The organism is Candidatus Electronema sp. PJ, from assembly GCF_048287395.1.
GTDB lineage: Bacteria > Desulfobacterota > Desulfobulbia > Desulfobulbales > Desulfobulbaceae > Electronema.
Map to the genome: position 1 here is coordinate 1 of NZ_JBLWEO010000089.1, position 47,033 is coordinate 47,033.

General features: G+C 52.9%; 46 protein-coding genes and 1 other RNA gene. 21 read left to right on the forward strand and 26 right to left on the reverse strand.

Going from position 1 to position 47,033, the window contains the following annotated elements; translation table 11 throughout:
• Positions 1-183: 183 nt before the first annotated feature.
• The 10 genes from ACNKIB_RS13885 to ACNKIB_RS13930 form a co-directional block, all read right to left on the reverse strand.
• Positions 184-798, reverse strand: a complete 615-nt coding sequence (locus tag ACNKIB_RS13885; protein WP_417911166.1) for a hypothetical protein — start codon at positions 796-798, stop codon at positions 184-186.
• Entirely contained in the window at positions 799-1,488 is a 690-nt protein-coding gene (locus ACNKIB_RS13890; protein ID WP_417911167.1) for a Fic family protein, read from the reverse strand.
• Positions 1,489-1,506: 18 nt separating this feature from the next.
• A complete protein-coding gene (locus ACNKIB_RS13895) occupies positions 1,507-1,794 on the reverse strand; it encodes a DUF2442 domain-containing protein (RefSeq protein WP_417911168.1) in 288 nt (95 codons plus the stop codon).
• A gap of 2 nt (positions 1,795-1,796) precedes the next feature.
• The gene (locus tag ACNKIB_RS13900; RefSeq protein WP_417911169.1) at positions 1,797-2,054 is read right to left on the reverse strand and encodes a DUF4160 domain-containing protein; all 258 of its coding nucleotides are present in this window, start codon (positions 2,052-2,054) and stop codon (positions 1,797-1,799) included.
• Between the two features lie 31 nt (positions 2,055-2,085).
• Complete coding sequence (locus ACNKIB_RS13905; RefSeq protein WP_417911170.1) at positions 2,086-2,718, reverse strand: hypothetical protein; 633 nt, start codon at positions 2,716-2,718, stop codon at positions 2,086-2,088.
• Positions 2,715-3,191 (reverse strand): Uma2 family endonuclease, encoded by a 477-nt coding sequence (locus ACNKIB_RS13910; protein ID WP_417911171.1) that lies wholly within the window; start codon positions 3,189-3,191, stop codon positions 2,715-2,717. Before ACNKIB_RS13910 ends, ACNKIB_RS13905 begins: the two co-directional genes overlap by 4 nt.
• A gap of 19 nt (positions 3,192-3,210) precedes the next feature.
• Positions 3,211-4,692, reverse strand: coding sequence for an ATP-binding protein (locus tag ACNKIB_RS13915; protein ID WP_417911172.1), 1,482 nt, complete (start codon positions 4,690-4,692; stop codon positions 3,211-3,213).
• A 79-nt stretch (positions 4,693-4,771) separates the two neighbouring features.
• Positions 4,772-6,412 (reverse strand): glutamate synthase-related protein, encoded by a 1,641-nt coding sequence (locus ACNKIB_RS13920; RefSeq protein WP_417911173.1) that lies wholly within the window; start codon positions 6,410-6,412, stop codon positions 4,772-4,774.
• Positions 6,370-7,506: a glutamate synthase gene (locus ACNKIB_RS13925; protein WP_417911174.1), complete on the reverse strand. Its 1,137-nt coding sequence runs from the start codon at positions 7,504-7,506 to the stop codon at positions 6,370-6,372. Before ACNKIB_RS13925 ends, ACNKIB_RS13920 begins: the two co-directional genes overlap by 43 nt.
• A gap of 396 nt (positions 7,507-7,902) precedes the next feature.
• A complete protein-coding gene (locus ACNKIB_RS13930) occupies positions 7,903-8,508 on the reverse strand; it encodes a porin family protein (RefSeq protein WP_417911175.1) in 606 nt (201 codons plus the stop codon).
• A 198-nt stretch (positions 8,509-8,706) separates the two neighbouring features.
• Here ACNKIB_RS13930 and ACNKIB_RS13935 point away from each other — a divergent pair, with 198 nt between their 5' ends.
• Positions 8,707-9,891 (forward strand): glycosyltransferase, encoded by a 1,185-nt coding sequence (locus tag ACNKIB_RS13935; protein ID WP_417911176.1) that lies wholly within the window; start codon positions 8,707-8,709, stop codon positions 9,889-9,891.
• Between the two features lie 414 nt (positions 9,892-10,305).
• On the opposite strand, the gene tatA (ACNKIB_RS13940) is transcribed toward ACNKIB_RS13935, so the two are convergent.
• The 10 genes from tatA (ACNKIB_RS13940) to ACNKIB_RS13985 form a co-directional block, all read right to left on the reverse strand.
• Entirely contained in the window at positions 10,306-10,563 is a 258-nt protein-coding gene (tatA, locus tag ACNKIB_RS13940) for a twin-arginine translocase TatA/TatE family subunit (RefSeq protein ID WP_417911177.1), read from the reverse strand.
• A 39-nt stretch (positions 10,564-10,602) separates the two neighbouring features.
• Positions 10,603-10,797 carry a twin-arginine translocase TatA/TatE family subunit gene (gene tatA / locus ACNKIB_RS13945; protein ID WP_417911211.1) on the reverse strand — a complete coding sequence of 65 codons (195 nt, stop codon included), beginning with the start codon at positions 10,795-10,797 and terminating at the stop codon, positions 10,603-10,605.
• Positions 10,798-10,903: 106 nt separating this feature from the next.
• Positions 10,904-11,878 (reverse strand): SPFH domain-containing protein, encoded by a 975-nt coding sequence (locus ACNKIB_RS13950; RefSeq protein WP_417911178.1) that lies wholly within the window; start codon positions 11,876-11,878, stop codon positions 10,904-10,906.
• Positions 11,875-12,336, reverse strand: coding sequence for an NfeD family protein (locus tag ACNKIB_RS13955; RefSeq protein WP_417911179.1), 462 nt, complete (start codon positions 12,334-12,336; stop codon positions 11,875-11,877). Before ACNKIB_RS13955 ends, ACNKIB_RS13950 begins: the two co-directional genes overlap by 4 nt.
• A gap of 88 nt (positions 12,337-12,424) precedes the next feature.
• A complete protein-coding gene (tyrS, locus tag ACNKIB_RS13960; RefSeq protein ID WP_417911180.1) occupies positions 12,425-13,645 on the reverse strand; it encodes a tyrosine--tRNA ligase in 1,221 nt (406 codons plus the stop codon).
• Positions 13,635-15,194, reverse strand: coding sequence for a ribonuclease Y (gene rny / locus ACNKIB_RS13965; RefSeq protein ID WP_417911181.1), 1,560 nt, complete (start codon positions 15,192-15,194; stop codon positions 13,635-13,637). The genes tyrS and rny overlap by 11 nt, the downstream gene beginning before the upstream one ends.
• Positions 15,195-15,406: 212 nt before the next feature.
• Positions 15,407-15,578, reverse strand: a non-coding RNA gene (gene ssrS, locus ACNKIB_RS13970) — 6S RNA.
• A 56-nt stretch (positions 15,579-15,634) separates the two neighbouring features.
• Positions 15,635-15,946: a hypothetical protein gene (locus ACNKIB_RS13975; RefSeq protein WP_417911182.1), complete on the reverse strand. Its 312-nt coding sequence runs from the start codon at positions 15,944-15,946 to the stop codon at positions 15,635-15,637.
• Positions 15,947-15,967: 21 nt separating this feature from the next.
• Complete coding sequence (locus ACNKIB_RS13980; RefSeq protein WP_417911183.1) at positions 15,968-16,231, reverse strand: hypothetical protein; 264 nt, start codon at positions 16,229-16,231, stop codon at positions 15,968-15,970.
• Positions 16,232-16,331: 100 nt separating this feature from the next.
• Positions 16,332-16,814, reverse strand: coding sequence for an NUDIX hydrolase (locus tag ACNKIB_RS13985; protein WP_417911184.1), 483 nt, complete (start codon positions 16,812-16,814; stop codon positions 16,332-16,334).
• A gap of 154 nt (positions 16,815-16,968) precedes the next feature.
• Here ACNKIB_RS13985 and ACNKIB_RS13990 point away from each other — a divergent pair, with 154 nt between their 5' ends.
• The 7 genes from ACNKIB_RS13990 (at position 16,969) to ACNKIB_RS14020 (ending at position 23,545) form a co-directional block, all read left to right on the forward strand.
• A complete protein-coding gene (locus ACNKIB_RS13990) occupies positions 16,969-18,354 on the forward strand; it encodes a lytic transglycosylase domain-containing protein (RefSeq protein WP_417911185.1) in 1,386 nt (461 codons plus the stop codon).
• Between the two features lie 13 nt (positions 18,355-18,367).
• Positions 18,368-19,756, forward strand: a complete 1,389-nt coding sequence (locus tag ACNKIB_RS13995; RefSeq protein WP_417911186.1) for a YihY/virulence factor BrkB family protein — start codon at positions 18,368-18,370, stop codon at positions 19,754-19,756.
• Positions 19,757-19,795: 39 nt separating this feature from the next.
• Positions 19,796-20,563 (forward strand): tetratricopeptide repeat protein, encoded by a 768-nt coding sequence (locus ACNKIB_RS14000; RefSeq protein WP_417911187.1) that lies wholly within the window; start codon positions 19,796-19,798, stop codon positions 20,561-20,563.
• Positions 20,564-20,710: 147 nt separating this feature from the next.
• Positions 20,711-21,106, forward strand: a complete 396-nt coding sequence (locus tag ACNKIB_RS14005; RefSeq protein WP_417911188.1) for a hypothetical protein — start codon at positions 20,711-20,713, stop codon at positions 21,104-21,106.
• 327 nt (positions 21,107-21,433) lie between these two features.
• On the forward strand, positions 21,434-22,048 hold the full coding sequence (locus tag ACNKIB_RS14010) for a D-glycero-alpha-D-manno-heptose-1,7-bisphosphate 7-phosphatase (protein WP_417911189.1): 615 nt from the start codon (positions 21,434-21,436) through the stop codon (positions 22,046-22,048).
• A 132-nt stretch (positions 22,049-22,180) separates the two neighbouring features.
• Positions 22,181-22,726, forward strand: coding sequence for a hypothetical protein (locus ACNKIB_RS14015; RefSeq protein ID WP_417911190.1), 546 nt, complete (start codon positions 22,181-22,183; stop codon positions 22,724-22,726).
• Between the two features lie 330 nt (positions 22,727-23,056).
• Positions 23,057-23,545: a hypothetical protein gene (locus ACNKIB_RS14020; RefSeq protein WP_417911191.1), complete on the forward strand. Its 489-nt coding sequence runs from the start codon at positions 23,057-23,059 to the stop codon at positions 23,543-23,545.
• Positions 23,546-23,619: 74 nt separating this feature from the next.
• Here the strand turns inward: ACNKIB_RS14020 and ACNKIB_RS14025 are convergent, their stop codons facing one another.
• Positions 23,620-25,254, reverse strand: coding sequence for an SUMF1/EgtB/PvdO family nonheme iron enzyme (locus ACNKIB_RS14025; protein WP_417911192.1), 1,635 nt, complete (start codon positions 25,252-25,254; stop codon positions 23,620-23,622).
• A gap of 254 nt (positions 25,255-25,508) precedes the next feature.
• Here ACNKIB_RS14025 and ACNKIB_RS14030 point away from each other — a divergent pair, with 254 nt between their 5' ends.
• Both ACNKIB_RS14030 and ACNKIB_RS14035 read left to right on the forward strand, forming a co-directional pair.
• Positions 25,509-26,528 (forward strand): hypothetical protein, encoded by a 1,020-nt coding sequence (locus tag ACNKIB_RS14030; protein WP_417911193.1) that lies wholly within the window; start codon positions 25,509-25,511, stop codon positions 26,526-26,528.
• Positions 26,525-26,905: a hypothetical protein gene (locus ACNKIB_RS14035; RefSeq protein WP_417911194.1), complete on the forward strand. Its 381-nt coding sequence runs from the start codon at positions 26,525-26,527 to the stop codon at positions 26,903-26,905. Before ACNKIB_RS14030 ends, ACNKIB_RS14035 begins: the two co-directional genes overlap by 4 nt.
• On the opposite strand, the gene ACNKIB_RS14040 is transcribed toward ACNKIB_RS14035, so the two are convergent.
• Positions 26,877-27,191: a hypothetical protein gene (locus ACNKIB_RS14040; protein ID WP_417911195.1), complete on the reverse strand. Its 315-nt coding sequence runs from the start codon at positions 27,189-27,191 to the stop codon at positions 26,877-26,879. The genes ACNKIB_RS14035 and ACNKIB_RS14040 overlap by 29 nt on opposite strands.
• A gap of 588 nt (positions 27,192-27,779) precedes the next feature.
• Here ACNKIB_RS14040 and ACNKIB_RS14045 point away from each other — a divergent pair.
• The 9 genes from ACNKIB_RS14045 (at position 27,780) to ACNKIB_RS14085 (ending at position 42,564) form a co-directional block, all read left to right on the forward strand.
• A complete protein-coding gene (locus ACNKIB_RS14045; protein WP_417911196.1) occupies positions 27,780-29,597 on the forward strand; it encodes a response regulator in 1,818 nt (605 codons plus the stop codon).
• Positions 29,598-29,650: 53 nt separating this feature from the next.
• Positions 29,651-30,016, forward strand: coding sequence for a response regulator (locus ACNKIB_RS14050; protein ID WP_417911197.1), 366 nt, complete (start codon positions 29,651-29,653; stop codon positions 30,014-30,016).
• 12 nt (positions 30,017-30,028) lie between these two features.
• A complete protein-coding gene (locus tag ACNKIB_RS14055) occupies positions 30,029-30,607 on the forward strand; it encodes a chemotaxis protein CheW (protein WP_417911198.1) in 579 nt (192 codons plus the stop codon).
• A 33-nt stretch (positions 30,608-30,640) separates the two neighbouring features.
• The gene (locus ACNKIB_RS14060; protein ID WP_417911199.1) at positions 30,641-35,071 is read left to right on the forward strand and encodes an Hpt domain-containing protein; all 4,431 of its coding nucleotides are present in this window, start codon (positions 30,641-30,643) and stop codon (positions 35,069-35,071) included.
• 22 nt (positions 35,072-35,093) lie between these two features.
• Complete coding sequence (locus ACNKIB_RS14065; RefSeq protein ID WP_417911200.1) at positions 35,094-36,890, forward strand: hypothetical protein; 1,797 nt, start codon at positions 35,094-35,096, stop codon at positions 36,888-36,890.
• Positions 36,880-37,401: a chemotaxis protein CheW gene (locus tag ACNKIB_RS14070; RefSeq protein WP_417911201.1), complete on the forward strand. Its 522-nt coding sequence runs from the start codon at positions 36,880-36,882 to the stop codon at positions 37,399-37,401. The genes ACNKIB_RS14065 and ACNKIB_RS14070 overlap by 11 nt, the downstream gene beginning before the upstream one ends.
• Before the next feature lie 51 nt (positions 37,402-37,452).
• Complete coding sequence (locus ACNKIB_RS14075) at positions 37,453-40,488, forward strand: methyl-accepting chemotaxis protein (protein ID WP_417911202.1); 3,036 nt, start codon at positions 37,453-37,455, stop codon at positions 40,486-40,488.
• Positions 40,489-40,509: 21 nt separating this feature from the next.
• Complete coding sequence (locus ACNKIB_RS14080) at positions 40,510-41,697, forward strand: ABC transporter substrate-binding protein (protein WP_417911203.1); 1,188 nt, start codon at positions 40,510-40,512, stop codon at positions 41,695-41,697.
• A gap of 552 nt (positions 41,698-42,249) precedes the next feature.
• Positions 42,250-42,564, forward strand: coding sequence for a two-CW domain-containing protein (locus ACNKIB_RS14085; protein ID WP_417911204.1), 315 nt, complete (start codon positions 42,250-42,252; stop codon positions 42,562-42,564).
• 78 nt (positions 42,565-42,642) lie between these two features.
• On the opposite strand, the gene ACNKIB_RS14090 is transcribed toward ACNKIB_RS14085, so the two are convergent.
• Both ACNKIB_RS14090 and ACNKIB_RS14095 read right to left on the reverse strand, forming a co-directional pair.
• Positions 42,643-43,425, reverse strand: coding sequence for a hypothetical protein (locus tag ACNKIB_RS14090; RefSeq protein WP_417911205.1), 783 nt, complete (start codon positions 43,423-43,425; stop codon positions 42,643-42,645).
• 2 nt (positions 43,426-43,427) lie between these two features.
• Complete coding sequence (locus ACNKIB_RS14095; RefSeq protein ID WP_417911206.1) at positions 43,428-44,318, reverse strand: hypothetical protein; 891 nt, start codon at positions 44,316-44,318, stop codon at positions 43,428-43,430.
• Between the two features lie 356 nt (positions 44,319-44,674).
• On the opposite strand from ACNKIB_RS14095, the gene ACNKIB_RS14100 reads away from it, so the two are divergent.
• Together ACNKIB_RS14100 and ACNKIB_RS14105 are read left to right on the forward strand one after the other, a co-directional pair.
• Positions 44,675-45,712: a glycoside hydrolase family 3 protein gene (locus ACNKIB_RS14100; RefSeq protein WP_417911207.1), complete on the forward strand. Its 1,038-nt coding sequence runs from the start codon at positions 44,675-44,677 to the stop codon at positions 45,710-45,712.
• Positions 45,706-46,098, forward strand: coding sequence for an NINE protein (locus tag ACNKIB_RS14105; RefSeq protein WP_417911208.1), 393 nt, complete (start codon positions 45,706-45,708; stop codon positions 46,096-46,098). Before ACNKIB_RS14100 ends, ACNKIB_RS14105 begins: the two co-directional genes overlap by 7 nt.
• Positions 46,099-46,257: 159 nt before the next feature.
• On the opposite strand, the gene ACNKIB_RS14110 is transcribed toward ACNKIB_RS14105, so the two are convergent.
• Both ACNKIB_RS14110 and ACNKIB_RS14115 read right to left on the reverse strand, forming a co-directional pair.
• A complete protein-coding gene (locus ACNKIB_RS14110) occupies positions 46,258-46,527 on the reverse strand; it encodes a hypothetical protein (RefSeq protein WP_417911209.1) in 270 nt (89 codons plus the stop codon).
• A gap of 66 nt (positions 46,528-46,593) precedes the next feature.
• The coding region (locus tag ACNKIB_RS14115) for a hypothetical protein (RefSeq protein WP_417911210.1) at positions 46,594-47,033 on the reverse strand (440 nt) is incomplete at its 5' end.

The following is a 47,033-nucleotide window of genomic DNA, read 5'->3' on the forward strand; positions in this document are numbered from 1 at the left end:
CAGCAGCAGCTCGTCCGCGTCAGCCGCCGCGCCGCGCACTTCTTCTTCAAAAACTTTGGATGTCAGCCGCAGGCCGTTGGCATCCTTGCCGCGTATGATTGCAGTCTTTTTTGCTTGTTCAGTCATAATATAAAATCCGTGATGATGGACAGAAAATGCCCGGATGTCTCTTGCCGCAGGCGGTCAGGCCGCGTGGCTGCTTTCGTCAATGATGGTCATAAAGATGCTGAGTATGATGCCAATATTGGAGATATGATATTCATCCCGGTCAATATGCACCGTCTGCTCATGCAGTTTAAGGAAATTCCACAAGCTCCCAGTTGTCACCACACCATAAATATTCCGCAGCGGCTTCTGCTTGGCGGCATTGTAGAGCGAGGCAGCATACATCTCAGCAATGCACTGAGCATAGCCAATTTTGATGTTGTCATTCTTCGCTTCAACAATGGTGATGGCCGGAGCATCCAGTTCAAGCTGCTCCGACGACAAGCTGATGATGTAATCGCAGATGCCGTTCAGCCCTTGGCTCTTGTCAATATTGAATTCAATCCCAGAGAAGAAGCTGATCTGCTGCGGCAGCATCTTCAGAATCTCTACCAGCACCGGCGTGACGATCAGCTCTGAGCGGGCCTTTTCGGTACTCATGGCAAGAGCCAACGGCACATTGTATTTCAGGGTTTCAGCAAGATGCGGACTGTATTGAACTGAGGAAAGATCAACAAACAGCGGCTCCCGTTCTTGCAGCGTGAGGCCAAGTTTTTCCTTGATGTCGCGGAGAGTAAAATCGCTGTATGCCATTTATTCCTTCATGATCTGAATCATCCGTTCATCCAAACAGGAACGAAGAAAAGCGTTCATCTGTAGCTGATCGCCGTTGTCATAAAAAGCCAGCATGAGCTGATTGAATTCCAACTGCCGTTTTGCCGGAAGATTGATCGCCGGAAAGCCGTTGTGCAAGAGCAGCCCGTTCATCATGAAACGGCCCATGCGCTTGTTGACATCGTAGAAAAATTGGTGCCGCGCCATTGTCAGAAAAAGAGAAATTGCCTGATCGTAAATGTCAGGCAGCTGCTCCGCATCCTTCGCCATCTGCGCAAACAGCTCCGGCAGCTTGTCTGCTGAAGGCGGCATGTGCGCTGTTCCCGCAATAGTGACCCCGCCGGAGCGAAACTTTCCCCATTCCAAGGCATCTTCCTTAGCAGCCATCGCATGAAGGGCGCAGGCGGTTTCCGCAGAAACGGAAAATTTATCTTCTTCGATCAACTGAAACAGCAGCCGCCATGCCTGATGCTGATTCAGAGCAACCTGTTGATCACTGACTTTATGCCCGCCAACCGTGATGCCGTCCAGCAGGGTTTGTATCTCCGGCAGCGTGTAATTGATGCCTTCCAGATTAACCGCATCGCAGATGAACTCCGGCAGCATCCGTTTGGCCAGCATGAGAGCCTTGGCTTTGTTGGGCTGCATGTGCCAGCTGGAATCAATCATCTTAACTTTTTGCCATTGTCAAATGATATAACCCCATTTCCTGAACTGTTCTTGCAACGAAGAATCGTTCTTGAATGCTTGAAAAAATATATATTCAGGGGCTAAATCTGCACCATTGGGCCAAGCAATCGTTTCCAGCTCGTTATCAACAATAAAGGAAGAAAACATCACCTGATTCTTGAGTGGCTCGAAAGCTGGGCCGCTCAATGCCTCTGATAAATCAGCAATGCCTTTTTTGCCATTGTTAAATACAACTTCCACCTTATATTCTTCAATATGTTTGGCATCTGTAATATGAAGAAACATGCTCACTCCAACGGTTCGACAGCATTGGGAGCCGTCTTGTTTCGGCAAAGCTCCCAGTTTTCAATCAACTCATTTTGATGCAGTTCGTGCCATTCAAGCACATGCCGCAAAGCTCTCTTTGGAAACCGCCCTTCGACCACGCCGGTATGAATATCTACCGTAATTTCATATCCATCGTATTTTGCATGAAAATGCGGAGGGCTATGATCATCCCAGTACATGGCGATGATGATTCCAAGGAATCTGCTTATTATCGGCATATCTTTTTTTCAAAAAAAATAATCGTCGAACTTACTGCTGCAAAATGCAGTCAATTAAAAGCTGCGTATGTCGCAATATGCCGACTATCTGGAAAATATCTTCCTTGGTCGCATCGTAGGCAAGGCTTTCCGTATAAACTTGCCCTTCAAGCACGGCAAAATACCAATGCCTTCCGATCACGTAAGCACCATAAATGGGATGCGGGCGGCTGTTCAGTGTCTGCGCCGCGACCATTTCCGCCAGAAGCTGGCCAAGCGGATCGTTTGAAGTGTCGAGCTGCTTTTTATATTCGTGAAGAAAGAATACCGGCTCTTTGGGAAATTGTGTCCCGGAAGCAACGAAAAAATCTACAACACCCCAGATTTTCTTTCCTTCAGCATAGCTTGCTGACAGCTCGCGTTCAAGAAATGGGCGGTACGACGGTTGATAAAAATTAACAAAATCTAAAATGAAAGCTATGAAATACACCTTTAACTCTTCTTCGTTCCAATCATGGACATGAAGCCGGAGCTTTTCGGAAAGCTGCCGCAGGCGAGCGGCTTCATCCTGAGAAACTTCCTGAATACCAGTTAGCCATACCTGAAGCGTTGCGCTTTCTCTGGTAGATGTCAGATGAAATTCTTCTTCAACATCTTGCTTTGTCCATTGAGAAAATGGCTTCATTTGTATTTCAAACTGACAGTTTCTTTTGTGAAATTAGACCTGTTTTTCTGTCCTTCCTTGGCAAAATGCGTCACATTTCCGTCAGCGGCACAGAGCCAAACTTCAACTGCTCCTTTCGCCAAATACAATTGGATTTTCTCATTCATCTCCTCCCTGCTATTGGATGGGCTGACGATTTCAAGGCATATTTCCGGTGCTTCTTCGTAAGGAGTAGACTCGCTATTTCTCCGTATAAACTCATCTGATGCCCAAGCAACATCAGCAACCTTCACGCCGTCGTCTGTTTTTATCGAGCATTCCACAATCACACGCCCGCCGGGCAGTTTTCTGCGGAGATAATAAACAGCTTCAGACTGAAGAATGCCATGATGATTGCTGGCCGGACTCATCAGTATCTTTCCCCATTTATTCAGCTCGATTTTAAAGGGAAGATTCTGAAGATACGGATTCGCTATGACGCTTGCCCAGTCCATTACAATTTTTCAGTATAAATTACAACCCTTTGTCTTTCAGCCGTTCAATCCTGAAATTATATGGCTTTGTATTTTTCGGAGGAGTTAACTCGTTCATCTTGTTAGCCATTTCTTCTAATTGTGTATTGAAATTCTCTACTAACAATACAGCTTCTTTGGGCTGCTCACCTGAAATGACTAATCCATCCCAATACATCTTCAGTTGATATAAATGAAGAGGCTGGCCATTTCCAACTTTCAGTTCATAACTTATTACTTTTCCTTCAGATGTCTTTCTGTAGACATCAATTTTCGTAGCTGTTGGCCATACAGATTTCTCCTCAGTCACTGTGTCTTCAGGGTTTGTAGCTTTCAGCATTTTTACCCAATTTTTTCTGAGTGTAGTCTCGCTTTTTTCTCGAATATCTTGAACGGGACGTATCTCAGCTAACCTATCGAACATCTTCTTCCAGTCGGGATCATTCAGATTGAAATCTGTTTTATTATTTACAGTTGTCAGTAATCCTCTCGGCAATTCAGGAATTAGAAGTTCTCCAAGGAAATCGTTGTATTTGGGATGTCTTGATAGTTGTTCCTGGCCATCTTCCGTCTTCCATATTGTCTCAAACTGACGAGTCGCTATAACCCGTTTTCCAAGTCTTATGTCAACGCCTTGGCTCGGCATGTTTTTTTGATAGTAATACTTCGCTTTTTTCCCTTTTACCAAAGTGTCTCGCTTAACCTCATCCAGCGTCCCGTAATGATATTTGATATCATAAACCATTCCGCCAAGTTCTACTTTTACGTATTTTGTTTGCATGTTTCCAATTGGAATTTTAACAGGAGAGACACGTACATTGTTGGTTCCAATGGCAACGCTAATAATGCCACTGTTTTCGTTTGTCTCATCATCTTGCTCAAGGTAACCTCTATAGAGAACACCTAAGTGCTCTATCAACCAAGTTCTTAGTGTATCTAAATCTTTTGAAGGCGCACCTCTACCTTGAACGCTTTGAACAAATGAAAGTTTAGTCGTAACCTTTATGAGGGTGCTGATATCTGTAGGCAAAAAATTTTCTTCTGGAAGTATCTCATCATCGCGGATAACCATTTCTTGCTTGAATGGGCCTTCAACAGTATATGTGACATTATGCTCTTGAATTGGCTTGCTCCATAATTTCCAATAACCATTTCCGCCAGAAAGAGTGGCCAATGAATTTTTTAATCCGAAACCATGCTCGTTCAATCTGCTTTCTGTAGTTGGAGGATGGCCTAACTGTAAAGCTTCTTTGAGATTTTTCAAATTCATCCCTTGGCAGTTATCGGCAATATAAATATCAATAGCATCTGATGTTTTATCGCTGATAAATATAATATCTACTCGAAATTTTTTATCCTTTGCAGTCGCTGCAATTGCGTTGTCTATTAATTCACATATACATTGATAAAATAACAAATTTTGTTTTGCCAAGCCTTTGAATACTCCTTCATCTGCAACAAGTGTTACCTGATGATTAGCCATATTATCCCCCTAAGATTTAGATTGCTGAAAGTATCGCACACGACCTGCAAATGAGGTCAATGTGCGATGTTTTGAGTTGCTAACAAATATACTTAATCCCCAGCCGCTGCGCTGCGTCCGCATCGTCAATGCCGAGGGCATCGGACATGCCGATGGGTAGACTCTGCGAACGGCCCAGCGGGGCCATGATCTTCTTCATCTCCGTCCTGATTGAGGAGAAGACATCGGCCACGCGCTGGGCAACGTCATCCGGGTCAAGCCTGCGGTAGAGCTTGGGATTTTGGCTGGTGATGCCCTTGGGACAAATGCCGGTGTTGCAGACGTTGCAGCGTCCCATCTCGTTGCCGAGACAGCCCGCGCAGGCCTGCATGATGTACTTGCCCATATGCACGCCCGACGCGCCGAGCATGATCAGGGCCATGCCGTTCTGGGTGACGTTGCCGTTTTTGCCAATGCCGCCTGCGGCAAAAAGTGGAATCTCGTTCTGGCGGCCTTGAGCGACCAATTCGAGATAGCACTCGCGCAGGTTGGAGGCAATCGGATGGCCAGTGGCATCCATGCTGATGTTGTAGGCCGCGCCAGTGCCGCCATCTATGCCGTCAATCAGCAGGCCGCCTGCGTAGGGATTGCGGACAAGGTTGTTCAGCACCGACTTGGCCGAGGTGGAGCCGGAAATCTTCGGATAGACCGGCACCCGGAAGCCAAAGGCCATGGACATGGTCTGAATCATCTTCATGACGCTTTCTTCAATCGAATAAAGCGTCTGATGCACGGGCGGCGACGGCAGGTCAACGCCTTCCGGCACGCCGCGCAGACGGGCGATCAGCTTGCTGACCTTGAACCACATCAGCAGGCCGCCGTCGCCGGGCTTGGCACCTTGGCCGTATTTGATCTCGATGGCTGCCGGGTCGCACTGCATCTCCGGGATGGCGCGGATGATCTCATCCCAACCGAAGTAACCGGAGGCGATTTGCAAGATGATGTACTTCAAGAACGGACTGCGCAGCACCCACGGCGGGCAGCCGCCCTCACCAGTGGCCATGACCACCGGAATGCCCAGCACCTCGTTGCAATAAGCCACACCTTGGAGTAGGCCCAGCCACATGTTGGGCGAAAGCGCACCAAAGGACATCGAGCCGATCACAAAGGGGAATATCTCCCTCGTCGGCGGAATCCACTCGCCTGCGAGCTGGCGGCGAAGAAACTCCTCCGGCGGCAGCACCCGGCCCAAGATGGTGTTCAGGCTGAACTCGTGCCGTCCCGCGTCCAAAGCCGGGTCGGTGAGCATCGAGATGCGGTCGAAAGCGATGCGGTCAAGAATGGTTTTACCCGGCACATTACGACGACCACCGCGCTTCCATGCGTCACCCTTCTCGTCCATGTGAAAGCGCGAGCGGTGCTCGTTGGTGTTTGGCACCGGGCCAATAGCCTCGTTCGGGCAGACTGAGGAGCACATGCCGCAGCCAATGCACATCTTGTCGATTGCCGTGTGCTGGCGGATGCCAACAAAATGGCGGTACTCGTTGCCGCGCTTCTTCTGGAGGATGTCCAGCTTCGGCATCCGCTGGCGGCGGTAGGTCAGGTAGATGGCCTGCTTAGGGCAGACTGCCGTGCATTGCCCGCAAAGGGTGCAGCGGTCTTCACGATGCTGGATAATCCACGGCAGGTCGCTGAAGGTCAGGCTGCTTGGCTGAGTGTAAACGGATCGAACTGAGACCATATCAGGAGTTCCTTTCTATCAGGGGGGATGATAACTGTGTGTTCGCGCATGGGCTGGAAATCAAGGCTGGGATCGCGGTCAGGAATGAGTGCTTCCACGCCGCACATCTCCGAGGCGATGGCCCACGCGCCAGGCCGTCCGCCTACTGTGGCAGGCCGCATCTTCTTCTGATCCATGACCAAAAGGCAGCTTTCGTCCGGCAAAGTGCCGATGACCGCATTCGGGCCGTCTATAATCAAACGGCGGCAGGCAGTGCGTAGGCCCTTGAGGAATTCGCCCTGCGGATGCTTGTTCAGCTCCTCGGTCTTCAGCGGGGTGATGACGTGCTTGTAGCAGGCCAGCGGCAGATTGAGCTTCTTGGTCACGTAATGAAGAATATGGGCAAACACTTCGGAGTCGGACTGATAGCCCATATAGCCGGGTATCCGCTTGCCTTCCAGCCACTCCTTGATTGGCACAAAGGCAGTGTTCTCGCCATTGGTCATCGTGGCGATGCCCTGAATAAAGAAGGGGTGGCAGGCGTAGAGGTTGATGCCGTAGTTGGTGTTCTGCCGCCCTTGCGCCATGACCACGCGGGCCTTGATGCGGTCGTCATTCAGACTGAGCGCGTCGCCGATGTCTAACGGCCAGCCCACTTCCTTGATCATGATCACGTCCGGCCAGAAGGAGAACACGGTCAGGTCGCCGCCGTGCGCCTCGCCGTCCTTGCGCAGAAAGAGCCGCGTCTGCATCAGCTTGTCTTCCAGCTCTGCCTCGCTCAATCCTTGCGGCTTCTTATAGACCCGAACGATGTACTGCCAGCGGTCTTTGGCCTCGATCAGGGCAGCGTTGACCTTAAACTGATGGTCGTACTCCTGCTCAAAGCCGCGCTCGGCCATATACTGATTCAACCGCTGAAAGGCCGCCTCGGTATGGGCGATGCCGGATAAAATCAGATGCTCTTCTTTTTTGTACTTGAAATCCGCAAAGCTGACCCCGCGCAGCAGCAGGCCAAGGCCGCTGCCGTCGTATCCCTCCTGCATGGCCTCCATGCCGGTCAGAACCTCATAGGGGGAAAAGGGTATGTCTGCGGTTTTCAGGGCTAATCGACACATAAATGACTCCCGGAAATTCGATGCTAGTTGGGCATAAGGCCGGAGGGTTCGTTTTCCGGCGCAAAAAAGACTTGACAGTACAAAAAAAACAGCGTGCTGTCAAACAGAAAGAACTTGCTATAGGAAGGCGATTGAGGTTCCTAGCACGTCAGGCTGGGTAAATTGGCTTTTTGGGTTCAGCTCAACCTGCGGCACAAAGGATAGGACGATTTCGTGAATGATGCGTGGAAAAGATTGCCGCAAAGGAAAGAGGATGGAGCAGATGCAAACGAGATGGCAGAGTTATAAAACGATTTTTCCTGCCCGCAGCAGGAAATAATGCTCTCAGTTCTTCTTTGCGCAGCAACCGTGAGGCATGAGAAGTTCAAGCAATATCCCATGCCTCACGACAATCCCTTAGAAGCGGTAATTAGCCCCGACTTTTAGCAAGCCGAAATCGTAATCACCCTTGATGGGTTCCCTGTATGCGCTCTGCATGGAAGTAACAGAAACATCTCCTTCCAATTCGAGGAAGGTGTATCTGTATTCGGTAAACAGTTCCCAGTTGTTTTGCAGGGCAAAGTTCAGACCAGCACCCAGGTGCATCCCGATATCGTTGTCCACATCAATACCAACGTTGAAGCCAGAGCCATAAACTGCTGAATTGAGGCTGGCATCCATATCAACGACATTGTAGCTCAGACCGCCAAGCAGATAGCCGCACAGTTGCTCGGCCAAAGGTGCCCGATAGACCCCGGAAAGGCCGAAGGTGGTCAAGTCTTGCTCGATAGAGACGGCCCTATCATCGTATTCATCGCTGAAGCGGGACACGGCAAGTTCGAGCGAGAACATGCGATTGATCGCGAGTTCTGCCTGTACGCCGAAGCCTGGACTGGAATCCTCAACGTCCCCGTTCATGGAGTAGGCTCCGTGCGCGCCAACCCGGGAAATCTTCACGTCTTCCGCGTGGCTTGTCACAGCGAGGAGCAGTACACATCCGGTTATTGAGAGCAGTCGTTTCATAATGTACTCCTTTTTTCTGTTGATAATTGAACAGCATTGCCAGATAAGAGGATACTAGCACGCCTTGCAGAAAAAGCAAATCAAAAAACCGTTAACCCCCTGACTCTTCTTTCTCTTCTGTGTTTTGCAGAAAAAGGGTACAGTGGCTTGCAGAATACTTGCAGCTGCTTCAATCGCCTCTCAAACCGACCTGCCGCTATGAACCTGCTCCTCTTGCCTGCCCTGCTTGTCTTTGCTCTGGCCCTGTTTATCCTGTTTGAGAACCTCTTAGCAGTCCAGCGGATTGGCCTGTTAGACCTAGTTGCGCCACTGCCAAACCAAGAGCTGCCCTGGGTTTCGGTCATTATCCCGGCTTTAAACGAGGAAAAGCATATTGAGACCGCCTTGGCCTCAGTGTTAGCCGTCAACTATCCCCGGCTGGAGGTAATAGTCCTAGATGACCGCTCCACAGACGCGACTCCAGGCATTCTTGACCGGATGGCAGCGCAGTATCCCCAACTGCGGGTCATTCATATCTCCGAACTGCCGCCTGGTTGGCTGGGTAAAAATCATGCCCTTCATCTTGGTGCCGAGCAAGCGCGCGGCGAATTCCTCCTCTTCACCGATGCGGACGTGCAAATGGCCCCAGACACCCTGCGCCGGGCCGTAACTCGGATGCAAACGCGGCAACTTGACCATCTCTGCCTAATTTTTCAGGTAAGACTGCCCAATTTACTGCTGGCCATGCTGGTGGTAGATAGCTTGTCCGGCCTGCTGACGGTCTTCAAGCCCTGGCGCACGCTTGAACCCAATCCCCGCTATTTCTTTGGCGCAGGCGGCTTCAATCTCGTGCGCCATTCCACCTATTCAGGCTTTGGCGGACATCGTCCTATCCGGCTTTGCCCGGTTGATGACATCCTTTTAGGCCGTTTGATCAAAGAAAGCGGCGGTCGGCAGGAATGTCTGAACGGGCGCCATTTCGTGAGCGTGCCGTGGTACGGCTCAATAGCGGAGATGATGCGCGGCTTGCGCAAGAATGTTTTCGCCGTGCTGGATTACCGCCTCAGCGGGCTGGTTGCCGCTACGCTGCTGATCCTCTGCGGTCAGATTTTGCCCTTCTGGGGCCTGCTGCTCGCCAATGGCTGGGTACGCTTACTTTGTGGCTTGACGGTAGCGGCAATGGCCAGCTCGCTCCTCGTTGTTACCCGCTCACTTGGCATCAAACCAACCTGCCTGCGCTGGTTTCTGCTCACACCCTATCTCAAATTGTACATCATTTGGCAGGGTGTGCTGGCGGTACTGATCAAAGGCGGGATTGATTGGCGGGGAACGTTTTACCCCTTAGACGAGTTGAAGCAGAATATGGTGCCTGTGACACCGTGGCGAAAGATGCGGAAGGAGTGAAGCAGCAAGCTGATCCTCCTTGCCTTGATTTTGCCAGAAATTGCCAAGGAATACCAGCTGGTCGGCAAGCAGTGCAAGCTGATTCCAAAGGAGTTCTGCTCGGCCAAACTTCTTTTCTGCCGACTAAAACTCCTTTGCAACTGAGCCGAACTCCTTTTCTGCCGAGTAAGAAAGGAGTTTTGCTCGGCAGAACTCCTCTGCAAGTCAGCAAGACTCCTTTGTGGCTTGGCCAAACTCCTGTGCAAGTGAGCCGGACTCCTTTCTTGCCGACTAAAACTCCTCTCCAAGTCGGCAGAACTCCTTTGTGGCCAAGCCGAACTTCTTTCCTAGCGAGTATAACTCGTGGCAATGTTAACCGGAAACGAGTTATTCCTTGGTGCACTGCAATTGGATGTCGGCGCAAAGAAGTATGGCTCACTCCTTTGTCAGCAGTTTGCCGATATCCTTCACTTGATCGATCTTTTCTTGCACGGCAACTGCCTCGCGTACTCCAGGCAGCTTTTTCGCAAGGCCTTCCATGCCCGTTGCATTCTCTACTTCGTCCAGCCCATTTTTAAATGAGCGGATGGCCTTGCCTAAACCTGCGCCGATCTCCGGCAGTTTTTTGCCGCCAAAAAGCAGAAAGGCGATGGCAAGAATCACGACTACCTCAGGGGTTCCAAGTCCAAACATGCCAGCTTTACTCCGGTGAAAAGTTTCCTGAGCCGCGCTTCAGCTCTCCTTGCTGCTGCCCTTGCCGTCGCCCTCAAGCACCTTCGGCTCATCATCCGCCTTTTTGACGCTGTCTTTGAAGTTTCTGATTCCCTTGCCAATGCCGGAACCAATCTCTGGCAGCTTGCCAGCTCCAAAAATGATCACGATGATGACCAGAATGATAATCAACTCAGGCATTCCGAGTCCGAACATATATTCTACCTCGTTGGTATTTTTTTTCAGATGCAAGAAGTACAACGACTGCTGCTCAACGTCCTTCAGTGTAGCAGCAGCCCTATGCGCTGTCAACAAGCCAGAATCATGCTGCCGATGTTTTCATTTCAGGGCGGCTGCTTGGCCCTGTTGCTGCCACTGTTTTGCTGGTTTGCCGCAGAGTGGTCATAGCTGTGGCAACCATCCCCGCTACATCAGTAAGGTTGCCGGGCACGATCATGGTGTTGTTTGCCTTGGCCAGTTTGCCGAACTCATCCAGATATTTCTTGGCTACTTCGAGATTAGCTGCCTCGCGACCGCCTGGGGAAGCCAGGGCCTCGCCCACTTTGCGGATGCCCTCGGCAGTAGCCTCGGCCACTTTGAGAATTTCCTGCGCCCGGCCTTCTGCCTCGTTGATCCGCTTCATTTTCTCGCCTTCGGAACGAGCAATAGCCTCCTGGCGCTCGCCCTCAGCCCGGTTGATCATCGATTGCCGATCTCCTTCAGAGCGGGCAATCTCGGCTCGCTTCTCCCGCTCGGCCTGCATCTGCTTTTCCATCGCCTCCAGCACTGAGCGCGGCGGCTGAATATCTTTGATCTCGTAGCGCAGCACCTTGATACCCCAATTCTGAGCGGCATCATCAATGGCCTCAACCACCTGTTTGTTGAGGCTCTCCCTGGCTTCAAAGGTGCTGTCCAAGGTGATCTTGCCAATGGCAGAACGAAGCGAGGTCTGCGCGAGTTGGGAGGCGGCAAAATGGTAGTCGGCAATGCCGTAGGCTGACTGGCGGGAATTAATCACCTGGAGATACATAATGCCATCGACTTCTAAGGTCACGTTATCGGCGGTAATGCAGGTTTGACTGCCGATATCAATCGGCTCTTCCTTCAAATTCCGCTTGTAGGCAATTTTATCGAGAAAAGGAATCAGGATATGAAAGCCAGCTTCGAGGGTGTCTCGATATTTACCCAGTCGTTCAATCACGTACTCATTGCGCTGAGGGACAATAACCGCTGTTTTCCAAACCAGAATGACAACAAAGATAACTAGGACAATGACACCAAACAGTAAACCGCTCATTTTGCCTCCTCCATTCCCGCACTCAAGGCGCGGACTTTAATAATAAGGTCTTTCTTTTCTACAATCAGCACCACAGTACCTTCGGCAATGGGTTCATCAGCAGCAGCCCGCCAGAACGAACCGCCGTATTTAACCCTGCCGTCAGCAGGTGGGATGATGGCATCGGTGACAACTCCGGTAGTTGGAGCGGAATCGACATTCACGGATTCCGCCTCTTCGCTGGATTTGCCCATGAAGACTGATTTAAGCCGCGCTCTGAGTAGGATTAGGCTGAGGAGGGAACAGGCAAGGAAGATAAGGAGCTGGGCAGTCAGTGGCACGTTGATCACGGCCAAGACAGCCGCTGAACACCAAGCCCCAATGCCGAGGAAGAAGAGGACAAAGCCAGGCAGGGCCAGCTCAATGACGAAGAAGGCTATGCCCAGCAGGAACCAGATCAACACGGGTGAAACGTGCATAGTTTCCGCTCCTTGAAAATAGCAGGAACAGCAGCGACAAATCAACTCGCGTCATTATACCGCGTTCCCGCCTGAAGAAGAAGCCGGATTAGACGAAAAGCACCTTGCAGAAACGTCGCTTGCCTACCTTGAGCAGTAACTCGCCGCTGGCGGGAAGCTGGGCGTTAACATCTACGATCTTCTCGCTGTTCACTGTCACCGCTTTCTGCTGGATCATCCGGCGACCATCGGAGGTGGAATCCACCAGCCCGGCCTCCTTCAGCAACCAAAACAGCGCGACAGTCTCCTCCTGGGCAGGCAGCGTTTTTTCCGGGATGTCATCCGGCAGCTCGTGCTGCTTGAAAATCTGCTCGAAGTTTTTCTCTGCCGCGTCTGCCGCTGCCTGATCGTAGAAGCGAGCGACCAACTCTTTTGCCAGCCGCACTTTGACTGCCTTGGGATGCAGCCAGCCCTCAGCCATGCCCTTTTTCAGGGTAGCAATTTCGTCCAGCGAGAGATCACTGAGTAGCTCATACCAGCGGAACATGAGTTGATCGCTGATCGACAGGGTTTTGCCGAAAATCTGATCAGGCGGCTCAGTGATGCCGATATAGTTGCCCAGCGACTTGCTCATCTTGTTCACGCCGTCCAGCCCCTCAAGCAGGGGCATGGTCATGACAACCTGCACCTCCTGGCCTCTGGAGCGTTGCAGTTCCCGGCCCATGAGCAAATTGAAAAGCTGATCTGTACCCCCTATTTCCACATCCGCTTCCATCGCCACTGAATCGTAGCCTTGCAGCAGGGGATAGAAGAATTCGTGAATGGAGATCGGCTTGTTGCCGTGAAAACGCTTTTTGAAGTCATCCCGCTCTAACATCCGGGCTACCGTCAGCTCGGAGGCGAGGCGGATCATGTCATAGGAGGAAAGCTGGCCCAGCCAGGCCGAATTGAAGACCACTTTGGTCTTGGCTGGGTCGAGCATCTTGAAGACCTGGGCCTTATAGGTCTCGGCGTTACGGGCTACATCTTCTAGGCTCAAGGGAGGACGTGTTTCTGATTTGCCGGTGGGGTCGCCGATCATGGCGGTGAAATCGCCGATCAGGAAATGCACCTCATGACCGAGCTGTTGGAACTGGCGTAGCTTCTGGAGCAGCACCGTGTGGCCGAGATGCAGGTCAGGCGCGGTGGGGTCAAATCCTACCTTGACCTTAAGCGGTTTACCGCTCTCCAATGAAGTTTTGAGCTTTTTCTCCAGTTCCTCTTTGGAGACAATGCCCTCGCAGCCCCGCTCGAGCAGGGCCATCTGTTCTGCAATGGATTTATTTCGCATATTCCACCGCCCTGGTTTCTCGGATCACTGTAACCCGAATCTGGCCGGGATAGGTTAACTGTTCCTCAATCGCCTTGGCAATGTCCCGGCTCATGAGTGTAGCTGCGTCGTCGCCCACCTGCTGGCTATTGACGACAATTCGCAGGTCACGTCCAGCCTGGACAGCGTAGGATTTTTCCACCCCGGGAAAGGTATTGGCGATGTTCTCCAAATCCTCTAGCCGCTTGACGTAGCTTTGCAGCATTTCTTTGCGTGCGCCAGGCCGAGCACCGGATAAGGCATCTGCTGCCTGTACCAGGATGTCCAACACGCCCTGCGGCGGCAAGTCTTCATGATGGGCGGCAATGGCATAGACAATCTCGTCTCTCTCGCCATATTTCTTTGCTAGATCCCGGCCAATGATGGCATGAGAGCCTTCCATTTCGTGATCCACTGCTTTGCCGATGTCATGCAGTAAGCCTGCCCGCTTGGCCTTCTTCACATCTAAGCCCAACTCTGCTGCCATGATGCCGCAGAGGAAGGCTACCTCCAGCGAGTGCTGCAAAATATTCTGGCCATAGCTAGAGCGATATTTCAGGCGACCGATCAGGTTGACCAAATCGACATGGATGCCGTGCACACCCACGTCAAAGGCCGCCTTTTCGCCGGCTTCTTTGATCTCAACGTCCAGATCGTGGGTCACTTTGGCCACCACTTCCTCAATCCGGGCCGGATGGATTCTGCCGTCAGAGATGAGCTGTAGGAGCGATTGCCGGGCTATCTCGCGCCGAATGGGATTGAACCCAGAAAGAATGACCGCCTCTGGCGTGTCATCGATGATGATGTCAATGCCGGTGGCCGCTTCGATGGCCCGGATGTTGCGGCCTTCTCTGCCGATAATCCGGCCCTTCATCTCGTCGTTGGGCAGCGGCACCATCGAGACAGTCTTGTCGGCCACGTAATCCCCGGCATAACGGGCGATAGCCAGAGCGAGAATGTTTTTCCCCTTGCGATCAGCCTCCAGCTTCATTTCATTCTCGATCTTGGTCAGTCGCTTGGCCGCGTCCATCCGGGCCTCGCTCTCCATCGAGTCCAGCAGCAGCTTTTTGGCCTCCTCGCACGTGATCCCAGCGATCTTCTCTAATCGCTGTCGCTGCTCAATGATCAGAACCTCGACCTCTTCCTCGCGCTTAGTAACCTTGCGCTCTCGTTCAACGAGCTTCTTCTCTTGATCGGAAAGAGCGTCTTCTTTGGCCTTAAGGTCATTCAGATCCTCATGTACCTTATCGAGTTTCCGCTCTAGCCGTCGCTGCTCGTTTTCAATATTTTTGCGGGAATTCTTGATCTCCTGCTCGGCCTCTTTCTTGGCCTGATAAATCTCTTCCTTAACCTGAAGGAGATTTTCCTTTTTGAACTGCTCCGCCTCATGAATGGCGTTTTCTATAATCAACAGCCGCTGCTTCTCAAGATCGGCCTGATTACCTTCAATGAACTTCTTGCGCAGAAAAAAACCGATCCCGCCGCCTGTGATCAGAGCCAAGATCAGCAGAAACGCTGTGCTTATTGACATAATTGCATATCCTATATGGTTGCCAGCAGGGTTCCCTGCGGAAATAATGATAAAACGGCAGAAGCTAGCGTTTGGCGGAGCGGTACTGAAGGCTGGAGAAAAGAGACTGTGCTTCGGAGCGGGGCAGGAGCGGCCTGCGGGGTGGATGATCTGCTGTGCAGGCATCGAACCAGCTCGTCCGCCTATCTGCTCAGTGCTCTTCCGGCTGCAAAAAAATCCCCGCGCTGCCGTGTCAACAGAATGATTAAACCTATCGAAATAGGTGGGCGCGCCATGCTGTCGTCTGGAAATCAGTGAAGTTTTCCATAGTCCAGCAGAAGAGGAGCTGCCCTATCAAAGAGAGTTGGCTCAATACTCCGTTGATCACAAACAGCGCAGGGAAACCTTTACCCTGCTCTATAAAATAAAAACGCGGAAAAAGCAAAAACTATTTTTTCCACTCACCCCTTCAGTGCCGCGGCAATCTTCTCGATCATACTTAAAATCAAGAGGTTGCGCTCCGCAGCTAAATTCCGCTCCACCTGAAACGCGCCTAGCTCTTTTTCCAAACTCACGCAGCGAGCCGCCAGACGCAGTCCTCCCAGCACCAGCATGGTGCTAGACGGCACTGCTACCCCATTGAGCGATAGCCCGGTCTGTTCCAGCTCCGTGCGCAGCAGGGCCATGGTCTGCTCCACCTCTTCGTCTGGTGCGTCGCTGTAGAGCGAAAATTCTTGCCCGAACAGGGCGAAGCTGATCTGACGTTCGTTCATGGCTCCTTCAGTTCAGGAGACTCACGCCGCCTTTTCCCCTTTCTTAGGCAACTCGGCCTCCCATTCCTCAATTCGACCGAGCAGACCAGCCACTCGGCTGGCAACCTCGCCCCGCTGCTTTTGCAGTTCGGCATTCTCCAGCTTGAGCAGTGCGCACTCTTCCTCGCGATCACGAAATTTTTTCTCCAGGGCCTGCAATTTTTCTTTCTGCTCCTTATACCGACTGATCAGGGACTCGACAAGCTGTTCCAGTCGGATGATTTCCTCGTTGTTCTTTGCAATCATGATATGCTCCTCCTTTAGGACAATTCTCTACGAAAAATTGAGAGCAAAACAGGCAGTAATACCAGTTTTGCCGCGTTGGGGCAATTGAAAAATTCCGTCCCTACCGAAAATACCGCCAGCTCAACGGTCGGCCTTGACTGTAAGGCATGACCCCGTGAAAAGGCCGCTGATCGTCATCAAAGACCAAAGGCAGAAAAAAGCGGTCGCCTTCCCACATGGGCAAGCGGCTGATGTCTGCCAGTTGGTGCCAGCCCAGCTCACCTTCTGGGCAGCATTTTTTGGGTGTCCCGTCAAAGAAAGTGATCAGAAAGATGAAACCGAGCCAGCTTTCCCCGCTTGGACCAAAACCAGGCCAGTTGATGGTGCCGCGCAGGGTCATTTCTTGGCAGAGGATGCCTGCTTCCTCCTCAATCTCCCGGATCATGCAGGTATGCACATCCTCATCGGGCTGCATCTTGCCGCCCAAGCCGTTGTATTTGCCAAAATGCTGGTCAGTCGAGCAGGCGTTGCGGTGGAGGAGCAACACCTGCTGGCTATCTGGCGAGAGAACATAGCCGAGGGTACCAATAATGGGTGTGTGCATGGTAGCGCAATGATTCTGTGATTTTTTTCTTAAAACTGGTGTAGGGTATCCGCTTTTTGCCGCTTTTCGCTAAAAGTGTGCTACAATCAGACACTATTCAGGTCTGCGGCAGACTGCTCTGCCGCCACAGTTCCTTCAGATTCTCAAGGGTGCCATGCTGTTAGCTGTCAGAAAACTCATCTTCGCCCTCTTTGTTCTCGTCGCTGCGCCCGCCTTTGCCCAAGTTGAAACCCAGGGCTATTTCAATAACAACCTGCCAATTCAGCAAGCCATCCCGCAGAACCCCTCACCAAGCTTTGAGTTTCCGGTCTATCCGGTCATGTTCCCTAATGTTCGCTTCTGGGAAAAGGTTTATGGCACCTATACTGAAAACCAAGGCGTGCTGCATGATAAAAACGATCTCGACCGCATTTACCGGGTAATCAATCTGCTGCCCAAGGATACTCTGGGTGCAGGCAAAATCAATGAGAAACTGGTCGAGATGGCCCAGTTCCGCTGCCAGGCCATTCTGAAAAAGTTCGCTGCGGGCGGGATTCCGCAGACAAGCGATGAGATTCAGATTTACGCCCTATTCAAGCAGAAGAATCCCGCAGTTTTTCTCGCAGCTGTCGATAACATGCGGGTGCAGACAGGCCTCAAGAGTCGCTTTCGCGACGGAGTGATCCGCTCCGGCGCATACCTGCCTGCTATTCGCCGGATTCTGCGGATGAACAATCTGCCTCTGGAACTGGCCTATCTGCCCCATGTAGAATCCTCCTTCAACCCTGTGGCCCGCTCTAAAGCTGGAGCAGTTGGGCTGTGGCAGTTCACCTCCTACACAGGCAAGGAGTTCATGAAGATCAACGAGCTGGTTGATGAGCGCTATGACCTCTACGCGGCCAGCAATGCGGCTGCTCTTTTCCTCAAGGAGAACTACCGCCAGCTCGGCTCCTGGCCGCTGGCACTCACCGCTTATAATCACGGGCGGGGAGGAATGATGCGGGCCAAGCGAGAATGGGGAGGAAGTTATTCGCTCATCTTTGCCAACCATACCGGCAAGAACTTTGGCTTTGCCTCCAGAAATTTTTATTCAGAATTTGTTGCGGCCTTTCGAGTAGCCCAGCGAATCGAGAACGACCCGACCGTGATCAGAGAGCGACCGCTGATCAGTGCTTCGGTCCAGCTGAAAGACTATGCTTCAGCCCCGGAACTGTGCCAGTACTTCGGAGTCTCGGAAGAGGAGTTCCGCCGCCTCAATCCGGCCCTGCTCAAACCGGTGCTGGAGGGCAAAAAATACATTCCTAGAGACGTGGTCATCCATTTGCCAGCTACGCACTTTATCCGTGAGCGCATCCGCGCCATGCCAGCAAGCCTGCTTTACAATAACCAGCTGCCAGATATTCTGCCGCCCAAACCGCAGCTGCGGCGAATCGCTGCCCGCACCCGCAGCGTCCACACTTTGCGACAGAAATTCAAGGCAGATAGGCATCTCAGCAAAAAAAAACCTGTCCGTTCGAGGAAAGCGAAACCGGTTCGGAAGACAACCAAGCGCAGAAGATAAGCACGCAGCTCCCATGCCTCTTCCCGCACCACAAACAGCCAGGCCAGATCGCTTGACGCGCTGGGCTTTCGCCTGCAAACACGGCGAAGGGTGGCCTATTGCTCTTCTGCGCACGCTACTCCGCATCCTGCTGATCATGTGGCAGGAGTTCAACGACAGCAACATCTCTCTCCGCGCTTCGGCCCTGACCTTTTCCGTGGCGTTGGCTATGGTGCCGCTGCTGGCGATGAGCACGGCCATTCTGAAAGGCTTAGGCAATGGCAATCAGATGCGGATTGCTGCTTATCACCTAATTGATCAGTTAGACCCAGATGCACGGGCCAAAAAAGAGGCAGCTGCCGATCCTGGGCAGACCAGCATCATCACAGAACCAGAAGTACCGTCCCTGAACCGACATCTGCACAACGCAGTGGACACTATCTTTGACTATGTGGAGAACACCAACTTTGCTGCGCTGGGTGCCTTTGGTATTGCGGGCTTGCTGATCGTTGTGATTACCGTGCTCAACGCGGTAGAGGATGCGATGAATGCCATTTGGCATACCCGACGCGGCAGACCGCTGTTCCGCAAGATCATGGACTATCTCGCCCTGCTGGTGCTGCTGCCCATTTCCGTCAATATTGCCCTGGCAGCTGAGGCCGTGCTGAAGTCGCAGAAGATCATGGAGCACATTGCTGCTGCTATTCCCTCAGCATGGACGGTCGGCCTGCTGTTGAAACTGTTGCCCTTTCTGTTTATCACTCTGTCGCTGATGATGATGTATCTGTTCTTCCCCAGCGTCAAAGTGAAGACCGGTGCAGCCCTGTGCGGCGCGGTGTTTGGCGCGGTGTTCTGGTTTATTGTCCAGCGGCTCTATGTGATGCTGCAAATGGGGGTGGCGAACTACAATGCCATCTATGGTTCCTTTGCCACGGTGCCGCTCTTCTTGGTCTGGATGCAGCTGGGCTGGATGTTCATCCTGCTGGGCGCAGTGCTCGCCTATGCAGTCCAAAATCGCAACCATTATCGCCTGCCCGGCGCAGAGAGCACAGCCCGGCAACGGCTGCAACAGGCCTTTGATGTCTTACTGACAGTCTATGGGAACTTTGCTCGCGCTGAAGCAACCGAGGAAGAACGGCTATCCGATGTCTGCGCAGTCAGGAACGAGGCGGATTTGGGGCAAACCGTAGATTTGCTGATCAGTAGGGGCCTGCTGCACGAGGTGGAGCAGAACGGCGCAACTGCTTACATTCCGGCCCGGCCTGTAGAGCACCTCACGGCAGCTGAGGTGGTGCGACTGGTCTTTGGTAATGGCTCGGAAAAGACCTCGACCGGCGGCAGGCTGGCCGGGCAAATCGTCCAAGCCGCAGAACAAGCCGTGCTGCCCGCAGATTTTCCACTAGCCTGCCTGAATAACTCTTAGAAAATCTTCCTTTCTTGCTCGCAGGCAAAGGAGTTTGGCTTGGCAACAGAGGAGTTCTGCCGACTTGGAAAGGAGTTGTACTCGGCAGAAAAGGAGTTTGGCCGATTCGCCAAGGAGTTCTGGTTAGCCACAAAGGAGTCTTGCCGACTAAGAAAGGAGTTGAAGTCGGCCAAACTCCTTTATGGCCGACTAGGTTGCTGCAACCTACTTGCTATGTACTGTAAATACTTTTTGTTGGCTTATGCGAGAGATCTCATGAAGACGGTATTCCTCGTCCTGCTGTTTCTGGGTGCGCCGTCGTTGCTGTGGGCAGATGACGAGCTGACTGCCCGCATCCGCAAGTTTGCCGAGCAAGGCGATCCCAAGGCGGAATTCAGCATGGGGCTGCGTTACGACCTGGGCGATGGGCTAGAGCGCAATCCTGAATTGGCCGCGCAGTGGTTCCGTAAAGCGGCAGAGCACGGCATAGTTGGAGCGTGCTTGTATCTTGGCCTGAAGCACGAGTTTGGCAACGGGGTGAAACTGGATCAAGCAATGGCCAGCAGCTGGTACGAGCGGGCGGCACTGCTTGGCTCGGCGCAAGCGGCTTTTCTGCTCGGCAATCTTTACCGGATCCTTGAAGATCCCGACACGATACGCGGCTGCGTTTGGCTGGAAATCGCTGCCAAGCAAGGGTATCCAGGTGCGGAAAAGGCAAAGCAGGAAAGTTGCTTTGGTCTGAGAGCGCAGGATTTCCAGGAAATAGTCGCCTTGATCAAAAAAAATGAGGACCAAATCAAACAGCAACGCGGAAAGCCGGTTAAATGAGCGGTATCTGCAAAACACTTGGCAAACGAGGAGATTTTTTTGTTTGCGTTATCTGCACAACATGGTAGGGTCAGAGGCGAAAGAAAAATAGGGCGAGAAGTTCAGCGCACGCTTTTAACAAATAGACACGCAGAAAAAATGACGGTCATGAAAACAATCTCCTATTGGACAATCATCTGCTGCTGTCTCGCATTCGCTGCCAGCCAGCCAGCCCTTGCTGACAGCCCATTGCCTGAAGGCACCATCGTCAACACACCGTTTCCATCTCCCCAGTTTGAGGATAAGCGGTTGGATTGGTGTCTAAGCTGGGCTAAGGACTGCGGCAAAGCAGCGGCTGATGCGTGGTGCAAGGCGCAAGGGTTTGAATTAGCCTCGAAGTTTGAGATTGACGAAAATATTGGCAAAGTTTCGCCAACCAAGATATTCAGTACCGGGCAGAGCTGTGATCAAGACTTCTGTGACGGATTTAAAATGATCGAGTGCCGCAAGTTTGATTGTCCGGCTGGTGCTAAAGAAAAATGTTGCTATGGCAAAGAATGCTGAACTGAGCAGAAGGGGCTGAGACGGCTGTTCCTCTCGCTCTGGAACAGGGAAAATATACGTTGCAGGGTAGCAAAACCTTCCTGAACCAGGGAAAAACGGCTGTGTAGCGGAGAAAAATCGTTCTACAGCGGGTAAAAATGGTCGTGCAGCACGGAAAAATGACTGTGCGGCGGAGAAAAATCATTCTGCAACGGGTAAAATAGGCGTGCAGCGAGGAGAAATGACTGTGCAGCAGGGAAAAATCATGTTGCAGCACTACCGGGCCGTTTCCACTCCCTACATCCTTTGCTGACGCACCCTTTTTCCCAACCCGCTGAAGAGCCTGTCATGCCTGACCTGTCCCCCTATCTGTCTGCCAACGACCGTTTGCGGCCTGCTGTCTTTCTTGACCGTGACGGCACCCTCAATGAGCAGATGGGCTACATTAACCATCTCAGCCGCTTTGTCCTCCTGCCCGGCGTAGCCCAAGCGATCCGCAAGCTCAATGAGCACCGCATTCCGGCAGTGGTGGTGACAAATCAATCTGGCCTGGCGCGAGGGTATTTCCCCCTTGCCCTTCTGGATGCCGTTCATGCCGAAATGGAGCGACAGCTGGCTGCTGAAGGCGCACACCTGGACGGCATTTACGTCTGCCCCCATCACCCAGAGGCCAAGGTCGTGCAGTATCGCCAAGCCTGCCGCTGCCGCAAGCCCCGGCCTGGGCTGTTGGAGCAGGCCGCCGCAGAGCTGCGCCTTGACCTCTCGCGCTCGTTCATGGTCGGCGACCGGTGGTCAGATGTAGAATGCGGAGTCCGCGCGGGTGTCGCGCCTATTTTGGTACTGACTGGCTATGGTCGGGGCGAGCTGGCCTATCTCGAACCAGAGAAAGAGATTCAGCCAGCCGTGATTGCCCAGGATGTACTGGAAGCGGTCGAGCGAATCATCCTTCTCATGGCCCGCTAAACGCACCGGAGAGACGCAGACAAATCTTTTTCCGGTAAAAAATATTTGACAGGGCGAATATCTCGAAGATATCATATACTAACTTTACAGCGGTACATTCACTTTTATCCTTTCAAAGGGGGCGAACACCAAATGAACATCAGAAAATCAGCTCTTTATCTCATCGGCGGCCTGTACTTTCTTTTCTTCTCCGCAGCTTGCGTTTGCAATCCTCCGGCACCAGGCCCTGGCAAGCCTACTGAAGGTCCTGGACAGCAGGAGCAGCAGACAACAACTGTTCCTACCACCGATCAGGGTCAGGAAGAAGTGATCGTTGAGGAATCAAGCAGCACTGAGGCGGTTACCAGCGACGAAGGCATGGTTGTTGAGGAGGCAAGCACCGAGGTGGTTTCCAGCGAGGAAGGTACTGTTGTTGAGGACGCTGGTACAGTCGTTGAGGAATCAAGCACTGAGGTAGTTACCAGCGACGAAGGCACTGTTGTTGAGGACGCTGGTACAGTCGTTGAGGAATCAAGCACTGAGGTAGTTACCAGCGACGAAGGCACTGTTGTTGAGGAAGGTTCCGCTGTTGTAGAAGGTTCTGGTGAGGTAGTTTCCGAAGAGGGTACTGCTGTTGAGTCAACAGGCGAGACAGTCATTGAAGAAGGTCCGGCTGACGGCACACCAGTCAGCGAATAACCTAGGCTGCAACGCAGTTGCTCGCACTATACCGAGGGCGGTTTGCGCCGCCCTCGGTAGGTTTTTCAGTGTCCACACTCTGTATCCTCTCAGCAAATTCCTGCCAGCTTCATCCGGCAGTTGTTTTTTTTATAAGTAGCTTCGACTTCCTTTTTTCTTCAATTGGTTTTCTTCCTGCCAGCGTGACAACACAGCCTGATCAGGTGGTTCCTTTTGCTCCCTGCCTACGGCTCTGACTGACTTTTTGCGGAAAAAAATTGACAGAGCAAATCTGCTCTGTATCATAGGGCAATATCTATTCACTTTTTCACTCCGAAGGGGGATGATTCAATGACTGTAAAAACAACAGCCGTTCTGGTTAGCAGCTTGCTGCTGCTCTTTTTCGTAGCTGCCTGCGAGAAACCTGCTTCAGAAGAGAAGAAACCTGCTGCCACCGCAACTGTAACAGCACCAGCCAAGCCGGTTGAGGCCAACAAGCAGCAGGATACTGCCGCACCTGTTAGTGGAGAAACAAAGCAAGTTGAACCCGATGCCAAGCAAGCAGAGGCTGCGGCTCAGGAGCAGCAGGCAGCTGAAGCAGCTCCTCCTGAAGAACCGGGCGCGGATGAGGCCGTAATTGAAGAACCGCTTGATGAGGCTGGTGCGGCTCAGGAGCAACAGGCTGCCGAACAAGGCGGAGCAGAACAGGCACCTACTGGCCAGCAGCAGGATCAGCAAGCTGAAGCACCAGCTGCCGATGGAAAAGCACCAGAGCAGGTTCAGCCGCCTGCCGAACAGCAGCCTGCGCAACAGGTTCCTGTACCTGCCGAGAAGAAGTAACGAACATCCTCTGTCCAGTTTTGCGTAGGACGAAAATGGCTTCCTCAACTGGCTGAGGAAGCCATTTTTTATGCTCACTCCTGCATCAGGATGCGGAAGCCGAGCATATCTTCGTGATAATCAGGCCGGTTTCTGAACCGGAAAGCTGCCCGGCAGTTATGTACCCTGCTCGCTGCTGATCCACCCCGCTCGACTCGCTCCCCTCCGCCTGACGGCCCCTGCGGATTGTTGCGCACCCCGCCAGCAGCGTAGTAGTCCTTGTCAAACTTGTCGTTGCACCATTCCCAGACATTGCCGCTCATATCATAAAGACCAAAGCCGTTAGCCTGCTTGCCGCCCACAGGGTGCGTCTTTTTGCCGCTGTTTTCCTCATGCCAGGCCAGCACATCCGGGTTGTCACCGCCGCAGTATTTGCCAGAACCATTGGCCCGGCAGGCATATTCCCACTCCGCCTCAGTGGGCAGCCTATACATCTTGCCGGAGCGTTTGTTCAGCCGAGTAATGAATTCTTTGATATCCTCCCAAGACACATTCTCAACCGGATATTGGCCGCCCTTGTTAAAGCCAGCAGGGTTATCACCCATGATCTTTTGCCACTGTTCCTGCGTGACCTCATATTTACCCATCCAAAAGCCGTTCACGCAGACCTCATGCACTGGCCCCTCCCAGGCAAACCGGCTTTTCTCGCCAATCTCTGACCCCATTTTAAAGCAGCCACCTGGCACATAGACAAACTCCATGCCAGAAGCTGCGTTAATCAGCACATCTCCTTTATTCGCTTGTCTTGGTTCTGGCGCAGGAGTGGCTGCCACCATTGGCGGCGGTTCAGGTGTAGGCATTATTACCCTGGGTGCAGGCTGTGTCATCTCTCTCTGGCGGAGTGCTTCCTGAAGCTGCTTGGGCACCAGGAAGAAATCCCCCTGCTCCTGATGGTTCCTGCTGGCATAACCATATCGCGGCATCTCGCCAGTGCTGCGGTAAACCGGCTTGAGCATTCGCCCAAACAGACTGCGGCCTGATAATATTTCCCGGTTGTCACGCAGGGTAATCAAGAAGCTCCGGGCAAAGAGGGAATACTTGGCCTCAGCCTCATGCACTGGTTTATCGCTACCGGAAGTCAGAACCGTGATGGATGGTGTTTCTAATAGCCGTCGGAGGCGTGCCTCCTTGCTCTCTCTGAGCCGGGCATCATCAGGCAGCTGGAAAGCATCGGAATAGGCAGAGTCTGTTACGACCAAAACGTGCCGTACCCGCACAGTGCTGAGGATATTGGTGATCAGCTTTGTGGGAATCCAGCCAGCCTCGCTGTCCTGGGTCGCATCGATAGGCTTCCAGTACCCAGAGCCGCCTCTGCCAAGTTGGCCATGTCCGGCATAGTAGATCAGCAGGCTGTCTCGCTCGCGGCCTGCCATTCTTTTTGGCAGCTGAGAGAGTGTCCACAGCGTTCGATCCCGATCAGCATCTAGGAGCAGTTCGACTTTAAAGCCATACTGCTCCTCCAGCATCCGGGCCACTTCCTGGGCATCAGCCCGCGCTGTCCACAGCTCCTCAAGATTTTTGTAACTCTGATTGCCAATCACCAGGGCGTAATATCTGCCGAAATCCAGCGGAGCAAGCTGTTCTGATGCAGCCGCGCTTACCGCCAGCACAAGGAAGAGAAGCAGCAGGCCGATAATTCCTAGCTGCTTCCTTTTCTGCTGCCAAGCCATAATGTGTCTCCTTTGAGTTCTGAGAGTGCTGAAGCTGTCGCGCCTTGGTTGCAGCAAGAGAGGTACGACAGTGTGCAATAAATTAGGAAGATTGTACAGAAACAGACTGGGATCTGCAACCGCAGAATGTTGCCCGCAGCGCAGGTGCAGCAGTGAAAAAGCGGTTGACAGGCAGTAGCTCAGGGCTGTTTAATAGATTTATGATAATCGTTATCATTGCATGATCTTCATTTAGCCTAGCAAGGAGAAAGCTTATGAATGTAAACTGTGTAAAAAGAAATAAAACATGGAGGTTGCTCCATGTTTTAGTCAGCGTCCTGATTGCCGCTGTTTTTCTTACTGGCTGTTCAACTCTGCGGGTTGATTCAGCACGAAATCTTGGAGATGCCGGTCAACAAACAGCAGATACGATTGCTGAGAATGTTTTTATTTCCGATGCAACCTGCCAGCAAGCGATTGATGTCCAGACATTAATTTTTTATCACGATGTAGGTGAAGAGCCGCCTGGAGATTTGGAGAAGAAATTTGAGGAACTCAACAGTAGATACAAGGCAATTCATGAAGAGCTGAAAGCACGCCGCTTGGTCTTCACCCAACTTAGCGAGACCTACAGGGCCTTTTCCGAGCTGACGGACAATGAATCCGCTGCTGAGACAGAAGCGGCCATCAGAAAGCTGGGGGAAGCGGTCAACAAATATGCCGAAGCCGCAGGCAAGGAGGCTGTTCTTTCCGGTTCTGCGCAGAGAAGTCTTGGTACCCTGGGCAAACTGGCGGTTGTGGAGTTGAAAAAGAAGAAGATCAAGCAGGCCAGTGCCCTGATTCGCGAACGAATCTCTGCGTTTGCCAAGCTGCTCAAAGATCCGCTGGTAAAAGAGCAGCTCCTGGGCTTTCAAGCAGATTTAGCGGCCATCAAAAAGGATGGCGTGTTGACCTTGTGGGAGACTGGCATTCTTGATCCTAGTCCGATGCTTGATCAGATCGGCGCGGACATCGGTTTGCGGGCTGCGCCAGATGCCGCTCTTGTTGCCCGGCAGAACAAAAACCTCAGCTATGGGTTAACCAAGATCATTGCTTCCCGTTTTGAGAACAAAATGGCATTGATCAAAGAGAGCTATGAGACCAGCATCAGCGCGATGGAGGAGCTGATTCATGAGCATGAAGCCTTGGAAAAAGACGGGCCGCTGAACTTGACCCGACTGATCAATATCGCCGCTCGGCAGCAGCATGTCACCAAATCCTTGGCCCCTGACACCAATAAAGAGGCAGCAAAATGATTTCGCCCAAGAGTATTCAGGATGTAAAGATTGATGGCAATGGCACACTCACGGCAGCTGAAGCCCTTGCTGCGTTGCGGTTGGCAGATGAAGCTGCTAAAGCTGCCAAACGAGATGCGTTGCGCTTATGCGAGACTCAGGAGGAACGCTGCAAAGTCCTGTCTGATTGTATTGATTGCAGTCTGGCTTATACCAGTGCCCTGCAAAAAAGTCTGAAGCTGACTGGTCCGCTTTTTGAACAAACTGCCAAGGAACTGCGAGAGGCGGCGAACGAAGTCACCAAAAAGTCCAAGCAACTGACCAGAGCTGCCGATGCAGTTAAGCTGCTGACCCAGGCAGTCAAGCTCGCTAAATCTCTAAGCGGGGCCTTTGCCTAACTATTCCTGCTCGTTGGGCAAGGAGTTTGGCTCGGCAAGAAAAGAGTTGTAGTCGGCAGAAAAGGAGTCTTGCCGACTTGGCAAGAAGTTTGAGTCGGCCAAACTCCTTTTTGGCTGAACAGGAAAGGAGTTCTGCCAAGCCGAACTCCTTTCCTGCCGAGTAGAACTCCTCTGCAAGTCGGCAGCACTCCTCTGCGGCTTGGCCAAATTCCTTTACTGCTCGGCCAGATTCCTTTCCTACTGAGTAGAACTCCTTTCTGACCGAGCCAAACTCCTTTATCAGCAAGCCTCAAAGGAATATTTTCTCGGTGTTACGCAAAAAATCCTGCCACAAAAGGAAATGTTTCCCTCGCCGCTGCCACCTGATTGAGACAATATAAAGTTCAATTTTTTGTCTTTGCTTATTGACGTAGGCCAGAGGATAAGCCATGCGGATATGGAAATTATCTTGGGTGATGGCAGCGAGCAACAAAAGTGCTGCTGGTTGTATTTCCGTGCAAGATCGTTGTTTGGTTGGTTGAACTAGGTTGTTTTCTTAGTTCGCCTCATGAATTGTTTTGACAAAACTGCCAAGTTCTATTTAATATATCAGAATTTCCTAACCGGAATCTCCCTGCGGGGAGAGCGGAGCGGTCTCCCGCAGACTGCTGTCGTTTCTGTTTTCCGGTTCCGCTTTCACGCAGCAGAAGGAAACGATGCGCGCCTATCCTGTAACCTCTTGTAAGCAGACAGGCTTCCCTTTGCAAAAGATGCACCTGTCTTTGGGCCTTCATGTATCATGCACAGCATCTGCGGCGCGGATTTTTCTGTTTTCTTTAAACTGACTTGAAGAGCAGCATTTGCGGATTGATGCAGCAACGCGCAAGGAATGCACATGAAAAAAGTATTGCTGGTTGATGACGACGAAGTCGTTCACGAGCTAATCAACACCACGTTAAGCAAATACAGCAGCGTCTTTGAACTTGTCCATGCCTTTGACATTAAAAGTGCCGCAGCGGTACTGGAGAAAGAAGAGATATCGCTGATAGTCACCGATTTGGTCATGCCAGGCGGTGACGGTTTCCAGCTCCTCTCCCAGTTGCACGAAAAACACGCTGACTTGCCCTGTATCGTCATGACTTCCTACGAGCTGCCAGAGTTAGAGGAGCGATTGGCAGGCAAGGTCTTTCAAATTTTCAAAAAGCCGGTCATGTCGCAGGAGCTGGCCGAGGCTATCATCCGTGGCCTCAAGACGCAGCAGAAGAAAAGTGATCTGGGTGAGTTTTCCGTGGTGGGTATCGTTCAACTCATGGAGACTGAAGGCACCACCTGCCGCTTGGATGTCCACAAATCCAGTGATCACCGCGACATTAACCAGTGTATTGAGCAGAACTGCAAGGAATACCGGGGCAGTTTGTATCTGGTGCAGGGCACGATTCACGACGCGGCCTGCGGTAAGCTCGTTGGTGAGGAAGCAGCCCTTAAGCTCCTGAGTATGGAGGGCGTGCAGGTGAGTAGCTGCCTGTTGGACAGCAAGAACCTCACCCGACGAGTGCATAAGAGCAACCAGAATCTGCTCATCAATGCCATGATTCAGAAAGATCACCAGTGCGGCGAGGAAGAGGATGTAGAACAGCCGCAGCAACAGAAGCTGCTCGACGAGGGGATTCGCCTCTGCGAACGTCTGGAATTCAGCCAGGCCCAGAAGCCGCTGATGGCCTTTGTGAAGGATAACCGCCAGAACGCCGAGGGCTGGCTCTGGCTGTCGCGGGCAGTGACTGAGCCGAAAAAGATCAAGGCAGCTTTGGCCGAAGCCTACCGGCTGGAGCCAGAGGATGCAGATATCCTCGAAGACGTGGAAAAGGCCCGGCTCCTGAGTAGCACAGCTGGGGAAGTCAAAGTCAGCCGCTGCCCTTTCTGCTACGCCCCTTTGGAGCTACAGGCTGCGGTGTGCATCTTCTGCAAGTCCAGCCTGCTGACTGAGTCTAAAGCTTTGGCCAAGCTCGACACGGGTGCAGTTGATCAGCGGCTGATGCGGCAGGCAGCCACCCGTTTTGAGAAAGTGCTGGCAGCTGAGGTCAATCCGAAGATTCTTTTTTATGCTGGGGCCGCCTATCTCAACCTGAACGACTTTGATAAGGCTCTGACTTATTTCGACCTTCTGATGCCGATCATCCAGGTGGATAGCCGTCATCAGAAGGTGGCCGAGCAAGTGACCCAGATTGTCGAATATATTGCGGCAAACCAGAAGCTGGAGGAACGCACTCCGAAACCAGATCAAGCCCGCAAAGAGAAGCAGATCATCGACAATCAGGCCAATAAGCGGACAGTGCTGGTGGTTGAGGATAGCCCCACCACCCGCAAGGTGATCAAGATGACCCTGCAAAGCGGCGGCTTTCGGGTTATTGAAGCGGTGGATGGGGTGGAAGCACTCAGCAAGCTCAACGATGACCGGCCAGACATGGTGCTGCTTGATATCATGCTGCCCAAGATCGACGGCTACAAGCTCCTCTCTATAATTAAAAAGAACGGCGAGACCAAAGATATTCCGGTAGTTATGCTGACCAGCAAGAACCGGATCATCGACAAGGTCAAAGGTCATCTCTCTGCCGCCAGTGCTTATCTGACCAAGCCCTTTAAGCCTGCGGAATTGATCGGGGTGGTCAGTTCTATCCTTGACAAGACCGCTCCAGAAGAAGCGCAGGCAAGCTGAAGGATAGCTCATCATTGAACCAGTAACATTAAACATCAAAAAAGGGAAAGGACATGGCAAAAAAACTGCTGATCGTTGATGACAGCCCCACAGAACTGAAGCTGATCACCGATGTGTTCAGCGGCCCAGAGTATGCGATCGTCACGGCAGTTGACGGCGAGGAAGGGGTAGAAAAGGCGAAGTCGGAGAAGCCGAACCTGATTATCTTGGATGTGGTCATGCCGAAAATGAACGGCTTTCAGGCCTGCCGGACAATCAAATCCGAGCCAGAGACCCAGAATATCCCGATCATCCTGCTGACCAGCAAGAACCAGAAGTCGGACGAGTTCTGGGGCAAGAAGCAGGGCGCGGATGTGTATTTGACCAAGCCCTTTGACTCGGCGGAACTGCTCAAGGCGGTTACCGGCTTGCTTGCCTGAGATTGCTGCCGGATGACCGCCCAGCACGACATAGCCAGCTCGGATTCCGGCCTGGCAGAGTTGCTTGCCGCCATTGACGGCGAAATTGCCGAAGAACTGCGCCGGGAGCAGCAGCAGGCAGGCGATTCCGGCTCGGCCAAAGCTCTGGAGGAGATTGGTCGGTATCTCTGCTTCACGTTGGCCGGGCAGCATCTGGCGGTGCCGCTCTCCTCAGTGATCGAGGTTGGCGAGCTGGAAACCGTGCGACCTCTGCCCTTTCTCCCGGATTGGGCCGAGGGGGTGACCAATATCCGGGGTGAAATTGTCTCTGTCACCAATCTTGCCGTGTTTTTTCAGATTGCCGGAAGATTTACCAGAAAAAATCGGCTTGCTGTTATCCTCCATGAAGGTGGAATGAAGACAGCAGTGATTATAGACAAGATCACTGGTACCCACCTGTTGTACAAAAAGGAGGGACTGACCGGCAACGGCGTGGCAGCTATTCCGGTTGATTTTCTCTCTGGCCCGGCCCTGTTTATGGCGGAAAACGGCGAGAATCGGCTGGAGCTGTTCAACAGCGGCAAGCTGCTCGCCGCCCTTAGGCTGCAATGAACTTCCTAACCCTCAACCGATAAAAACAGGCAGATGGACGGCACGGCCAACGGCATTGCGGCTGAATTCCTGAATGAGGTGGAAGGGTATATGCCGGAGCTGCGCGGCTGTCTCCAGGCTCTGAAAAAGAACCGGAGCAACCAGGAGGCTGCCGAGGAGCTGCATCGCATTGTCCACACCATCAAGGGCGCAGCAGCGATGGTTGGCTTTGATGATCTGAGCAAGACCGGCGCATTGCTGGAGCAGGTCATGGATCAAGTGCTCGACTCTGGGCTAGTGATGGATGATGAGCTGATCACCCTGTTCGGCGAAACTGCCCAGCGCATCGACACCTTCTGTACCCTACGCAGCGTTGGCGAGCAGGGAAGCGGCAACCTGTATGAGGAGACCTTGGCTGCTTTCGAGAAAAAGCACCGTCGGCCCGCGCCAGAAGAGGACGAGGTCCCGGTAGAAAAGGCAGAGCCGCCGCAGGCCGTCGTCGATGATGATTCCATCGCCGGGATTCTTGATCAGCTTCTATCCGTGGTGGACGGCGAGGAGGCGGAACCGGAAGAGGAATTCCTCCTCAACGAGACCTGGGAAGATCACGAGGAAAAGGCTGCTCCCAAGGAAGAGGCCATTGATCCTGAGCTGCTGGAGTGCTTTACCGAAGAGACAGCAGAGCATATGGAGAACATTACCCTCCAGCTCAAGCGGCTGGCTGCTGAAGTGGAGAGCGAAACAGCTCTCTCGGACGGGCTGCGAGAGAGCCTGCATTCGTTACGTCGCTCAGTGCATACATTGAAAGGTGCGGCAGCAGTGATCGGCATTGAGCCGGTTGCTGCTTGGGGCCGCGAGTTTGAGGATTTTTTAGACTGGCTGCATGACGAGGTCCAAGCTTTAAATCCCCAGGCAGTGGCGGCCATTCAGGACGGGAGTGACCTCCTGGCGGTGTTAGCCGAAGACCCAGCTTGTTCCGTAACCGAGGAACAACAGGCAGCAACGGAACAGTTTAAGAAAATCAAGGCCGCAGGTATCGCCAAGCAAAAAGCCGAACCTGAATCTGTCCCACCTGCCGAGGCTGCGCCGCTGGAAGAGGTGGATCAGGCGTTTGCTTCCGAAGTTGATGACTTTTTTACAGAGAAAACAAGCGGCACTTCGACGGCATCCCTCTTTGACGAGCTGTTTGCGGATGATACGGAAGAGGTTGAGGCGGCCAGCGATGCTCTGTTTCAACCTGAGGTGGCAGAACTTGCCAAAGCCTTCCCGGTGGAGGAAGAGGTTGTCCTACCTGAGCCTACGGCAGAGGACATTTTTACCGTAGAGCAAGCACAGGAACAGCCAGCTGATCCATTGTTTGAGGACCTTTTTGCCTCTACTGCCCCCCCTGAAGACAACGACGAGAGCCTGTTTCAGGCGGCTGATGCAGATAGCCTTTTTGTCGCCCCACTACCAGTGCCGGAAGCCGCTCCACCTGAGGAAGAAGTGGCTGAGGAGTCAGAGGCCATTGATCCTGAGTTGCTGGAGTGTTTCGCTGAAGAGACCACAGAACATCTCGAAAATATCGACCTTCAGCTCAAGCAACTCGCTGCTGCTGCAAGCGAAGAAATTTCACTTTCCCAGTCGCTGCGGGAGAATCTGCATTCGCTGCGCCGCTCGGTACATACACTGAAGGGGGCGGCGGCGGTGATTGGCATCAAGCCAGTGGCGGCTTGGGGCCATGAGTTTGAAGACTTCCTTGACTGGCTGCACGATGAGTCGCCGAGCTTGGGGCCGCAGGCCGTGGCTGCCATGCAGGAAGGGGCTGATATCCTCGCCCGGCTGGCTGACAATCCCGTCTATTCGGCAGCAGCGGAGCAGCAGGCCGCTGCTGCCCGCTTCCAGGCCATCATGACAGCCCCTCCTCGGCCTGTCGTCGAGATTTCCCTCGCGTCCACATCTGACCTGCCTTCCGAATCAGACGTATTTTTTGCCGAAGAACGGGTGGACGAGCCGCCTGCACCCCTTTTCGATGAACTGTTTCCCTCTGCTGTCGCCGAGCCTGCGGAGGATATCTTCGCTGCCACTCCAGTAGAATCTGCGGACAGCGGAACTGAGGCTATTGATCCCGAGCTGATGCAATGCTTCACCGAAGAGGCAGCAGAGCATCTGGAGAACATCGACCAGCAGCTACGGCTCTTGGCAGCGCAGACAGCCAACGAAACCCCGCTTTCCGATACCCTGCGCGAGGAGTTGCATTCATTACGCCGCTCGGTGCATACGCTGAAGGGTGCGGCAGCGGTGATCGGCATTGAGCCGGTAGCGGCTTGGGGCCATGAGTTTGAAGACTTCCTTGACTGGCTGCACGATGAGTCACCGGTTTTGCACCCGGAAGATGTGGCTGCCATGCAGGAAGGCGCAGATCTGCTGGTGCGCATCACCGAACATCCAGCAGTTCCTTTTGCGGAGAAAAAGGCGGCCATTACCGCCCGTTTCCGCAGCATTATGGCTGGAGAAAAAACAGCCCAGCCTGAACCCGTGGCGGCAATTGAAATTGAGCCTGTCTGCGCACCGGAGCATAAGGCGGCATCTATTCAGGAAAAGCCCGCTGAACCTCTTCCGACAGTTCCTGCTCAGGCAGCACAAGCTGTTCAGCCTCCAGAACAGCCGAGCGGTGGAGTACGGAAGATCAACACCCTGCGCGTGGAGATCAACAAGATTGACCAGGTGGTCGGCCTGAGCGGCGATATGGTCATCAACTTGAGTAGTTTTGAATCTTCTATGTCAGCCATGTCCGGCACGCTCAACGAGCTGGGCATGATCCTTCAGCGGCTGAAAAGCATCAATCACAGCTTAGAAGCAGGCTACGAGCTGGCAACTATCCCCTATCTGCGCGGCATGGGCGATACTGGTAGCGGTGGTGTCACCGAGGACTTTGATCCGCTGGAGATGGACCGGTATTCCGAGTTGAACATTCTGATTCGTTCTCTCAGCGAGGCGGTCAGCGACCTCGATTCCATCATGGCTCAGAGCGCACTGGAGAACATCGCCTGGGAGAAGACAGTTGAGCGGCAGGCGCGGGTTCTGAAGGACATTCAGAATAAAATGATCGGCCTGCGCATGACCCCATTTTCCGTGCTTTCCGCCCGAATGCACCGCACTGTGCGCGAGGCCGAGCGCAGCACTGGCCATCCAGCCCAGCTGATCTTAGAAGGCGAGTCCATTATGATGGACACCCGAGTCTGGGATACGATGGCAGACGCACTCATGCATATCCTCCGCAACTCGGTGGCCCACGGCGGCAGCCCAGAACGGCAGCTCACCGTGCGGATCAAGGCCGAACGCCGGGGTGGTCAGTTCTCCCTGCGGATCAGTGACGACGGCAAAGGGCTTAATTACGATGCAATTCGCAGCAAAGGCATGAAACTCTACCCAGACGAGCGCATCGGCAGCCTCAGTGACGAAAAGATAGCGGGTCTGATTTTCCGGCACGGCTTTTCGAGCGCAGGTTCGATCAGCACCATTGCCGGTCGGGGCGTGGGTATGGATGTAGTACGGGATTCCGTCGAACTGCTCAACGGCTCAATTGAAATTTTTTCTGTCCGAGGCAAGGGACTGGAGCTGTTCATCCGCCTGCCAGTAGCTGTAGCCCAACTTCACGCAGTACTTGTCCGGTTAGCCGGACAGATTTACGCTGTACCCATGCATGATATCACCAGCGCAGCCAGGGTGCGGCCTGAAGACATAGCTGCTAATGAATGCGAGGTTGACGGCAGGAAGCTGCCACTGCTTAATCCGGCGGCGATTCCTGGTTTTCAGGTCGGTGGTGCAATAGGCGAGGCTCCACCGGAAAGCGAACTGGCAGTACTGGCCGTTCAAGTCGGCAGCAGATTGGCTGCACTGCTCTGCGAACAGATTATTGGTCAGCGTGACATTGTTTTTAAGGATTTGGGCAGTCATCTGAGCAACGTGTCCTGCATTGCGGGCGTGACCATTATGGGTGATGGCAGTTTGGTACCCATTCTTCAAACTGATGACCTCCTGAAAAAGTGGGCTGAGTTGGCCGCTCCATCAGCAGAGGTGGAGATAGCTGAAGAAGTACACGTAGAGGAAAGGCCGCTCCAGGTGCTGGTGGTTGATGACTCGATCAGTGTGCGCAAGGTCGTCTCGAACTTCCTGCTCCAGCAGGGTTGGCAGCCGACCATTGCGCGCAACGGCATCGAGGCGTTGGAACGCATCCGCGAGGAGAAGCCTGATTTGGTACTGCTAGATGTGGAAATGCCGCGAATGAACGGTTTCGAGGTCTTGCAGACTCTGCAAAGTCAGCCGGAATTCCAAGATATTCCTGTAGTCATGCTCACCTCGCGTAGCGCAGACAAATACCGCGAGAAGGCATCGCAGCTTGGTGCGCGCGGCTTCATGACCAAGCCGTTCAAGGAAGATGAGGCCATCGAACTCATCCGCAGCATGACCTCCAGGCAGATGCTGGCGGAGTTGCACGGATGAACCGCTTATCTGGCTCGGAAAAATGAAAAAAATCTGTCTGGTGCAAGGGGGCAAGTTTCTGCTGGGCATACATGCTGAGGATATTCTTGTCCGCACAGCTTGGGCTGAGGTTAAGCCAGGCAGCAGAGTTGTTCAACTCAGCGCACTCTTAGCACGGCAGCCAGGCGGTGCAGTCCCACCGGAAGCGGTTTGTTTAGAGCTGCAAGGAGAGGGAGAAACCTTTTGCCTGCTGGCTGATCGGATTGTGGATGAAGTAGAGGTTATCAACCCGCCCGGCCCGCTACCGCCCGCCTGTCCTGCCTTGGCCGCTCGCCTTTGCCCGCAGGTGACGATCTGGGGCGACACACCAGTGTTGCTACTGGATCCAACCCAGGTCATCCCGATAGCAGCGGAGCTGGGCGAAGGTATCGGTCTGCTGGTTGAAGAGCCGGAGCAAGAGGACGAGATATCGGCATTTGAACCAGAAGAGGAAGACGATCCGTTTTTCCTGTTCATCGAAAAACCGGTACCCCTATTTGTGGAAGAGCAAACAGAAGAAATTTCTGCACCAGAAGAGCCGGTGGCATTTCTGGCAGAAGTTATCCCGGTAGCGGCGGGGTTGGGCGAGGACATTGATCTGTTGGCTGAGGAGTCGGAGCAAGAGGACGAGAGATCAGCATCTGAACCAGAAGAGGAAGACGATCCATTTTTCCCGTTTATCGAAAAACCGGCCCCCCTGTTTGTGGAAGAGCAGGCAGAAGAACTTGCTGCACCAGAAGAGCCGGTGGCATTTCTGACAGATGAAGAGGCACTCGCAGAGGATGTTGAGATAGAGGCGGAAGAAGAGCGAGAGAAACCGATTGCGGAACTGGCATCTATACCTGTAGCTCTCGCTGCCTGCTCTCCTGATTTTTCTTCCGACCTACCGGAGATGGAAAAGGAATCCGCATCTCTTGGCGGAATACCAGAAGAAGAGGAGCCTCTCTCCTTTTTTGACGAAGAGTCTTCCAGCAGCTCGACTGAGGAAGCTCAAGAGCCGTTTGCTGGGCTTTGGGAGCCAGAACCTCCCAAAGAGGAAGAAGAACCCGCTGCCGACAGCGAACCGGAATCAGAAGAAGAGATTGTTGTCTTCTTTGATGATGAGCCAGAAGAACCCTGCACCGTAGGAACAGCTTCCGCTGTCTGCTCTCCCGATTTTTCTTCCAGTCCGCCAAAGATGGAAGAGGAATCCCCATTTCTTGACAGAATACCAGAAGAAGAGGATCCTTTCTCTCTCTTCGACGAAGAGTCTTCCAGTAGCTCGACTGAGGAAGCTGAAGAACCATTAGGTGGGCTTTGGGAGCCAGAACCTCCCAAAGAGAAAGAAAAACCTGTTGTGGACAGGGAACCGGAATCAGAGGAAGAGATTGAAGAGGTTGTTGTCTTCTTTGATGACGAGCCGGAAGAACCCTGCGCCGGAGGAGCAGCTTCCGCTGTCTGCTCTTCCCATTCTTCTTCCAATCTGCGGGAACGCGAAGACGCGGCAAAGCCAGCACTGGAAGTTCAAGCTCCCCAGCCTGAAGCTGCCCGGTCGCAGCGAAAAAAAGAAACCGCCTCTACCATTGACGAAGAGACCTTCAAAAAGGTCATGATATGGACTATCGCCCGCTTCAAGCAGAGCAAAGCTGGCGAGGAGCTGCGTCTCGGCACAGATCAGCTGCCGCCAGAGCTAGCAAGTATGGTTGAGCAGAAGGGATTAAGCAGGAGCATCATCCAGTATCTGATTGATCAGATTGTCCTGCGCTGCAAAGAAAGCGAGCACGCAGGCCGCCGCCTGCCGGATGAAAAACATGTCAAGTGACAAAGACAAAAAGCGGACTACCCAGAAAGCAGTGGCCGTGCGCATGGCCGGCGGATTTGACCGGGAGCCGGTGCTGCTCTTCGCGGCCCGGCAGGCCGAGGAAGTGCTGCCCGCAGCCCAGGTCCAGCCGCTGCCTTTTGCTCCTGACTGGCTGCTTGGTCTCTGTGCCTGGCGGCGGCAGGTGCTGCCAGTGCTTGATGCTGCCAAGCTGTACGGGCTGGATTCCTTTACTGGTCGGTCTCTGTACTTGGTGGTGCGGGCAGCAGCCCCGACAGGCGAGGAAGACGGCACCCGGAAACTGCTGCGCTGTGTGCTCAAGATCTCCAGCCAGATCACCGCCCGCGATCTGCCCAAACAGTGTGCGCCCGCCTCTGCTGAGGAGAGCGGCCTAAATCCGGCTCTGGTCAGGGGCCTTTTCGCGCACGAAGACGGCCTCCTGATTGTGCCTGACCTGCTGCCCGCACTCTGCCCGGCAGCGGCTGACAACCTGTTCCAAATGCCTGCGGTTTAACGGTTCGGAAAGTCCGTTCCAGGTAATTTTCTTGTGTGAGAAGGAGAAAACATGGCAAATGCGTCAAAAGAAAAACCGGCGGAAAAAATTATCAGCCGCATAAAGGGGCTGAAGGCCGCAGATCTGAAAGGTCTGTTTACCGGGTGGCGGCGGAGCATCAAGAGCAAGCTGCTGGTCTGGCTGCTGCTGATTTCCCTGGTGCCACTGGCGATCATCGCCCTGTTCAGCTACCGGTATTCCGCTACCGCCCTCCAGCGGCAGTCCTTTGAAAACCTGGAATCCACCTTGGCCTTTCAGAAGCAGGCTCTTCAGCAATATTTCACCGAGCAGGAAAAAACGCTGCGGAACATCTCTGAGACCATGCACCTCCTCCAGCAGGAGACCTTCATCAAGCTGGCAGCGGTCAGGGATTTGCAGAAAAAGGAGATCACCTCCTATTTCAACATGCGCTTCCAGAACGCCCAGGCCTTTGGTAGCAACCCAGAGCAAAAGAAAATGTTTGCCGGGCTGGTCAAGGACGCTGCTGCTGGGCTGGACAGCGACTTTGCCACCTATCTGACCAACTGGCTGGCGCAGCGCGACTTTTTCTCCCTGATCCTCCTCAGTGCTGACGGCAAGGTGCTGTTCTCCACAGACACAGAGGTAGAGCGGGACGCAGCCGTACAGGAAAACACTCCAGAATGGCGCGCCTTGCAAAAAGGAATGCAGGAGACTTCGTTCATCGACTATGCCCGCTCGTCATTCAACGCGGAAAAGATTGTCTCCTACTTCTCTACCCCTTTCACCCTGGAAGGGCAGCTGGCTGGCGTGTTTCTCTTCCGGCTGAAAGATGAGGCCTTGGACGGCATTATCAAGAATACCCCTGGTCTGGGCGGCAACGGCGAGGCCTATATCGTTGGCGCAGACGGTATGTTCCGCTCCAACTCGGTCTATTTTGAAGAGCCGACTTTGGCGAACCCTGCCTTCGTTGTTGATACAGAGAGCGTGGTCTATGCTCTAGCTGGCGAGAGCGGCGAGCAAACCACGGTCAACTACCGTGGTGACTATGTGCTTTCCTCCTACACCTCGGTGAGTGTACATGGCACCACCTGGGTTCTCATCGTCGAATCTGACCAGTCTGACGCAATGGCCCCCAAGCGCCAGGCCGGGGAAAAGGAAACCGACCATCTCCGTGACCTGGCCGCGACCTACGGCTTTCCTGATCTTTATCTGCTCAACCCAGACGGCTACATCTTCTATTCAGCCACCGAAGGCAAGGATCATTTCACCAATATTCTGACAGGTCCTTACGCCAAATCCGGGTTTGCCGGAACTGTGCGCGGGGCTTTAGAGAAAAAAGTCCTGAAGGTGAGCGATTATAGCTTCTATGAGGCTATTGGCAACAAGCCTGCCGCCTTCATGACCATGCCGATCATGAATAACGAGGGCAATGTCATGATGCTTGTTGCCCTGCAAATTCCTGTCGACCAGATCAACGCGGTTATGAACATCCACAGCCAGTTTGAGCAGGGCAGTGGACATAAGCATGAAGGCCACGATGAGGGCATCCCGATCAATACCTACTTGGTCGGGCAGGACAAACTCTGGCGTTCCGAAGCAACAGATGCGAAAAAGTTTGGTGTCAACACCACGCTGCTCAAGGCCAAGGCTGACACTGAGGCCGTTAAGGATGCTCTGGCAGGCAATGCCGCTACCAAGATCGTGGTCAACAGCGCGAATGAAAAAGTGCTCTCCTCGTGGGCGCAGTTCAACTATAACAACAAAGATATCGTCTGGGCGATCATCAGTGAGGCGAATTACGACGAAGTGCATAAGCCTGTGACCAGCTTGCTGCGCATCATCGGCTTAACCGCCCTGATTGCTGCGGTATTGATCGTGGTGGTCAGTCTGCTGGTTGCCAGTGGCATCACCAGGCAGGTCGGTGCCATCGTGAAAGTCATGGCCAAAGTAGAGAAAGGCGACTATAGCGAGCAGGTACCCGTGACCAGTAAGGACGAGCTGGGCCGTCTGGCCTCGGACTTCAACACCATGACCGGCACCATTCAGAACCTGATCCAGACTCGCCAGGAAGAGCATGACAAACTGAATACCTCGATCATCCGACTCCTCGAAGAGATCACGGTTCTTGCGGATGGCGACCTGACAATCCGCGCCACAGTCACCGATGACGTAATCGGCACCCTCGCTGACTCGCTGAACTTGATGCTTGAAAACCTGGGCCGGGCCTTCCGCAGGATTAAAGACTCGGCTCTCCAGGTTGGTTCGACTGCCAACGTCCTCAGCTCCTCCACAGGCGAGCTGGCAGCGCAGAACGACAGCCAGTCCAAGATGCTCAACGCCGCAGTTGAGAAGATCATCCTCTTGACCGAGGAGATTAAAAAGGCAGCAGAGAAAGCAGATCAGTCTGCTGGCACCTCCAAAATCTCCAGCCATGTTGCTGAAGACGGTGCCGCAGCAGTACGAGAAACCAGCCAGTCGATGGAAGCCATTCGTGGCAACGTTCAGAACACTGCCCGGGCGATCAAGCGGCTTGGTGAAAGCTCGCAGGAGATCAGCGACTTTGCCCGCACCATTAACGAGATCTCTGACCGAACCTCAATCCTGGCCCTGAACGCCTCGATCCAGGCTGCGGCAGCTGGTGAGGAAGGCCGAGGCTTCGCGGTTGTTGCCGAGGAAATCCAGCGGCTCGCTGAACGGGCCGCCACCTCAACCCGCCAGATCGAAACCCTGATCCGCAACATTCTCGGCGAGATTACCGAGGCTGGCGTGAGTATGGACGCGAGTATCCAGGAGGTTGTCCAGGGTACCAAGCTGTCTCAAAACGCTCTGGCCAAGCTGGAAGAGATCACCGCCCACTCGAACGAGGTTGCCGAGTTGATTGAGGGCGTGGCTGCTGTGTCTAAAGAACAGGCCGAGACCACAGCCCAGCTGGCTGGCAAGATGAAAGAGCTTGGCGGCATCAGCTTGGAGACTGCGCAAGAGACTATGGGCGCGTCCATTTCGATGCGCGAGATGGCCGCAATGGGCGACGACATGCTCCACGCCATCGCCGTCTTCAAACTGGAAGGCGATAGCAAAAAGGCCTAAGCAACTGATAAGGAAATCACCATGAAACAGAAGCTGTCGATACTATTTTGGGCCTGCTGCCTGCTCTTGCCAAATCACGGTCTGGCTGAGGTCAAGCTGGGCCAGTCCTGCTCCCTGAGCGGCTCAACAGCCTTGCTCGGCGAGCAAATGGCCAAAGGGGCCAAGCTATATGTTGACAAGCGTGCTGCTGGAGAAATGAGCCTGACCGTCAAGGACGACGGCTACGAGCCGGTACGCAGCCAGTCGAATACCGAGGAGTTCATCAAAAACGGCACCCAGGTGCTGTTTGGGTATCTTGGCACGCCCACGGCCAAGGTTGCACTTCCTCTGGCCAACGAGAGCAAGACTCTCTTCTTTGGCGCAGGTACTGGCGCGGCCTTTCTTGCCGATCCAGTGGCGAATCCCTACTCCTATGTCCTCCGTCCAAGCTACGATGAGGAGATTGAGAACATGCTGCGCCACCTCAAAGAGGACCTGGGCGTGAAGCGGGTCAGTCTCTTTGTCCAGCGCGATGACTTTGGCTTGGCTGGCGTGAATGCAGCGGTAAAGGCCTTGGATAAGGTCAAAGGGATAGAGATCGTGCCGCCAGTGCCGCCCCTGCCTGGCGAGGATGCCAAGATAGAAGACTGGAATAACTTCTGGAACAATGTGCCGCATTATAAACGCAACACCTTGTCAGTGGGTGGCGGCGTGCGTCAGGTCAGAGGCAACGCGGTTGACGCAGTTATTTTGGTGGCCACGTCCAGACCTGCGGCCCTGGCCATCAATCAGTGGCACAAGATGAACTTTAAGGTGCCGATGCTCAACATCTCCTTTGTCGGTTCCATCTCTTTGGCGGACCGAATCAAGGAAGGCGGCAACGTCTATATCAGCCAAATCGTGCCTGATCCCTGGGATGCCTCGCTGCCCATTGTGAAGCAGTACCAGGAAGACATGGGCGAGCAGAAATACGACTTTATCAGCTTGGAGTCCTATCTTGCGGCCAGCGTGCTGCATCAAGCCATTAAGTCCGTCAAAGGTGAAGTCACCTCTGAGGCGATTAAGAGCGCGGTTGAAGGCCTGTCAAACTACGATGCAGGCGGTATCAAGATCTCTTTTGGGCCTAACGACCGCCGAGGCATGGATGAAGTCTATCTCACCAAGCTGGAGAAAGACGGCGATAACTATAAGTTCCTGTATGTGGACAAGCTGACCAAGCCGGGAAAATAATCCAGGCCCGGCGGCAAAAATTCTTTGTGCCGCCATAAGGTTGCCTCGGAGCCTTGCTTCCCTGCTGATCAGGTTGTCAGCAAAGGAATGCCGCGTTGGCTCCTGCAAAACCTGCTGACAGACGAGTGTCAGCAGGTTTCATTCGTTTGAATGCTCCTGATACACGAGTAAATGGAGCGTTTGCTCGTGTAAATACTCCTAACAAACGTGTGAATGCTGCATTTGCACATTGAAAAGCTCCTTGCGGATGTTTGTTAGCAGCATTTACATGTTTGAATGCTCCAGGTGAACGAGCAAATACTGCATCTAGACGTGTGAATGGAGGGTTTGCACGTACAAAAACTCCTCGCGGATGTTCGCCAACAGTATTTACATGTCTGAATGCTCCAAACAAACGAGTGAATGGAGTATTCACACGTGTAAATGCTACTTGCAAACGTGTGAAAGCTGCTTCCGCTGCTTGCGTAACGCCCGGCGGAAGAGCAAAGACTGGTGTTAACCGGCTAGGGCGTATCTATTTTTTGCTTAACGAAACCAAGACTGGAGGAAATAATGGGCAAGAAGAACTGCTGGGACGTTAAGAAATGCGGGCGGGAGGAAGGCGGGGTTAAGGCCTCTGAGTTCGGGGTTTGTCCGGCAGCAGCAGAGAAGCGGGCCGACGGCATACATGGCGGCAAGAACGGTGGCCGCTGTTGCTGGGTGATTGCCGGGACATTGTGCAAAGGTGCAGACGCGCAGGGATCGTATTTGCAGAAATTTTGCAGCGACTGCCACACCTGTGAGTTCTACAGCATCGTTAAAAAGGACGAAGAACCGCATTTCAAGATCGGCCTGACCATTATGAAGGAGATGAAAAGCCGGGGATGAGGGAGTGCAGATCAGCATAAGAAAAGGCCGGAAGCTGTGAAGCTCCCGGCCTTTGTATCTATCCTGAGTAAAACCGACTCATTTCTTGACAGCTTCCTGGGTATGGAAGGTTTCCAAGGCCTTAACCTCGCTCTCCAGCTTATCGGTTGAGGCCAGGACGATCACCGGCAGGGCGTTCTCCTGCACACCAAGATAGAATTCCTTGGCAACCGGCCAGAACTGATTGATGTTCTTGACGTTGGCCTGGACGTTTTCCGGGTAGCTGTAGGCATTGATCTTGGCTAGGCCCGTCTCGAAATCCTTTACCGCTTTTTCCAGCTGGACAACGTTGTTGTAGTCCTTGAAACCAGCTTTGTGGGCGATGTAGTATTTGTTGACCCGCTCCAGCAAGAACAGCAGCTGCTCGGTCTCGGTCAACATGGTCGCTTCTGCGCCTTTGCCCTTGTACTTGCCAGCCAAGTTGTTGGCCCCTTCGAGCAGGGATTCGCTGAAGTCGATCATCAGCGCGCCTGCTTCCTTGTTGTAGGGCTTGCTCAACATGCTATCCAGCTCGCCGTGCGTGTAGGCAAGGAATTTGCCGATATTCCTTTCTTCCTTGCTGTTGCCATCACTGCCCTCTTGGAGGGTAGCGATGCTGCTTTTCAGCTTGCTCAGGCTTTCCTTCAGATCTGCCTCGGCCTGATCAGGCCGGATGTCAAGCTGCTTGTAAAAATAGGCCTTGGCAATCTTTTGGCTGAAGATCTCCACATGTTTGGCTGTCTTCAGCATATCTAGCTGATCCACACTGGCCAAGGCACTCCCTGCTTGCAGGGCGCAGCAAGCTACTACTCCTGCCCAAACTGCTCTCCGTGTTGTTTTCATGATTATACATGCTCCTCCGTTACATGTAGGACTTCTGTGAGCTGCTCGTTTTCTTTGAATACCTTCTTCTCATCTGCTACAGGCGTAAAATATCCTGATACAGTCCCCTCAACCAGCTTCTTCTCTAAGGTCAGGATTTCTCGTAGCGCATCAAAGATCTTGCTGGCACTCTTTTCAGCCTGCATAGGCATGAAGCGACCGGACGTGCTTTTGGCCATCACGCCAAAGGCGATGAAATCATTCTCTGTTGCCTGTAGCTTGCCTTTGATTTCCTTGGAGACCAGCTTCTCATCCGCAGCCAGCAGCTCGTGATAGATCTTCTCGGTCTCATCAACCGTCTGGTTTACTTCTTCTTCATAGTTAGGATCAGCTACGCCCCAGGCCTTCATCAGATAGAGGGCGGCCAAACGCTGGGATTCCAAACCCAATTCCGCAATCAGCACCACGTCATGCTCGCCTTTGATGCCCGTATCCTTGGCCAAGTCTTCAGCAACCTGCTCACAGCGGGTCGTATAGGCCTCAACCTTCTTGCGCAGCTCGCTCATCTTGGCCTTGTCTGGGGCATTCAGGAATTCTGGTTTGATTGCATTCCAGGATTTCTCCACTTCAACCACTTCAGCCATCAGCTTCTCATCCAGCTTGTGGCTTTCAATATCCTTGAAGTACTTATCTACGGTTTTGATGTTCTCATCAATATCCTTCTTGGGATCATGATAGGTTACGCCCATGCCAATCAGGGCATAATCTTTGAGGATACGCTGAGAGTACATGCAGATGTCATCCAGCTCGTTGACATCCTGCGCCGAAGCATTCGCTGATACCTCTGAGCAGAATAGCGTCATCGCTGCGGTAAGTAGATAAAAGAAGCGTTTTGATTTAGGGTGCTGATTCATTTCTTTCTCCTCCTGAAAAAATTGTTTGGCAAAAAAACTCGCGGCTGCCGTTTCGTTGGTTTTGGAGACAGCTCTTGTGCCACTCTATGCGAGAAGTGTGCCAGTTTTTAAACATTTTACTAGAAAGAGAACTCTGTAGGATACATTTCTTCTCTACTAAATGAATTTGATTAGCACAAACAATTTTATTTAATATTGTCTTTGACAATGAGAACCTTTCTCGTTCCAGTTTTTCTGGGTAAAAGTTACTCACCTGAGAACCTCACTGAGTAACTTTTATCCAGGCTCTTTTCTGGCTAGCATTTGCTTCTCCTGCCAAAGTGCGTTATGGTACAGGCAGCAAGGGGGATAAATTGATGACATTGCCTATTGGCCAGATGTTCCTCGTCGGCTTTGAGGGCTGTAGCCTTGACCACAGCTCGTGGCTCACCGAGGCCCTGAAACAGGGCATTCCTGGTGGAGTGATCCTCTTTGACTGCAACATCGATGGCTCAGTCCAGAACTTCAGCTCACCTAGCCAGCTCTTGGAACTGACCCGCCAACTCCAGGAGCTTGCCCAAGATGTACTGCTCATTGCCGTTGATCAAGAAGGGGGCAAGGTATGTAGATTAAAGGAGCGGGCAGGCTTTCCCGCTACCCTGTCCGCAGAAGAGCTGGGTAAAAAGGATACAGGGGAGATACGCGCCTTAGCCGCAGAGATGGCCGCTACATTGTCGCAGTACGGCATCAACCTGAATCTCGCCCCTGTTGCCGATCTCAATCTCAACCCAGCTAATCCCATTATTGCCCGTTATGGCCGCAGCTTCAGTAGCTCTGCCCAGCAGGTTACGAGCCATTGTCTCGCCTTTATTCAAGCCCATCATCAGCACGGCATTGCCTGCTGTCTCAAACACTTTCCTGGGCATGGCAGTGCCAGCGGCGACACCCATCTCGGCTTTGTGGATATTACCCATGATTGGCAGGAAGAAGAGCTGGAGCCGTACCGCCTCTTGCTTAACGCGGGTTATGCCGATGCGGTGATGACCGCCCATGTCATGCACTACGGCTTAGACAGCACAGGCTTACCTGCGAGCCTTTCGCCGCCAATCAACAACCTATTGCGGCAGCAGCTCGGCTTCAAGGGGGTGATTATCACGGATGATTTGCAGATGAAGGCGATCAGCAACCGCTATGGCTATCGGCAGGCTGTGCAGCAAGCGGTACTTGCTGGGGCTGATCTACTGATTGTCGGCAACAACTTGGTGCGGAGTCCCAATGCACTGGCAGAAGGTATAGCAGCTATTCAGGAGCTACTGGAACAGGGTCTGATTGAGGAAGCACAGGTACAGGCTTCTTTAGGGCGCATCGCCACCCTGAAACAGAAACACCACCTCAAAGGAGAACAGACATGGTGAAAAGAGAAACGCATAGTGTGGCAATGGGCTACATTCTCTGGATTTTCGGCTTCCTTGGCGTGCATCGCTTCTACTATGGTAAGCCTATCTCTGGTACTATCTGGTTCTTTACTTTCGGCCTCTGCGGTATTGGTTGGCTGATTGATCTCTTCCTTATCCCTGGTATGGATAAAGAGGCTGATCTTCGTTTCACTCCGGGCAGCAAGGATTACAACGTGGCCTGGCTCTTGATGGTCTTCCTCGGACTCTTCGGTGCGCACCGCATGTACATGGGCAAATGGCTGACCGGCTTTCTCTATTTCTTCACTGGCGGCCTCTTTCTCTTGGGGTATCTGTACGATCTGTGGACGCTGAACGATCAGCTCACGGTTATCAATGCGGGGTGACTCGTAGGATGAGAAGGCTCCTTCCTGGGTTACGGGAAGGAGCCTTGCTGTTTTCAGACTAGCTTTGATATGGAGGTAGGTAAATGGAAATCAAGCAGGCACGGAAAGCAATAGGACCAAGGGTGACTTGCTTAACTTGCACCTTGGCCTAAGCCTCTTCTACAGCAGCACCTTATACATCGGAGACAGCACGGTGCCCGTATCAATCCCTGGATCAAGCGCGGCAGCTGCCTTGCCCAGATTGATACGTGTGATACCGTTTGCGCTGTCCGTAACAGGGTCTCCGTATTCAGTTAGATACTGCTTATTAAACTCCTCTGGTGTCAGATACCTGCCCAGCTTGTCTTTTGCCACGCTCTGGAGTACAGCAGCAGCCCTAGCAACATACGGCGCAGCAGCACTGAGGTGCCAGAGCTGCCAGCGTTGCAAGCTGGGCCAAGCAGACCAAGGAATGAAGCACTGTTAGAGTAGCAAGTTAACCCAAGTTACTACCTGTTATTGAATAAAATTCCACAGTTCCCCGGCATGAGTTATATTGACTGATGTCAAAGTCAGAACAAACCCATGCGGAGAGGAACTGTGGATATCGAGATCTCTGCATTTTACTGCGTCTGCGATGATTTGCTGAAGTCTTTGAATTATCAGGATCATTCTCAATGCCGGATGAGTACTGCGGAAGTCATGACAGCGGCGGCCTTTTTTGGCGGAGACCATGAGGGAAGCTGCAATTTTCTCAAGGAGTACCGATGCATTAGACCTCTTGCATAAGTCGAGCCTGCCGTGTACCTTGTGTAAATGAGATACGAAAGTGTGCAACGTTTGAGTGATGAGGATTTTAAGCGATCGACAGGTGTTGAGCGTTCGACCTTCGCCAGGATGCTTGAGGTTGTCGAACAAGGGCTGCGCAATTTTGGCAGACCGCCGAAATTGAGCCG

Coding starts and splice junctions, on each gene's coding strand:
- ACNKIB_RS13885 (WP_417911166.1), bottom strand. CDS start 798: ATGGCATACAGCGATTTTACTCTCCGCGACATCAAGGAAAAACTTGGC.
- ACNKIB_RS13890 (WP_417911167.1), bottom strand. CDS start 1,488: ATGATTGATTCCAGCTGGCACATGCAGCCCAACAAAGCCAAGGCTCTC.
- ACNKIB_RS13895 (WP_417911168.1), bottom strand. CDS start 1,794: ATGTTTCTTCATATTACAGATGCCAAACATATTGAAGAATATAAGGTG.
- ACNKIB_RS13900 (WP_417911169.1), bottom strand. CDS start 2,054: ATGCCGATAATAAGCAGATTCCTTGGAATCATCATCGCCATGTACTGG.
- ACNKIB_RS13905 (WP_417911170.1), bottom strand. CDS start 2,718: ATGAAGCCATTTTCTCAATGGACAAAGCAAGATGTTGAAGAAGAATTT.
- ACNKIB_RS13910 (WP_417911171.1), bottom strand. CDS start 3,191: ATGGACTGGGCAAGCGTCATAGCGAATCCGTATCTTCAGAATCTTCCC.
- ACNKIB_RS13915 (WP_417911172.1), bottom strand. CDS start 4,692: ATGGCTAATCATCAGGTAACACTTGTTGCAGATGAAGGAGTATTCAAA.
- ACNKIB_RS13920 (WP_417911173.1), bottom strand. CDS start 6,412: ATGGTCTCAGTTCGATCCGTTTACACTCAGCCAAGCAGCCTGACCTTC.
- ACNKIB_RS13925 (WP_417911174.1), bottom strand. CDS start 7,506: ATGTGTCGATTAGCCCTGAAAACCGCAGACATACCCTTTTCCCCCTAT.
- ACNKIB_RS13930 (WP_417911175.1), bottom strand. CDS start 8,508: ATGAAACGACTGCTCTCAATAACCGGATGTGTACTGCTCCTCGCTGTG.
- ACNKIB_RS13935 (WP_417911176.1), top strand. CDS start 8,707: ATGAACCTGCTCCTCTTGCCTGCCCTGCTTGTCTTTGCTCTGGCCCTG.
- tatA (WP_417911177.1), bottom strand. CDS start 10,563: ATGTTTGGACTTGGAACCCCTGAGGTAGTCGTGATTCTTGCCATCGCC.
- tatA (WP_417911211.1), bottom strand. CDS start 10,797: ATGTTCGGACTCGGAATGCCTGAGTTGATTATCATTCTGGTCATCATC.
- ACNKIB_RS13950 (WP_417911178.1), bottom strand. CDS start 11,878: ATGAGCGGTTTACTGTTTGGTGTCATTGTCCTAGTTATCTTTGTTGTC.
- ACNKIB_RS13955 (WP_417911179.1), bottom strand. CDS start 12,336: ATGCACGTTTCACCCGTGTTGATCTGGTTCCTGCTGGGCATAGCCTTC.
- tyrS (WP_417911180.1), bottom strand. CDS start 13,645: ATGCGAAATAAATCCATTGCAGAACAGATGGCCCTGCTCGAGCGGGGC.
- rny (WP_417911181.1), bottom strand. CDS start 15,194: ATGTCAATAAGCACAGCGTTTCTGCTGATCTTGGCTCTGATCACAGGC.
- ACNKIB_RS13975 (WP_417911182.1), bottom strand. CDS start 15,946: ATGAACGAACGTCAGATCAGCTTCGCCCTGTTCGGGCAAGAATTTTCG.
- ACNKIB_RS13980 (WP_417911183.1), bottom strand. CDS start 16,231: ATGATTGCAAAGAACAACGAGGAAATCATCCGACTGGAACAGCTTGTC.
- ACNKIB_RS13985 (WP_417911184.1), bottom strand. CDS start 16,814: ATGCACACACCCATTATTGGTACCCTCGGCTATGTTCTCTCGCCAGAT.
- ACNKIB_RS13990 (WP_417911185.1), top strand. CDS start 16,969: ATGCTGTTAGCTGTCAGAAAACTCATCTTCGCCCTCTTTGTTCTCGTC.
- ACNKIB_RS13995 (WP_417911186.1), top strand. CDS start 18,368: ATGCCTCTTCCCGCACCACAAACAGCCAGGCCAGATCGCTTGACGCGC.
- ACNKIB_RS14005 (WP_417911188.1), top strand. CDS start 20,711: ATGAAAACAATCTCCTATTGGACAATCATCTGCTGCTGTCTCGCATTC.
- ACNKIB_RS14010 (WP_417911189.1), top strand. CDS start 21,434: ATGCCTGACCTGTCCCCCTATCTGTCTGCCAACGACCGTTTGCGGCCT.
- ACNKIB_RS14015 (WP_417911190.1), top strand. CDS start 22,181: ATGAACATCAGAAAATCAGCTCTTTATCTCATCGGCGGCCTGTACTTT.
- ACNKIB_RS14020 (WP_417911191.1), top strand. CDS start 23,057: ATGACTGTAAAAACAACAGCCGTTCTGGTTAGCAGCTTGCTGCTGCTC.
- ACNKIB_RS14025 (WP_417911192.1), bottom strand. CDS start 25,254: ATGGCTTGGCAGCAGAAAAGGAAGCAGCTAGGAATTATCGGCCTGCTG.
- ACNKIB_RS14030 (WP_417911193.1), top strand. CDS start 25,509: ATGAATGTAAACTGTGTAAAAAGAAATAAAACATGGAGGTTGCTCCAT.
- ACNKIB_RS14035 (WP_417911194.1), top strand. CDS start 26,525: ATGATTTCGCCCAAGAGTATTCAGGATGTAAAGATTGATGGCAATGGC.
- ACNKIB_RS14045 (WP_417911196.1), top strand. CDS start 27,780: ATGAAAAAAGTATTGCTGGTTGATGACGACGAAGTCGTTCACGAGCTA.
- ACNKIB_RS14050 (WP_417911197.1), top strand. CDS start 29,651: ATGGCAAAAAAACTGCTGATCGTTGATGACAGCCCCACAGAACTGAAG.
- ACNKIB_RS14055 (WP_417911198.1), top strand. CDS start 30,029: ATGACCGCCCAGCACGACATAGCCAGCTCGGATTCCGGCCTGGCAGAG.
- ACNKIB_RS14060 (WP_417911199.1), top strand. CDS start 30,641: ATGGACGGCACGGCCAACGGCATTGCGGCTGAATTCCTGAATGAGGTG.
- ACNKIB_RS14065 (WP_417911200.1), top strand. CDS start 35,094: ATGAAAAAAATCTGTCTGGTGCAAGGGGGCAAGTTTCTGCTGGGCATA.
- ACNKIB_RS14070 (WP_417911201.1), top strand. CDS start 36,880: ATGTCAAGTGACAAAGACAAAAAGCGGACTACCCAGAAAGCAGTGGCC.
- ACNKIB_RS14075 (WP_417911202.1), top strand. CDS start 37,453: ATGGCAAATGCGTCAAAAGAAAAACCGGCGGAAAAAATTATCAGCCGC.
- ACNKIB_RS14080 (WP_417911203.1), top strand. CDS start 40,510: ATGAAACAGAAGCTGTCGATACTATTTTGGGCCTGCTGCCTGCTCTTG.
- ACNKIB_RS14085 (WP_417911204.1), top strand. CDS start 42,250: ATGGGCAAGAAGAACTGCTGGGACGTTAAGAAATGCGGGCGGGAGGAA.
- ACNKIB_RS14090 (WP_417911205.1), bottom strand. CDS start 43,425: ATGAAAACAACACGGAGAGCAGTTTGGGCAGGAGTAGTAGCTTGCTGC.
- ACNKIB_RS14095 (WP_417911206.1), bottom strand. CDS start 44,318: ATGAATCAGCACCCTAAATCAAAACGCTTCTTTTATCTACTTACCGCA.
- ACNKIB_RS14100 (WP_417911207.1), top strand. CDS start 44,675: ATGACATTGCCTATTGGCCAGATGTTCCTCGTCGGCTTTGAGGGCTGT.
- ACNKIB_RS14105 (WP_417911208.1), top strand. CDS start 45,706: ATGGTGAAAAGAGAAACGCATAGTGTGGCAATGGGCTACATTCTCTGG.